Annotated in this window: 55 protein-coding genes and 1 other RNA gene (1 of these 56 only partly in view); 27 read left to right on the top strand and 29 right to left on the bottom strand. The window is 52.4% G+C overall.

All coding sequences use genetic code 11. The features are described from left to right. Both BOW06_RS04740 and BOW06_RS04735 read right to left on the bottom strand, forming a co-directional pair. Positions 1-652 carry the 5' portion of a calcium/sodium antiporter gene (locus tag BOW06_RS04740; RefSeq protein WP_043116348.1) on the bottom strand. Its footprint begins 317 nt before the window's first position, so 652 of the gene's 969 nt are visible here — the first part of the coding sequence; its start codon is at positions 650-652; the stop codon falls past the left edge of the window. Positions 653-723: 71 nt separating this feature from the next. Then, entirely contained in the window at positions 724-945 is a 222-nt protein-coding gene (locus BOW06_RS04735; protein WP_043116350.1) for a hypothetical protein, read from the bottom strand. 213 nt (positions 946-1158) lie between these two features. On the opposite strand from BOW06_RS04735, the gene BOW06_RS04730 reads away from it, so the two are divergent. The 10 genes from BOW06_RS04730 to BOW06_RS04685 all read left to right on the top strand — a co-directional run bounded on the left by BOW06_RS04730 (position 1159) and on the right by BOW06_RS04685 (position 9473). Continuing rightward, on the top strand, positions 1159-1959 hold the full coding sequence (locus BOW06_RS04730; RefSeq protein WP_043116352.1) for an ABC transporter ATP-binding protein: 801 nt from the start codon (positions 1159-1161) through the stop codon (positions 1957-1959). Continuing rightward, positions 1956-2732 carry a lipid asymmetry maintenance ABC transporter permease subunit MlaE gene (gene mlaE / locus BOW06_RS04725; RefSeq protein WP_043116353.1) on the top strand — a complete coding sequence of 259 codons (777 nt, stop codon included), beginning with the start codon at positions 1956-1958 and terminating at the stop codon, positions 2730-2732. Before BOW06_RS04730 ends, mlaE begins: the two co-directional genes overlap by 4 nt. A gap of 1 nt (position 2733) precedes the next feature. After that, positions 2734-3225 (top strand): outer membrane lipid asymmetry maintenance protein MlaD, encoded by a 492-nt coding sequence (gene mlaD / locus BOW06_RS04720; RefSeq protein WP_043116354.1) that lies wholly within the window; start codon positions 2734-2736, stop codon positions 3223-3225. A gap of 17 nt (positions 3226-3242) precedes the next feature. Next, the gene (locus BOW06_RS04715; RefSeq protein WP_078459633.1) at positions 3243-3854 is read left to right on the top strand and encodes an MlaC/ttg2D family ABC transporter substrate-binding protein; all 612 of its coding nucleotides are present in this window, start codon (positions 3243-3245) and stop codon (positions 3852-3854) included. Continuing rightward, positions 3854-4153 carry an STAS domain-containing protein gene (locus tag BOW06_RS04710; RefSeq protein ID WP_043116356.1) on the top strand — a complete coding sequence of 100 codons (300 nt, stop codon included), beginning with the start codon at positions 3854-3856 and terminating at the stop codon, positions 4151-4153. Before BOW06_RS04715 ends, BOW06_RS04710 begins: the two co-directional genes overlap by 1 nt. An 84-nt stretch (positions 4154-4237) precedes the next feature. Next, positions 4238-5497, top strand: a complete 1260-nt coding sequence (gene murA, locus BOW06_RS04705) for a UDP-N-acetylglucosamine 1-carboxyvinyltransferase (protein ID WP_043116357.1) — start codon at positions 4238-4240, stop codon at positions 5495-5497. A 4-nt stretch (positions 5498-5501) separates the two neighbouring features. Then, positions 5502-6146: an ATP phosphoribosyltransferase gene (gene hisG / locus BOW06_RS04700; RefSeq protein WP_078453929.1), complete on the top strand. Its 645-nt coding sequence runs from the start codon at positions 5502-5504 to the stop codon at positions 6144-6146. 12 nt (positions 6147-6158) lie between these two features. Then, positions 6159-7466 carry a histidinol dehydrogenase gene (gene hisD / locus BOW06_RS04695; RefSeq protein WP_043116360.1) on the top strand — a complete coding sequence of 436 codons (1308 nt, stop codon included), beginning with the start codon at positions 6159-6161 and terminating at the stop codon, positions 7464-7466. After that, complete coding sequence (gene hisC, locus BOW06_RS04690) at positions 7463-8554, top strand: histidinol-phosphate transaminase (protein ID WP_305953049.1); 1092 nt, start codon at positions 7463-7465, stop codon at positions 8552-8554. Before hisD ends, hisC begins: the two co-directional genes overlap by 4 nt. Before the next feature lie 13 nt (positions 8555-8567). After that, on the top strand, positions 8568-9473 hold the full coding sequence (locus tag BOW06_RS04685) for a TraB/GumN family protein (RefSeq protein WP_078458809.1): 906 nt from the start codon (positions 8568-8570) through the stop codon (positions 9471-9473). A gap of 109 nt (positions 9474-9582) precedes the next feature. On the opposite strand, the gene BOW06_RS04680 is transcribed toward BOW06_RS04685, so the two are convergent. From BOW06_RS04680 to pyrE, 5 genes are all read right to left on the bottom strand, one after another. Then, a complete protein-coding gene (locus tag BOW06_RS04680) occupies positions 9583-10650 on the bottom strand; it encodes an ABC transporter ATP-binding protein (RefSeq protein WP_043116363.1) in 1068 nt (355 codons plus the stop codon). Continuing rightward, positions 10647-12329: an ABC transporter permease gene (locus BOW06_RS04675; protein WP_043116364.1), complete on the bottom strand. Its 1683-nt coding sequence runs from the start codon at positions 12327-12329 to the stop codon at positions 10647-10649. The genes BOW06_RS04680 and BOW06_RS04675 overlap by 4 nt, the downstream gene beginning before the upstream one ends. Before the next feature lie 79 nt (positions 12330-12408). Further along, the gene (locus tag BOW06_RS04670; protein WP_078459632.1) at positions 12409-13431 is read right to left on the bottom strand and encodes a Fe(3+) ABC transporter substrate-binding protein; all 1023 of its coding nucleotides are present in this window, start codon (positions 13429-13431) and stop codon (positions 12409-12411) included. Between the two features lie 108 nt (positions 13432-13539). Next, positions 13540-14403, bottom strand: a complete 864-nt coding sequence (gene purU, locus BOW06_RS04665; protein WP_043116367.1) for a formyltetrahydrofolate deformylase — start codon at positions 14401-14403, stop codon at positions 13540-13542. A gap of 3 nt (positions 14404-14406) precedes the next feature. Continuing rightward, positions 14407-15048: an orotate phosphoribosyltransferase gene (gene pyrE / locus BOW06_RS04660; RefSeq protein ID WP_078455234.1), complete on the bottom strand. Its 642-nt coding sequence runs from the start codon at positions 15046-15048 to the stop codon at positions 14407-14409. Positions 15049-15144: 96 nt separating this feature from the next. Between pyrE and BOW06_RS04655 the strand changes: the two genes are divergently transcribed. Beyond that, the gene (locus tag BOW06_RS04655; protein WP_143556473.1) at positions 15145-15798 is read left to right on the top strand and encodes a hypothetical protein; all 654 of its coding nucleotides are present in this window, start codon (positions 15145-15147) and stop codon (positions 15796-15798) included. Between the two features lie 154 nt (positions 15799-15952). Here the strand turns inward: BOW06_RS04655 and BOW06_RS04650 are convergent, their stop codons facing one another. Together BOW06_RS04650 and BOW06_RS04645 are read right to left on the bottom strand one after the other, a co-directional pair. Continuing rightward, positions 15953-16687 (bottom strand): SIMPL domain-containing protein, encoded by a 735-nt coding sequence (locus BOW06_RS04650; protein ID WP_052132060.1) that lies wholly within the window; start codon positions 16685-16687, stop codon positions 15953-15955. A gap of 25 nt (positions 16688-16712) precedes the next feature. Next, positions 16713-20558 carry a DUF3683 domain-containing protein gene (locus BOW06_RS04645; protein ID WP_078459630.1) on the bottom strand — a complete coding sequence of 1282 codons (3846 nt, stop codon included), beginning with the start codon at positions 20556-20558 and terminating at the stop codon, positions 16713-16715. A 142-nt stretch (positions 20559-20700) separates the two neighbouring features. Here BOW06_RS04645 and BOW06_RS04640 point away from each other — a divergent pair, with 142 nt between their 5' ends. After that, complete coding sequence (locus BOW06_RS04640) at positions 20701-21660, top strand: 2-hydroxyacid dehydrogenase (protein ID WP_078459629.1); 960 nt, start codon at positions 20701-20703, stop codon at positions 21658-21660. Positions 21661-21666: 6 nt separating this feature from the next. Here BOW06_RS04640 and BOW06_RS04635 read toward each other — a convergent pair whose 3' ends face one another. From BOW06_RS04635 to BOW06_RS04625, 3 genes are read right to left on the bottom strand one after another with little or no spacing between them, the layout of a single operon-like run. Beyond that, entirely contained in the window at positions 21667-23493 is a 1827-nt protein-coding gene (locus BOW06_RS04635) for a tetratricopeptide repeat-containing sulfotransferase family protein (protein WP_078454151.1), read from the bottom strand. Positions 23494-23543: 50 nt separating this feature from the next. After that, positions 23544-25688: a YgiQ family radical SAM protein gene (locus BOW06_RS04630; RefSeq protein ID WP_078459628.1), complete on the bottom strand. Its 2145-nt coding sequence runs from the start codon at positions 25686-25688 to the stop codon at positions 23544-23546. A gap of 31 nt (positions 25689-25719) precedes the next feature. After that, on the bottom strand, positions 25720-26706 hold the full coding sequence (locus BOW06_RS04625; protein ID WP_052132061.1) for a LysR substrate-binding domain-containing protein: 987 nt from the start codon (positions 26704-26706) through the stop codon (positions 25720-25722). Between the two features lie 109 nt (positions 26707-26815). Here BOW06_RS04625 and BOW06_RS04620 point away from each other — a divergent pair, with 109 nt between their 5' ends. The 3 genes from BOW06_RS04620 (at position 26816) to BOW06_RS04610 (ending at position 31078) form a co-directional block, all read left to right on the top strand. Then, the gene (locus tag BOW06_RS04620) at positions 26816-27151 is read left to right on the top strand and encodes a TusE/DsrC/DsvC family sulfur relay protein (protein ID WP_043116373.1); all 336 of its coding nucleotides are present in this window, start codon (positions 26816-26818) and stop codon (positions 27149-27151) included. Positions 27152-27433: 282 nt separating this feature from the next. Then, a complete protein-coding gene (locus BOW06_RS04615) occupies positions 27434-28345 on the top strand; it encodes a CBS domain-containing protein (RefSeq protein WP_078459689.1) in 912 nt (303 codons plus the stop codon). A 3-nt stretch (positions 28346-28348) separates the two neighbouring features. After that, positions 28349-31078, top strand: a complete 2730-nt coding sequence (locus BOW06_RS04610; RefSeq protein ID WP_256857960.1) for an EAL domain-containing protein — start codon at positions 28349-28351, stop codon at positions 31076-31078. Positions 31079-31089: 11 nt separating this feature from the next. Here BOW06_RS04610 and BOW06_RS04605 read toward each other — a convergent pair whose 3' ends face one another. Next, positions 31090-31821 (bottom strand): PP-loop family protein, encoded by a 732-nt coding sequence (locus tag BOW06_RS04605; protein WP_078461354.1) that lies wholly within the window; start codon positions 31819-31821, stop codon positions 31090-31092. 138 nt (positions 31822-31959) lie between these two features. Here BOW06_RS04605 and BOW06_RS04600 point away from each other — a divergent pair, with 138 nt between their 5' ends. From BOW06_RS04600 to hslO, 6 genes are read left to right on the top strand one after another with little or no spacing between them, the layout of a single operon-like run. Continuing rightward, positions 31960-32877, top strand: coding sequence for an SPFH domain-containing protein (locus BOW06_RS04600; RefSeq protein ID WP_043116779.1), 918 nt, complete (start codon positions 31960-31962; stop codon positions 32875-32877). Beyond that, complete coding sequence (locus BOW06_RS04595) at positions 32877-33326, top strand: NfeD family protein (RefSeq protein WP_043116377.1); 450 nt, start codon at positions 32877-32879, stop codon at positions 33324-33326. Before BOW06_RS04600 ends, BOW06_RS04595 begins: the two co-directional genes overlap by 1 nt. 15 nt (positions 33327-33341) lie before the next feature. Next, a complete protein-coding gene (locus BOW06_RS04590) occupies positions 33342-35120 on the top strand; it encodes an SLC13 family permease (RefSeq protein ID WP_078459686.1) in 1779 nt (592 codons plus the stop codon). Positions 35121-35165: 45 nt separating this feature from the next. Then, positions 35166-35939, top strand: coding sequence for a dienelactone hydrolase family protein (locus BOW06_RS04585; protein WP_043116380.1), 774 nt, complete (start codon positions 35166-35168; stop codon positions 35937-35939). 20 nt (positions 35940-35959) lie between these two features. Beyond that, the gene (locus BOW06_RS04580; protein ID WP_043116382.1) at positions 35960-36430 is read left to right on the top strand and encodes an OsmC family protein; all 471 of its coding nucleotides are present in this window, start codon (positions 35960-35962) and stop codon (positions 36428-36430) included. Continuing rightward, positions 36414-37076 (top strand): Hsp33 family molecular chaperone HslO, encoded by a 663-nt coding sequence (gene hslO, locus BOW06_RS04575; protein ID WP_230209584.1) that lies wholly within the window; start codon positions 36414-36416, stop codon positions 37074-37076. Before BOW06_RS04580 ends, hslO begins: the two co-directional genes overlap by 17 nt. Before the next feature lie 115 nt (positions 37077-37191). On the opposite strand, the gene BOW06_RS04570 is transcribed toward hslO, so the two are convergent. From BOW06_RS04570 to BOW06_RS04520, 12 genes are all read right to left on the bottom strand, one after another. Then, entirely contained in the window at positions 37192-37803 is a 612-nt protein-coding gene (locus BOW06_RS04570) for a DNA-3-methyladenine glycosylase I (RefSeq protein WP_043116385.1), read from the bottom strand. Beyond that, positions 37781-38752, bottom strand: a complete 972-nt coding sequence (locus BOW06_RS04565; protein WP_078459685.1) for a PhoH family protein — start codon at positions 38750-38752, stop codon at positions 37781-37783. The genes BOW06_RS04570 and BOW06_RS04565 overlap by 23 nt, the downstream gene beginning before the upstream one ends. Further along, positions 38749-40080 (bottom strand): tRNA (N6-isopentenyl adenosine(37)-C2)-methylthiotransferase MiaB, encoded by a 1332-nt coding sequence (gene miaB / locus BOW06_RS04560; protein WP_043116389.1) that lies wholly within the window; start codon positions 40078-40080, stop codon positions 38749-38751. The genes BOW06_RS04565 and miaB overlap by 4 nt, the downstream gene beginning before the upstream one ends. Before the next feature lie 62 nt (positions 40081-40142). Continuing rightward, complete coding sequence (gene xerC, locus BOW06_RS04555) at positions 40143-41108, bottom strand: tyrosine recombinase XerC (RefSeq protein WP_052132064.1); 966 nt, start codon at positions 41106-41108, stop codon at positions 40143-40145. Continuing rightward, positions 41105-41779, bottom strand: a complete 675-nt coding sequence (locus tag BOW06_RS04550) for a DUF484 family protein (protein WP_052132065.1) — start codon at positions 41777-41779, stop codon at positions 41105-41107. Before BOW06_RS04550 ends, xerC begins: the two co-directional genes overlap by 4 nt. Continuing rightward, a complete protein-coding gene (dapF, locus tag BOW06_RS04545) occupies positions 41776-42618 on the bottom strand; it encodes a diaminopimelate epimerase (RefSeq protein WP_043116391.1) in 843 nt (280 codons plus the stop codon). The genes BOW06_RS04550 and dapF overlap by 4 nt, the downstream gene beginning before the upstream one ends. 356 nt (positions 42619-42974) lie before the next feature. Further along, complete coding sequence (gene lysA / locus BOW06_RS04540; protein ID WP_078453952.1) at positions 42975-44222, bottom strand: diaminopimelate decarboxylase; 1248 nt, start codon at positions 44220-44222, stop codon at positions 42975-42977. Next, positions 44222-44380: an LPS translocon maturation chaperone LptM gene (gene lptM / locus BOW06_RS12910; protein ID WP_143555776.1), complete on the bottom strand. Its 159-nt coding sequence runs from the start codon at positions 44378-44380 to the stop codon at positions 44222-44224. Before lptM ends, lysA begins: the two co-directional genes overlap by 1 nt. A gap of 86 nt (positions 44381-44466) precedes the next feature. Beyond that, the gene (locus BOW06_RS04535) at positions 44467-45690 is read right to left on the bottom strand and encodes a UbiH/UbiF/VisC/COQ6 family ubiquinone biosynthesis hydroxylase (RefSeq protein ID WP_078462831.1); all 1224 of its coding nucleotides are present in this window, start codon (positions 45688-45690) and stop codon (positions 44467-44469) included. After that, positions 45687-46910, bottom strand: coding sequence for a 2-octaprenyl-6-methoxyphenyl hydroxylase (gene ubiH, locus BOW06_RS04530; protein WP_043116395.1), 1224 nt, complete (start codon positions 46908-46910; stop codon positions 45687-45689). The genes BOW06_RS04535 and ubiH overlap by 4 nt, the downstream gene beginning before the upstream one ends. Positions 46911-46972: 62 nt before the next feature. Further along, the gene (locus BOW06_RS04525) at positions 46973-48289 is read right to left on the bottom strand and encodes an aminopeptidase P N-terminal domain-containing protein (protein ID WP_179115804.1); all 1317 of its coding nucleotides are present in this window, start codon (positions 48287-48289) and stop codon (positions 46973-46975) included. Continuing rightward, a complete protein-coding gene (locus BOW06_RS04520; RefSeq protein WP_043116397.1) occupies positions 48286-48858 on the bottom strand; it encodes a UPF0149 family protein in 573 nt (190 codons plus the stop codon). The genes BOW06_RS04525 and BOW06_RS04520 overlap by 4 nt, the downstream gene beginning before the upstream one ends. A gap of 153 nt (positions 48859-49011) precedes the next feature. Between BOW06_RS04520 and BOW06_RS04515 the strand changes: the two genes are divergently transcribed. The 5 genes from BOW06_RS04515 (at position 49012) to BOW06_RS04495 (ending at position 50830) form a co-directional block, all read left to right on the top strand. Beyond that, positions 49012-49221, top strand: coding sequence for a TIGR02449 family protein (locus BOW06_RS04515; protein ID WP_043116398.1), 210 nt, complete (start codon positions 49012-49014; stop codon positions 49219-49221). Continuing rightward, positions 49218-49538 (top strand): cell division protein ZapA, encoded by a 321-nt coding sequence (locus BOW06_RS04510; RefSeq protein ID WP_043116399.1) that lies wholly within the window; start codon positions 49218-49220, stop codon positions 49536-49538. The genes BOW06_RS04515 and BOW06_RS04510 overlap by 4 nt, the downstream gene beginning before the upstream one ends. A gap of 89 nt (positions 49539-49627) precedes the next feature. Further along, a non-coding RNA gene (gene ssrS, locus BOW06_RS04505) (6S RNA) lies at positions 49628-49810 on the top strand. Between the two features lie 17 nt (positions 49811-49827). Next, a complete protein-coding gene (locus BOW06_RS04500) occupies positions 49828-50418 on the top strand; it encodes a 5-formyltetrahydrofolate cyclo-ligase (RefSeq protein WP_052132066.1) in 591 nt (196 codons plus the stop codon). Between the two features lie 115 nt (positions 50419-50533). Then, positions 50534-50830, top strand: a complete 297-nt coding sequence (locus BOW06_RS04495) for a histone (protein WP_078461731.1) — start codon at positions 50534-50536, stop codon at positions 50828-50830. A gap of 97 nt (positions 50831-50927) precedes the next feature. Here the strand turns inward: BOW06_RS04495 and ilvA are convergent, their stop codons facing one another. After that, positions 50928-52478, bottom strand: coding sequence for a threonine ammonia-lyase, biosynthetic (gene ilvA, locus BOW06_RS04490; protein WP_256857795.1), 1551 nt, complete (start codon positions 52476-52478; stop codon positions 50928-50930). A 70-nt stretch (positions 52479-52548) separates the two neighbouring features. Here ilvA and rpiA point away from each other — a divergent pair, with 70 nt between their 5' ends. Further along, the gene (rpiA, locus tag BOW06_RS04485; RefSeq protein WP_078458255.1) at positions 52549-53208 is read left to right on the top strand and encodes a ribose-5-phosphate isomerase RpiA; all 660 of its coding nucleotides are present in this window, start codon (positions 52549-52551) and stop codon (positions 53206-53208) included. A gap of 109 nt (positions 53209-53317) precedes the next feature. Here the strand turns inward: rpiA and BOW06_RS04480 are convergent, their stop codons facing one another. From BOW06_RS04480 to BOW06_RS04470, 3 genes are read right to left on the bottom strand one after another with little or no spacing between them, the layout of a single operon-like run. Then, complete coding sequence (locus BOW06_RS04480; protein ID WP_043116406.1) at positions 53318-54679, bottom strand: class-II fumarase/aspartase family protein; 1362 nt, start codon at positions 54677-54679, stop codon at positions 53318-53320. A gap of 59 nt (positions 54680-54738) precedes the next feature. Continuing rightward, positions 54739-55638 (bottom strand): TauD/TfdA family dioxygenase, encoded by a 900-nt coding sequence (locus BOW06_RS04475; protein WP_078459672.1) that lies wholly within the window; start codon positions 55636-55638, stop codon positions 54739-54741. Beyond that, positions 55638-56762 (bottom strand): ATP-grasp domain-containing protein, encoded by a 1125-nt coding sequence (locus tag BOW06_RS04470; RefSeq protein ID WP_078461865.1) that lies wholly within the window; start codon positions 56760-56762, stop codon positions 55638-55640. The genes BOW06_RS04475 and BOW06_RS04470 overlap by 1 nt, the downstream gene beginning before the upstream one ends. Positions 56763-56997: the final 235 nt, after the last annotated feature.

The following is a 56997-nucleotide window of genomic DNA, read 5'->3' as shown; positions in this document are numbered from 1 at the left end:
TACCCAGGGCCACGATTGTCAGGCCGATAACCAGGTCACTTACACCAAGCCAGCTTGCGACTTCAACTGATCCCCAAACTAGGATTTTCGATGCAAAAACCAGCAATAAGAGTCCGGATCCGAGCCATAGAAGGGCTTTCCCTGTCGACATGGTCTTGGGGATTTCGGCTTCCAGGTCTTCGAGCATCGGGTCCCTTGCACTACCGGAGACAGCCACTCGCCACATCAGGAAGAGAACTCCGGCAAGCATGAAGATGAGTAACAGGCCATCATAAAATCCTAGTTCGCCATCTATAACGAGAAGCAGCGCCGTGATGGTAACGACTAGAAGTATTGGATATTCACGCCGAAGGACTTGTGAACTGACACTGAGAGGGATGACAAGAGCCGTGAGGCCGAGTATCAGGCCGACATTTGCAATATTTGAGCCGACCGCGTTGCCGATGGCGAGACCTGCATTGCCATCGACAGCGGCGGTCAGTGCGACCAGAATTTCAGGTGCAGAGGTGCCGAAGCCAACGACCGTGAGGCCGATGACGAGGGTAGAGACACCAAGGTTGTTTGCCAGTGCGGCAGCGCCGTTAACGAAGTGATCGGCGCTCCATACCAGCAACGCAAATCCGGCAAGGATCGCGAGAAACTCAAGCCACATAAAATCTGGTCTTTAATTCTGTCAGAAGCGCGGATTGTTTCAGATTAGACGCAATGCGACAAGCGGCACTGTCAGCGGTTTTTTCTGACAGGGCAGAATTTGCTGGTGCGGCTGGCTTCAGGTACGAGCGCTGCAATTCGCTTGGCGAGGTAGATGCCACGTTGCCCCGGTGGTAGCTCTTGAGCCTTTTCCTGCCATTGACGAATCATTTTCTCCTGCAGTTGCCCGGATTCACCAGCTGATGCCATTGCAGGAAGTAAGGCAAGAAGTAAAACAGGAAGGTATTTGTGCATAGTGACAGCCCTCGGGTCTGTCAGGAATATATATCTGGAGTATAGTCAAGACTAATAGCTTTCTTCCCATATCACAACAAAAGGAAAGGTGCCGAAGGCTGGGCGGATCAGGGATGGGATTATGCTATGCTTTTGACGCATGGATTGCTTGACCTGTAACAGAAGCAGACGCAGAATGCCTATCAATATGAAAACCTCCGGACCCCAGCCAGCATGAGTGCCCTGGTCAGCATCAGAAACCTGCATTTTTCGCGTGGAGATCGAGCCATTTTCAATGGCGTCGACCTTGATATACCGCGTGGCAAGATCACAGCGATCATGGGGCCCAGTGGCACCGGTAAAACCACCCTGCTGAAACTGATCGCCGGCCAGCTTGTGCCTGACCAGGGAGAAATTACAGTTGACGGGCAACGTATCGATCAATTGTCGACAAAAGAGCTGTATGCGTTACGAACGCGCATGGGCATGCTGTTCCAGAGCGGTGCCCTGCTGACCGATCTGAATGTCTACGAAAATGTTGCCTATCCATTGCGCGAGCATACGGGCCTGCCGGAAAGCATGATCCGCAAGCTGGTACTCATGAAGCTTGAGGCGGTTGGTTTGCGTGGTGCACGTTACCTGATGCCGGCAGAGCTGTCCGGCGGCATGGCGCGTCGCGTGGCAATGGCGAGGGCGATTGCACTCGATCCAATGATGATTCTATATGATGAGCCCTTTACCGGGCAGGATCCCATTTCAATGGGCGTGCTCGTTGACCTGATCCGGCGTCTCAACGATGCAGCTCATCTTACATCCGTGATGGTGTCGCACGATGTACCTGAAAGCATGTCGATAGCGGACTATATCTGCGTGATTTCAGGCGGAAAAATAATCGAGACGGGCACACCAGAACAACTCAGCGCCTCAAACAATCCATGGACGCACCAGTTTATTCATGCTGAATCAGATGGCCCTGTACCTTTTCATATGGGTGCACCCTCAAAAGAGGTTGATTTTCTGGGGATTGACGAATGAACTGGCTTGCATCGATTGGCCACAGGGGAATTAATGTATTGCGCAACCTAGCACGGGCGCTGTTGCTGCTGCTAGCTATTCTGCGTGCCCCACAGGGCCTGGTTACACGCTTCCGTGAATTTCTGGCTCAGCTCTACTCGGTTGGTGTACTGTCACTGTTGATCATCTCGGTGTCGGGTGTTTTTGTCGGCATGGTGCTTGGCCTGCAGGGTTACTATATTCTGTCGCGTTTTGCTGCGGAATCGACTCTCGGGGTGTTTATTGCAGCATCACTGGTTCGTGAGCTGGGCCCCGTGGTTACAGCCTTGCTGTTTGCCGGCAGGGCGGGTTCTGCACTGACTGCAGAGATTGGCCTGATGAAGGCTACAGAGCAGCTTTCGGCGCTTGAAATGATGGCGGTCAATCCTGTTTCGAGGCTGCTGGTGCCACGTTTTTTTGCCGGACTTGTTTCAGTTCCCCTGCTTGCCGCGATGTTCAATGCACTCGGCGTGCTGGGTGGTTATTTTGTGGGTGTCGGGCTAATGGATGTCGATGCAGGCACATTCTGGGCGCAAATGCAGTCCCAGGTTGATTTTAACAAGGATATAATTAACGGCGTGATCAAAAGCGTTGTTTTTGGTGTCATATGTACATGGATTGCGCTGTTTCAGGGCTATGAGGCTGTACCTACTTCAGAAGGAATCAGTCGCGCAACAACAAGAACCGTCGTACACTCATCACTCGCAGTACTGGGCATGGATTTTGTTCTGACTGCGCTTATGTTTGGAGATTAATGTGGCGAACAGCAGGTTTTCCCTTTTAACTGAGGCAGCCGTCGGGGCAATGATGTTGCTTGGCGGTATTGCGCTCTTTTTTCTGGCGATGCAGGTGAGCAACCTGGGTGGTTTCAAGCGTGTCAGCGGCTACCAGGTAGAGGCTCGTTTCGATAACATAGGTGGTCTCAAGGTGCGTTCGCCCGTTACCATGGCTGGTGTGCGTATCGGTGAGGTCTCCTCGATCGGATTCGATGCGACCACCTACGAGGCAGTGGTAACGCTCGACTTGCTACCTGAGTTTAACCAGGTGCCGACAGATACTTTTGCCAAGATACTGACACAAGGGATTCTCGGTGAACAGTATATCGGGCTTGATCCTGGTGGCAGTGAGCAATACCTGCAACAGGACAGTGAAATTACCATGACGCAATCAGCGTTTGTGCTGGAGGAGATTGTGGGACAATTTCTCTTCAGTAAAGCGGAGGAGTCAGCCACAGGAGGTGGATTTTGAACAGCGGAGAAAGAGCGATGAAAAAGAGTTTGATCTGGAGCTTTCTGGTTTCCTTGCTCTTTATTGCTCCTGTCACAATGGCGGCGGATGAAGATGTCATCAAAGTGGTTGATGATGCGGCACAGAAGGTTTTGAAACGCTTCGAATCACGTAAGGATGAGCTCAAGGCACATCCCGGGCGCATACATGACGCGGTGGCTGACCTGGTTAAACCGCATTTTGATTTTAATGCCCTGACGCAGTCGGCCATGGGTAAACACTGGCGTCGTGCATCCTCAGCAGATAAGAGGTCTGTCGTTAAAGCCTTCAGCGAGTTGCTCATACGTACCTATGGTTCGGCGCTACTGAACTACTCCGGCAAGCCGATTGAATACGGAGAAGCAAGGCGCTCAAAGGATAACTTGCGAGTGCTTGTTCCGAGCAAGGTGACAACCGCATCCGGGAGCCTGGTGACGATTGACTATATTCTGCACAAGCCCGGAAGGGCATGGCTGGTTTCTGATGTCAAGATTGAGGGTATCAGCCTGGCAGCAAACTACCGCACCAGTTTTGCCAACGAGATTCGTTCAGGTGGTGTAACGGGCCTTGTTGCCAAGCTTGAAGAACGTAACAAGGCGTTGGTGAATTAATGCCGGCAATCCTGAACTCCCCTGATGGTTCAGGTCGGTTGCAGCTGTCGGGTCAACTCGACTTTTCATCTGTTACGGGCTTGCGTTCTTCACTCTCCCCGTTTCTGAAAAGAGGATCTCGGCTGGAGATTGATTTCAAGGCTGTCGACAGGACTAACAGTGCCGCGCTGGCACTACTGCTGCAATGGCAACAGGATGCACTTGACCGGAATTGCCGCATCAATTTTGTCAATCTGCCCGAGAAACTGATCGATATTGCCGAGCTGCATGGCATCAAGGGTCTTCTGCCCATCTCCTGAAATAGCTCCAAACCTGACCCGGGAGCCAAATTCCAGTACAATGGCCTCCTTTTTTCGCCACAGGCCGCACAGGATCCGGTATCTATGGATAAGCTAGTCATAACAGGCAATGGCCCACTATCGGGCGAGGTGCGCATATCCGGCGCCAAAAATGCCGCGCTTCCAATACTTGCTGCAACACTGCTCGCAAGTGACCGTGTCGTGATCGGTAATATGCCACATCTGCAGGATGTCACCACTACAATCGCCTTGTTGGGACAGATGGGTGCAGATATCACTGTGACTGACCGTATGCACCTCGAGGTTAATGCCAGCACGGTGACCAGCTGTGAGGCGCCCTACGAACTGGTCAAGACGATGCGCGCATCAATTCTCGTTCTTGGCCCGACACTGGCACGTTTCGGTGAGGTTGCAGTATCGCTTCCAGGTGGCTGTGCGATTGGATCACGCCCTGTCAATCTGCATATAGACGGCCTGCGCGCCATGGGTGCTGATATCGAGGTTGAAAACGGTTTTATCCGTGCGAAAACTGATCGACTCAAGGGCGCCACCCTGGTACTGGACATGGTGACAGTGACGGGAACGGAGAACCTGATGATGGCGGCAACCCTGGCCGATGGCATCACCGTCATAGAGAATGCGGCGCGCGAGCCTGAAGTCGTCGACCTTGCAAATTTCCTCAATGCCATGGGTGCAAAGGTATCCGGGGCTGGCAGTGACACTATAACCATCGAGGGTGTTGAGTCACTCGGCGGTGGCAGTTATGACGTCATGCCCGACCGTATTGAGACAGGAACCTTCCTTGTTGGTGCTGCTATTACGCGAGGCAAGATCAAGGTCAGGGACACGGATCCGGAAAGCCTGGATGCAGTATTGCAGAAACTGCGCGAGGCAGGTGCCGTGATTGAGACCGGCGATGACTGGATCTCTCTCGATATGGAAGGGCGCAGACCAAAGGCGGTCGATATCCATACTGCTCCCTATCCGGCATTCCCTACTGACATGCAGGCACAGTTCTGTGCAATGAACGCGGTTGCTGAAGGGGTCGGCATGGTCACCGAGAATGTTTTCGAGAACCGCTTCATGCATATTAATGAATTGCAACGTATGGGTGCTGATATCACGGTCGAGGGAAAGACAGCTGTTATCAGGGGGATCGAACGACTCACTGGTGCGCCCGTTATGGCAACAGATCTACGTGCATCGGCAGGACTGGTCCTCGCCGCCCTGGCGACAGATAACGACACCCTGGTTGATCGTATTTACCACATCGATCGTGGTTACCAGAATATTGAAGAGAAGCTTGAGGGGCTTGGCGCCCGCATCAAGCGCATAGCGGGATAAGGCGATGCAGTTTGATACACCATTAACAATAGCGCTCTCCAAGGGCAGAATTTACAAGCAGACAATGCCGCTGCTGAAACATGCCGGTATTGAGCCACTGGATGATCCTGAGACCAGTCGCAAGCTGATTCTGGATACGAACCATGAGCAGGTGAAGCTGGTCATTATCCGTGCAACCGATGTACCTACCTACGTGCAGTGGGGTGCAGCAGATGTTGGCGTAGCAGGCAAGGATGTATTGTTGGAACATGGCGGTGAAGGCCTTTATGAACCACTCGACCTCGAGATTGCTCGCTGCCGCCTGATGGTTGCGGGCAGACACGGTGCCTCGCTTGAAGGCGACCCGTTGCGGATTGCGACAAAATACGTTCACTCGGCACGCGACTACTTTGCTGCGCGTGGACAGCAGGTTGATATCATCAAGCTCTATGGCTCAATGGAGCTTGCACCACTGGTTGGCCTTTCTGACCTGATTGTTGACCTGGTTGAATCCGGCAATACCCTCAAAGCAAATGGGCTTGAGCCGCTTGAGCATATTGCCGATATCAGTTCTCGCCTGGTAATTAACAAGGCGGCATGGAAAATGAAACACAACACCATTATGCAATTGACCGATCTGCTGAAACAGGCAGTTGAGCAAAATCGCTGACGGGGCACAGATATGGCAGCAATTAGACGACTCGATTCAAATAATGCGGGCTTTCAGGAAGAGCTGGAGGCACTGTTGGCATGGGACTCTGTTTCCAATGCAGAGGTAAACAGCATCGTAGACGAGATCATCGCTGGTATTCGCGAAGAGGGTGATGCCAGCCTGATTGAACTGACAGCGAAACTTGATCGCTGGCAGCCATCATCGGCTACTGACCTCGAAATTCCGCATCAGCGTATGCAACAGGCACTCGAGGCGATTCCGTCAGAACAGCGTGAAGCGCTGGAAAAGGCTGCTGAACGTATTCGCGCCTATGCAGAACACCAGAAAATGAACGACTGGAGCTACACTGAGGATGACGGCACACTGCTGGGTCAGCAGGTGACGCCACTCGATCGTGTTGGTCTCTATGTCCCAGGCGGCAAGGCAGCCTATCCCTCGTCAGTATTGATGAATGCAGTGCCAGCCAAGGTTGCCGGTGTCGGGGAGCTGATCATGGTCGTTCCGACACCTGACGGCGAACTGAATGAACTGGTACTCGCAGCAGCAGCTGTCTCCGGTGTTGACCGGGCATTCGCGATTGGTGGTGCGCAGGCAGTTGCTGCACTGGCTTATGGCACCGAGACAATACCGGGTGTCGACAAGGTTGTTGGTCCGGGAAATATATTCGTTGCCACCGCAAAACGTGCCGTGTTCGGCCAGGTTGGCATCGACATGGTTGCCGGACCCTCAGAAATTCTCGTTGTCTGTGATGGCAAAACCGATCCGGAATGGATCGCCATGGACCTCTTTTCCCAAGCTGAACATGACGAGGATGCACAGTCGATTCTCGTCTCTTCTGATGGTGATTTTCTCGATCAGGTTGCAGCCGCAATCGAAAAGCTGCTGCCGACCATGGAGCGTAGTGACATGATCACCACGGCACTTGAGGCGCGTGGTGCCCTGATCAAAACGAGTGACATGGAGGAGGCTGTTGAGGTCGCAAACTTTATTGCGCCGGAACACCTTGAGCTTTCTGTAGAAGATCCGCTGACAATGGCAAAATCGATTCGTCATGCGGGAGCGATTTTCATGGGGCGCTACACTTCCGAGCCGCTCGGCGACTATTGTGCCGGACCCAATCACGTCTTGCCGACTTCGCGTACTGCACGCTTCTCATCGCCACTTGGTGTTTATGATTTCCAGAAGCGCTCAAGCCTAATCATGGTGTCACCGGATGGTGCAGACACACTTGGACAAGTTGCCTCTGTCCTTGCTCGCGGCGAAGGACTGACTGCCCACGCAAGAAGTGCAGAGTATCGCCTCAAGGTTAAGAAGTGAGTGAGATTGAAAAGCGAATCCGGCAATGGATTCGCCCCGAGGTCCAGGCGATCAACGCCTATCATGTTCCGCTCTCTGAAGGGCTGATCAAGCTCGACGCAATGGAAAATCCCTACACCTGGCCAGAAACAATGCGTGATGAGTGGGCAGCGCTGATTCGTGAAACGGATGTTAACCGTTACCCGGATCCGCAGGCTGCGACACTGACACAGGCATTGCGCGAGGCCATGCAGATACCTGGTGATGCGGGCGTGTTGCTGGGTAACGGTTCTGATGAAATCATCCAGATGCTTGCCCTTGCCCTGGGTGGAGAGCAGCGCGTCATTCTTTCTGTTGAGCCAAGCTTTGTCATGTACCGCATGATTGCCGAGTTCTCCGGCTTGCGTTATGTCGGCGTGCCACTCGATGCAGATGATTTTTCACTACAGCCGGAAGTGCTGCTGGCGGAAATCGCCCAACACCAGCCGGCCGTGGTTTATCTTGCTTACCCGAACAACCCTACCGGCAACCTGTTCGATATTGATGTCATCGAAAAAGTGATTGCAGTTGCGCCCGGCCTGGTTGTGATTGACGAGGCCTATTCTCCCTTCACCTATGCCAGCTTCATGCAACGAGTTGGCGATTACGACAATCTGGTTGTTATGCGTACAGTCTCGAAGATGGGGCTTGCCGGTTTACGTCTCGGCCTGCTTGCAGGACCCGCTGAATGGATCGAGCAGATCGACAAGACGCGGCTGCCATACAATATCAACCGTCTTACCCAGGTCAGCGCCAGCTTTGCGCTGAAACACAAACAGCTCTTCGATGAGCAGACAAACAGGCTGCGGGTGGAACGTGAGTCATTGCTTGCTGAGCTGGCATCGATTCCAGCTGTAAAAGTCTTTCCAAGCGAGGCAAACTTTATCCTTATAAGGCTTGAGCAGGGTGATGCATCGGAGACCTTTGATGCCATTCGAGCACAAGGTGTACTGATAAAAAACCTGTCGAACTCACACCCCTTGCTTGCAAACTGTTTGCGCGTTACTGTCGGTACACAAGAAGAGAACGCAGCATTTCTTACTGCGTTCAGGAGAGTTTACCAGCCATAAAAAGGAGTTTGGGATGAGACGTTACCTTATGCAGTATGGATCGCTGCTTGTTATTTTTCTTTTTGTACTCGCCGGTTGCGGCTCGCCGACACTCAGGTCCGCAGGATCACAGACGAATGTCGCACCTGCCCTGTGGCAGGTCACCTCAGGTGCATCTGATGTTTACCTGTTCGGTTCCTTCCATTCACTCCCTTCAAGTATCAAGTGGTATGGCGGTCCTATTGCTGATGCCTTTGAGGCTGCTAGTGAACTGGTCGTTGAGAGTGTCGATTCCCCCGAGGAGGCGCGCAATGCTTTGCTGTTGCTCGAGAGCAAGGCGTTGTTGCCGGATGGCAAGACGCTGGATGAATATGTTGACGAAGAGACTTTCACAGAGCTGATGGAGAGTGCCGACAAGCTGGGACTCAGCAGGTGGCGTGTATCGCGTTCGCAGCCCTGGTTCCTGTCAATCATGTTCGCTTATGAAGGCATGTCTCAAGTCGGCATTCACAAGGAGTACGGGGTCGACAGCCTGCTTGAACAAACTGCGGCCCAGCGTCGGATGAAAATTTCCGGTCTCGAAACTGCAGCCGAAGCACTGGATACACTCGCTAGCCAGCCGCTCAAGATACAGGTCAGGCGTTTGCAGGAGAAGCTCAGGGAGAAACAGCCACAAGTATCGCCCTTGGCCAGCCTGTTTCAAGCCTGGGCGTACGGCGATGAGAAGGGGCTCGCGCGCCTGATGCGCAAAGAGATGACCCACGAGGAGTATCAGCGTGTACTGATAGCAAGAAATCGTCGCTGGCTACCACGTGTAGAAAAGCATATTGCATCACCGGGTAAGACCATGATCGTGGTAGGTGCTGCACACCTGGTTGGTGAACAGAGCCTGGTAGCAATGCTTAAATCGAAGGGCTACGCAGTCAGCCGCATACAGTAAATCACCCCACCACTCTATAAGCCATTTTCGTCACCCCGGGCCTGACCCGGGGCCCATCAAGAACAGAGCACATGCTAATGGACGTTGGCCCAAGGCCGGCATGACGAGTTTATTTTCCATCCGCCAGTGAGGCAGAGTCAGCAGGAAAGATCACCAGGTGATCAATTTCAAGTGCAATGCCCAGCTTCTCTCCAATGGCATGGTCATGGTGGGAGTGCACAAGTGAGAGCAACTCGGTGCCACTGCCAAGCTGCAGTGTGTAGAGGTAGTTGGCACCACGGAAAACCTTCTCTGTTATCAGTGCCTTTCTGGGGCTGCAGTCGTCGTGAAGAATATCATCCGGGCGTACCAGTACACGTACCTTACTGCCAGGTTTGCAGCCTTCAGGCAGCTCCCCTTCGAGTGTTGTCAACTCGGTTTCGACCTGCATGGCATCATTGACCACACCATCGACAAAGACGCCCTGACCGATGAAATCCGCAACAAATTCGCATGCGGGTTCATGGTAGAGGTTATAGCTCGTATCAAACTGGAGGATAATTCCCTCGGAGATGACCGCGATACTATCAGCCATGGCGAAAGCTTCATGCTGATCGTGGGTGACGAGAATCGCGGTGATATTTTCACGCTTGAGTATATCCCGCACTTCAGCTGCCAGGGCTTCGCGCAGGTCCGCATCCATGCTGGAAAAGGGTTCATCCATGAGCAGGAGCTTCGGGCGTGGTGCTAGTGCGCGCGCCAGTGCAATACGCTGCTGCTGGCCTCCTGAGAGTTCATGCGGGTAGCGTGAACCGTGGCCGGGCAGGCCGATCAGTTCCAGCAGTTCAGTAACACGCCGTTTTTTGTCGTTACCCTCGAAGTGGCGGATACCAAAGGCGATATTGTCGAAAATGCTGAGATGTGGAAACAGCGCAAAATCCTGGAACACCATGCCGATCTGCCGGTGCTCAGGAGGGGTGGTGTGAGTCGGCGTACTGACACTGTTGCCGTCAATCGAGATGCGTCCATTTTTCAGTGGTTCGAAACCGGCAATGGCCCGCAGCAGGGTTGTTTTGCCGCAGCCGCTTGGGCCGAGCAGGCAGCCGATCTCACCTTCACCAAGAGCCAGGTCAACCTTGTTGACAACAATGGTTCCGTTATAGCCAATCGAGGCTTGTTCTATAGTCAGGCAGCTCACTCTTGTACTCCTCCTGCTCGCGAACGGCTGATGATTCTGCTGAGCATGATCACCGGAATGATACCGGCAGCGACGATCATCAGGGCAGGGGCACCTGCATCGGCAAGGCGCTCGTCAGATGCCATTTCGTAAGCGCGTACGGCAAGGGTGTTGAAATTAAATGGACGTAGTATCAGGGTTGCCGGGAGCTCCTTGAGTACGTCAACGAAGACCAGCAGCAGGGCCGTGACCACGGTGCCCTTCATCAAGGGCAGGTGAATCCGAGCAAGTACTCCTGTGGGTGACAGGCCGAGCGAGCGCCCGGCATCATCCATTGAGAACTTGATCTTTCCCAGTCCCGACTCAATTGCCTGGATCGATACGGAGAGAAAGCGCACTGTGTAAGCAAATACCAGGGCAAACAGGGTGCCGGAGAGAAGCAGCCCTGTCGAGATGTTGAATTGTTCGCGCATCCATGCATCGATGCTGTTGTCCAGCCACGCGAAAGGTAGCAGCACGCCAACGGCAATAACGGTACCGGGAACTGCATAGCCCATTGATGCGATGCGTACGCCGGTGTTGCTGAGCAGATTGCCCTGCAGACGTTTTCCGTATGCCAGCAGCAGCGCCAGGAGTACGGCAACCACAGCAGAGATACCGGCGAGCATCACGCTGTTCCATGCCAGCAGGGCGAATGACCAGTTGATGGTTTCAGTGGCAGTGTTAATAGCCCAGTAGAGCAGTTGCCCGGCAGGAATGATAAAGCCGAACAGGACGGGCGACAGGCATGCAATAAATGCAAGCCATGCACGCTTTCCGTGCAGTTGGTAACGGCGAATCTCCGAGTACCTGTTACTGGTATGGTGGAAGCGCGCGCGCTTGCGTGACCAGCGCTCCATGATTACCAGCAGGAAAACGAAACCGAGCAGTGTGGCTGAAAGCTGTGCAGCAGTGGCGCTGTCACCGAGGCCGAACCAGGTACGGAAAATACCGGTAGTAAAGGTGCTGACACCGAAATACTGCACTGTGCCATAGTCTGCGAGCGTCTCCATCAGCGCAAGAGAGAGGCCGGTAACGATCGCAGGTCTTGCCAGCGGCAGCGCGACACGTGTAAAGCTGCGAAACGGCGTGTTTCCGAGTGTGCGACTAACCTCCAGAACGCAAATCGACTGTTCGAGAAAAGCGGCACGTGTCAGCATGTAGACATAGGGATAGAGCACTAGTGACAACATCACCATGGCGCCACCGAGCGAACGTACTTCCGGGAACCAGTAGTCACCGTATGACCAGTCAAACCATGCGCGCATTGCACCCTGCACTGGGCCTTCGAAGTCGAGCAGCCCGGTATAGGTGTAGGCGATAATGTATGCCGGGATGGCGAGTGGCAGAAGGAGTGCCCAGGTTAGCCAGCGCCGACCGGGAAATTCACACATGCTGGTTAGCCACGCAGTGATAACACCAATACTCAGTACACCAACCGAGACACCGACCATCAACAGCAGGGAGTTGCTCACATATTCAGCGAGCAGGTTATCGACAAGATGTTGCCAGTTTTCGCTAGCGGGCAGAAACACGAAGCTTGCGATGACCAGCACAGGCAGAGCCATCAGGAAGGCGATGCCAATGATACCGAGGTTCCACAGGTTGATCAGGGACCTGGGGAACCAGTAGAGATTGGACGGTATCGAAAGCGTTGGCATGGCTGGAGAATATTATCAGATAAAGGCGCGTTGCATCCGGGTGCTCACCGCTTGCAGCACGCCCTTGTCAGCGTTTTGATTAACGCCAGCCAGCGCGATCCATCAACCGCACAGCATCAGCATTGAGTTCGCCAAGCCTGGCCAGGCTGAGGTTATCAGGCTTGAAGTCGCCCCATGATTTCAGAATCTCGCTCGTACCCGCGCCTTCGACAACCGGGTATTCATTATTGGCTTCTGCGTACCACAGTTGGGATTCAGGGCTGACAAGAAACTCGATCAACTTGATCGCATTCTCCCTGTTAGTAGCGGCCTTGGTGACACCCACACCGGAGACATTGACATGGGTGCCGCGCCCATCCTGGTTGGGCCAGAAGATGGCAACTGAATTGGCTGCCTTGATCTGTGCATAATCGCCCGAGATGAGCATGCCGCCATAGTAGTAGGTGTTTGCAATGGCGATATCGCACTGGCCTGCTGCAGCCGCCTTGATTTGGTCACGGTCTCCGCCCTTGGGCGGACGTGCAAAATTGCCCACAAATGCGTCAGCCCACTGCTGTGTTGCTTCCGCGCCATTATGGGCAATCATCGAGGCAACCAGTGACTGGTTGTAGATATTGTTCGAGGAACGAATGCAGATACGTCCTTTCCACTTCTTGTCGGTAAGTGCCTCGTAGGTGGAGAGCTCTTCCGGTTTGACGCGATCCTTGGCATAGAAAATCGGGCGCGCCCGGACCGACAATCCGAACCAGTAGCCCTCCGGATTGCGCAGGTGTGGCGGAACGACCGTATTGAGCTTTTCTGATTTGACCTGCTGCAGCAGGCCGGCGCTATGTGCACGATGCAGTCTGCCGGAATCGGTGGTAATCAGCAGATCGGCGGGTGAGTTGGCGCCTTCAGACTGGAGACGTTTGAGCAGGGCATCCGCCTTGCCGGTGACCAGGTTGACCTTGATGCCGGTCTCCCGGGTGAATTGATCGAGAAGCGGCTTGATCAGCGCCTCTTTGCGTGCAGAGTAGAGGTTAGCTTCTTCGCTGGCAGCCATGCTAGCGTTGCTGCCAAACAGCAGGATGACGACAGCAAAGAGTGCCTTGGTTATATTCATGTTCGATGTTTCCCGGAGTAGTTTGTAAACTCAACGAAAATCATCTTACTGCAAATGAGAATGATTCGCAATAGTAATCATGTGGCAATATTACCTGCTATAGACTGATCAGAAAACGATTGTTCTATTCCGATAGGCGAGAACTCGGTGCTGCAGGTGTTGCCAAATGGCACGTGCGAGAACGATTTTCTCTAGATCACGTCCCTTGCGAACCAGGTCGTCGATCGAGTGTTCATGGCTGACACGCACCACGTCCTGTTCGATGATGGGGCCTGCATCAAGATCGGCAGTCACATAGTGGCTGGTTGCACCGATAATCTTGACGCCACGTTCGTAGGCGGCGTGGTAGGGGCGTGCGCCTGCAAAGGCTGGCAGGAACGAGTGGTGAATATTGATGACCTTGTGTGGCCAGGCTGACACGAAATCCTCACTGAGAATCTGCATGTAGCGTGCCAGCACAACGAAATCAACGCCATAGTGCTGCAGTAATTCGAGCTGTTTCTGCTCCTGCTGGGCCTTGTTTTCCTTATTTACCGGCAGGCAATGAAAATCGATACCAAGACGTTCAACCGCGGGTCTGAGAGTTTCGTGATTACTGATGACCAATGGAATTTCGACGCGCCATTCGCCAGTCTCGTAACGTGCAAGAATGTCGTAAAAACAGTGTGAGTGCTGTGAAACGAACAGTGCCATGCGCTGTACGTGGTCAGTGAATTCAAGTGACCACTCCATCTGCATCTCTCTGCCTAATGCATCTGCAAAAGCGGCATCGATATCTTCTCGTTCCAGGTCGAACTGGTCGAGTGACCAGGCCACGCGCATGAAAAACATACCCTGTTCTGGATCAACATACTGATCGAGCGCAGTGACATTGCCGCCGTGACGGAAAATAAAATCGGTCACTGCACGTACGATACCGCGCTGGTCTGGGCAGTGGATGAGCAGAATGGCGCTGTTGAGATGGTCTGTCATGGATTACACGCCATACTCTTCAGAATAGGCGAGAATCGGTTTCAGCCATTTATTGTATTCAGGCATCTCTTCGACGAAAGTAATCAAGTCTTCAAGATGAGCGATCGCACTGACAGGAATACCGATATCAGATTCAACTTCCTGAACGGCTGATGTCTCACCCTGGCCGCGTTCCTGGCGGTCGAGAGCGATCACAACACCGGCAGGTTCTGCATTCTGTTCGCGAATGATGTCGACCGATTCACGTACGGAGGTGCCAGCAGAGATGACATCATCAATGATGAGAACACGCCCTTCCAGAGGGTGACCGACGATAATACCGCCTTCGCCATGGTCTTTTGCCTCTTTACGATTGAAGGCGTAAGCGACGTCGATATCATGGTTGTCTGCAAGTGCGGCAACGGTAACAGCTGCCAACGGAATGCCTTTGTATGCCGGGCCGTAGAGCACGTCAAACTGGATATCGCTGTCAACGATCGTCTGTGCGTAGTAACGCCCGAGTTCGGCAAGGCTGAGGCCGGTGTTGAAGAGCCCGGTGTTGAAAAAGTAGGGGCTCAGACGGCCTGATTTCAGGGTGAATTCACCAAAGCGAAGAACCTCTTTGTCGAGGGCAAATTTGAGAAAGCTGCGCTGATAATCTTGCATTTTCTTTACAGTTTGTGTGCGAATAGCGCATTGTCGGGCGATGAGGGCCTGTAATCAAGTAGAATGTGACAATTCATTAACTGCTTTGTTTGATTTATGTCCCCACGCGTTCCTTTCAGTACCAGGCCTGGCCGTCACGAGCGGCACTTCATGCGCAAACTGGATAACCCGATGTTTCCAAGGCCGATTCTCGATTACGAGGATGATGCCCTGCTGGATGCCCAGCGCCAGGATCACGAGGAGTTGCTGGAATTTATCACCGCACTGCGCAAGCTGATTGAGTCTGTCATCAACCTCAAGCCAAACGAGGAGTCACAACGTATTCTCGATCTCAAGGGAGAATTCGACAAGGCGTATGAAAAGGCCTGCACGCTGGCGGATGACCAGGCGGGTAACAAGTCAGCCATCTCAGAAATGATCAATGTCATCATGCAGGTGATTCGCAGGTCGGCCGGGGATGACCCGATGGCGCTTAAGGAGTTTGCAGACGAGGAACTCGCCAGGAGCAACCATTTTCGCCTGTGTGAACATGCGCTGGTTGCAGACCTGCTGGATCCCGATTCCCTGATTCTCGAAGATGAACTGGTTGCCGTGTTACTGGGCGCGCCCGAAGATGAATTCACTTCAGCGCTTGAGTTGTTCGATGACGAACAGCGAGCAGAGTTGGTAAAGCAGGCAGGGACTGCCATTTCCCGTTTTGATTCACCGGATTCAGATTGGCTGCAGCGTATAGAACAGATGGGAGTGTAAGTACGGGTATCGCCCCGGCCGGAACGGTTCCTTACGGTTCCCGGCATTTCCGCCATCCTTGGCGGTCAAGGAAGGGGCTCCTACAAATGCACTAAACCCCGTAGGAGTGGCGTCCCCGCCGCGATCACAATGACTCCGGTGCCGGAGTAGCGATCTAATCAGCACTTGCCTGGCTGCAGCGGTAGTTGCCAATTGTCTTATTACAGAAGAGCTCAACTGTTCCGGTAACACTGACAGTGAGAGTGCTGCTGCCAGCCTCGATGGCTGCAGGTGCTGCCTTCGCTTCCATTGCCATCATGTTCCCACGGTAGTAGGGAGTCGGTGGGCGGACATTGCCGTTGTTGATCGAGACGTTGACAAGATGGAAGTCATCAAATCCGAAAGCGCTGGCGCTCTGCTGCGCGCGCTGGCGGAATGCCTCTATTGCTTCATCGGTCAGTTTTTGCATGGCTGCTTCCCGGGCACTTCTGGATACCTTGTAAGCAAGATTCCGAATCGCCAGTTTTTCCTGCAGTACCGCGATCAGGTCACCGAGTTTTTCACTATCGCCCGATTCGAGTCGCAGTGACTGGGAAGCGCGCCATGCCTTGATGCGTTTTTTATCGTAAACAGCGTTGGTGCTGTAGTTGAGCGTTCGCACTTCGATACCGTCAATCTTTTTTGCCGTATCGACAGCCCAGTTGATCGCCTTGTTGACTTCCTTTGCTGCATGCGCAGCGTTGCCGGCCTGGAATTCAGCGTAGAGTTCTGCAACCAGCAGGTCGTTTTCAATCACCTGTGCCGCTTCTGCACTGAGGTGAACACGGTTGTATGTTTCGTCTGTTTCAGCAAGTGTATTGCCCGCGAATGCCAGGATGGAAAGTAGAAGGAGTGCAAGCACTGTACGCATAGGTTTCTCCCCGGGAATGCGAAAACTAGAGCAGAACGCGTTCGATACCATCTTTCTGCAGGCCATCAATAAAATTTGCCTGCCAGTTGTCTCCAAGCAGCTTGTTGGCCATTTCTATGACGATGTAATCAGCCTTGAGGCCGGTTTCATCCTGGTATTTTGCAAGGCCCTGCAAGCAGGCAGGACAGGAGGTGAGCAACTTGCTCTCCTCGGCATCTGTACGTTCCTTTCCTGTCAGACTCTTGACGCCTTTGAGAAGTTCCTCCGATTTACGGAAGCGTAACTGGCTGGCAATGTCCGGGCGGCTGACGCTAAGTGTGCCTGATTCGCCGCAGCAGCGATCCGACAGTTGCACTTCACTACCGGTGAGTTCGCTTGCGACCTTGAGTGAAGAGTGCTTCTTCATCGGGTTATGGCAGGGCTCATGATAGAGATACTTTCGACCTGTGGTGCCATTCAGCGTGATGCCCTTTTCTAGCAGGTACTCGTGAATATCCAGCAAACGGCAACCGGGGAAGATTCTCCCGAATTCATATTTCAGCAACTGGTCCATGCAGGTACCGCAAGAGACGACAACTGTCTTGATATCAAGATAGTTAAGAGTGTTAGCAATACGGTGAAAGAGCACGCGATTTTCTGTCGTGATGCGCTGCCCCTGTTCTGCAAGCCCTGCTGATGTCTGCGGGTAACCGCAGCAGATATAACCGGGAGGCAGAACAGTCTGTGCACCGGTTTTATGCAGCATGGCAATAGTTGCCAGTCCAATATCGGAAAAGAGACGTTCTGAACCGCATCCGGGAAAGTAGAAAACAGCATCACCATCTCCGTTCTGGTTCGGATCGGAAATGATGGGCACTTGTGTTTTGTCTTCCAGTCGCAGAGCTTCACGAAAGCCCTTTTTGGGCAGGTCAACACGGATCGGTCTGCGCACCAGTTCGATCACCTGTTCCGTGACTGATGCTTCCTCTGTTGTCGCCTTCGGTAATGGCGGTGTTTTGCTGATGACGCCGCTCAGGCGTGCCAGTGTGTGCCCGGCATTGAGTCCGCGAAAGCCCCACTTGCCCAGTGTTGCACGCAGAAAACGTACAGTGCCCGGGTTGGTGGTGTTGAGGAATGCCATCGCAGCCTTTGCTCCGGGGCTGGTGCGTTTCTGTCCGCGATTAACGAGGATTTTACGCATGCGCGTGGTGACTTCACCAAAATCGATATCGACCGGGCACGGATTGAGGCACTTATGACAGACGGTGCAGTGGTCTGCAACATCATTCATATCATCGAAGTGACGGGCAGAGAGACCACGGCGTGTCTGCTCCTCGTAGAGGAACGCCTCGATCATCAGTCCCGTTGCGAGAATCTTGTTGCGCGGCGAATAGAGCAGGTTAGCTCGCGGTACATGTGTCATGCACACGGGCTTACACTTACCGCAACGCAGGCAATGCCGGATATCGTCATTGAGTGCGCCGAGCTCACTCTCCTCGAGAATGATCGCCTCCTGCTGTACCAGTCGCAGTGACGGTGTATAGGCATCACCGAGGCCGGAGTCCGGCATCAGTTTGCCGCGGTTGAAGTTGCCGTCAGGATCGACATCCTGTTTATAGCTAACGAAGGCCGCCAGCTTGTCATCATCGAGGTACTGGATCTTGGTGAGACCGATACCGTGTTCACCGGAAATTGAACCATCAAGTGACAGCGCCAGTTCCATCACCTGGTCGACGATCTCGTCGGCTTCCTGCAGCATGCGATAGTTGTGTGAATGTACCGGGATGTTGGTGTGTACGTTACCGTCACCGGCGTGCATGTGCAGGGCTGCAAAGAGACGCTCGTCACGCAATTCAGCATGGATTTTTTCGAGGCGCTCCCGTACCGGCTGCATATCCTGTCCACGGAAAATCTCTCGTGTACGTTCAACCACCTCTTCGCGATAGCTGTGGCGCAGGTCGCCGCGCAGTAGCAGGTCGATGAGCTTGTTGCCCGGCTGTATACGTTCACGTTCATCCTCGGTCAGCAGGATTCGTGATGTATCCGCCAGTTGATCAAGAGAGGCGAGTATCTCTCCCCAGCGTTTGAGAGACTTTTCAACCATCTCGCGAGCGGCATCCTGTTTGGCTGTCAGAATTGCGGTGTTTTCTTCCGAATCCTCGTACGCCTCGATCCGCCACAGTTCCGGCATCTCGCTATTGAGGTAATTGAGTACAGCCTGCTTGATACGCAGCTTGTTGCGAATCGACTGCTCGATGTTGATGCGCTCGATACCAACGCTGTATTCAGCCAGGCGATCCAGCGGAATGACCACGTCCTCGTTGATCTTGAAAGCATTGGTGTGCTTGGAAATCGCTGCCGTGCGTGAACGGTCAAGCCAGAAACGGCGACGCGCTTCCGGGCTGACTGCGATGAAGCCCTCTGCGCTCCTCGCATTGGCAAGGCGAATAATTTCATCCGTTGCTTCTGAAACTGCATCTTCAGAATCAGACACCAGGTCGGCAATCAGGACCATCTTCGGACGTTCGCGCCTCGCCGCCTTGGTGGCGTAGCGCACTGCCTTGATGTAACGATGATCGAGGTGTTCGAGACCGGACATGGCAACTTCGGGCTGGCTGTCGATGTAATCCCTGATCTCGACAATTGCGGGAACTGCTCGTGACAGGTCATTGCCAAAAAACTCAAGGCAGACAGTGCGTACATGATCCGGCATGCGGTGCAGAATGAATCGTGCAGAGGTGATCAGGCCATCACAGCCCTCTTTCTGCACCCCGGGCAGGCCGCTGAGAAATTTGTCGGTGACATCCTTGCCCAGGCCGGCCTTGCGAAAGTCCTTTCCCGGGATATCGAGCTGTTTCTCGCGGGTGATCTCGTTACTTTTCGCATCGCGCCATGTGAGGCGGAAAGAGACAAGCTCCTGCTCATGGATTTTGCCAAGGTTGTGATTGATTCGTTCAACATCAAGCCACTCACCGGAGGGAGTGACCATGCTCCACGAGGCGAGGTTGTCCAGTGTTGTGCCCCACAGAACGGCCTTTTTCCCGCCTGCATTCATGGCGATATTGCCACCAATGGTGGAGGCATCCTGCGAGGTCGGGTCAACGGCAAAGGCGAGTCCGTTGGCAGTGGCAAGATCGGAAACTCGACGTGTGACAACCCCGGCACCGGTTCTGACCGTGGCAACTTCACTTTCCAGGCCAGGTAGCTGCTGCCATTCGACAGCGGAAAGCGCCTCCAGTTTTTCGGTGTTGATAATGACGGACTTGGCATCAAGAGGCACCGCGGAACCTGTGTAACCGGTGCCGCCTCCACGCGCAATAATGGTGAAACCGCTGTCGATACATGCACGTACGATCGCAGCAACCTCCTCTTCGGTATCGGGTGAGATCACAACAAAGGGCAGTTCGACACGCCAGTCGGTTGCATCGGTTGCATGGGAGACGCGTGCCAGACCGCCAAAATCGATGTTGTCCTTGCGTGTCAGTCCATTGAGAGCCTGGGTGAGGCGACTGCGCCATTCGCGGCTGTCATCAAGACAATTTGAGAACTTGTCAACTGCCTCGCGCGTGAGTTCCAGCAGTTTGAGTGCCTTTGCGTTACCGGATGCACGCTGATTGAACTGATCGAGCCTGTGATTGAGGGCACCGACCAGCGCCTGCCTGCGAGAGCGATTCTCCTGCATGTCATCCAGCAGGTAGGGATTGCGTGCAACAACCCACATATCCCCCAGTACTTCAAACAACATACGCGCGGAACGCCCCGTGCCGCGGGAGTCACGTAACTCCTGGTGCAGGTGCCAGCCCTCTTCGCCGAGATAACGCAGAAAAATCTCGCGATCGGAGAAGGAGGTGTAGTTGTAGGGGATCTCGCGTATGCGAGTGATTTCGCTCATGGTTCGGGGTCGTCGTGCAAAAAGCGATTTTAACGGATTTTGCACTGCAATGAACAGTAACAACCCACCAGTATTCGTGTATTTTCCCCTTTTCCCGGCTTTCGGATAGACTGACGCTGTTCTATTTATTCGGAGAAACATAATGAAGGCCGTTTTTCTTGATCTGAAAACACTCGACCAGGAGGATCTGGATCTGTCAGGACTTAAGTCTTTGGCTGATGATTGGGTGTTTCACGATTTGACGGCAGCTGAAGAGACAGCTGAACGTATCCGGGATGCTGAAATCGTCATTACCAACAAGGTGGTGATCGATGCAGCATTGATGGATGCGGCCGAACAACTCAAGCTGATCTGCGTGGCAGCAACAGGCACAAACAATGTTGATCTCGATGCTGCAAAAGGCAAGGGCATTATGGTCACCAATGTGACCGGTTATGGAACTCCATCGGTAGTACAACACGTCTTTGCAATGATTCTTGCGCTGAATACCAACCTGCTTGGTTACCATGAGCGTGTTCAGGCCGGAGCCTGGCAGAAGAGTAACAGCTTCTGCCTGTTCGATTACCCGATCACAGAGTTGACCGGCAAGCGTATGGGTATCATCGGATACGGAGAGCTGGGACAAGGTGTTGCTGCAGTTGCCGAGGCTTTTGGAATGCAATTGATGATCGCACAGCGACCCGGAAGCAGAGAGGCGCAGCAAGGTCGATACCTGATAGATGAAGTGTTGCAGCAGGCAGATGTGATTTCACTGCATGTGCCGCTGGCTGAAAATACAGCCAACCTGATAGGTGCGCGTGAACTGAAGATGATGAAAGCGGATGCGCTGCTGATCAATACGGCACGTGGTGGTATTGTTGATGAAGATGCGCTTGTGGTTGCACTCAAGTCAGGTGAAATCGGTGCTGCAGGTTTCGATGTGCTATCGGTTGAGCCGCCTAGAGAGGGAAATGTGTTGCTTGATAACCCGATGCCGAATCTCATCGTTACGCCGCATGTTGCATGGGCAAGCCAGCAGTCGAGACAGCGCTTGCTGAATTTTGTTGTCGAAAGTATCGATGATTATATTGCCAAATCTTCTGTCAGGCGGCGGCTGGTCTGAGTTTCACTAAAAATATGGCTTGAGGTGTTTCTCATAATGTTTCCAAACACCAATAGCCTTCTCAGGCATGGATGAATAATTGCTGTTCATGTACTCCATATATTCATTTTCATAAGGGAGGTCGCAGAATTCCAGTATGCGTTTAATCTCCATTTCAGGATCGCATAGCAGATCCTCAAAATTGACTGTGTGGATAGAGTCAGGGAATATTTTTTTCCAATGCGACATTATTTTGTGATGCGAATCATACTTTTCTGATATGTCAGGTATGTTGTAAGTGTATTGATAGGCATGCGATGCGAATTGTTTGGTAAAGATCTCAAAGATATTATCTTCTCGATTACGTGCAACGTGGATAATTTTTAAATTGGGAAGAGAGAGCAGGGCGATGCCGACATGTAAATCCAGGTTCGGAGCGGTTCCTATAACGCGCTTTGATATTTCGTGTAACTCTCGAATGGAAGTTGATGATTCCCGTCCTGTTTCCGTCACCTGGTTGCCATCAAGGTCTTGAATGGCAGATACGGAAGTATAATTATTCAGCTGGGGCATCCTCTTTTCAATAGTTGAAGAGAGGATGCCTGCCGCGGATTCTCCTGTTTTGGCTGTGTTGGAACTGAGGCCAATGATATTTTCGAGCATGGTTTTTCCGGTTCGAGGAAGACCGATGATCAAAATTGACTGATCTTCTGTATATCCGGATCCGGAGACCTGGTGTCTCAGTTCAGGCTTGAAGTTCATAAGAAGGGTTTCAACCTTTTGAGAAAGGCCTGCAAGGTCATGTTCGGACTCAAGAGCACATAGTTTGTTGGCTTTTTCAAAATGCTGGTAAGAGATGTCGTAGTCTTCAAGGTTTTGATAAATGTAACCAAGACCAAAATGAAGTAATGATTTGTCAGAATCAGGTAAATCTTCTTTCTGTAACAGTCTTTCCAGAACCGCCGCGTTGGAATCCACCTCTGTGTATTTCGTTTGCATGGCTAAAGCATGCTGTGCAAGGACGTTTTCAGGATTTAGTCGGATACTTTTCTGGAAGTTCTTGACGGCTTCATGATAATTGCCTTTCGCATCCTGAATAACGCCAGATTCTGCATAACAGTCTGAATCATTAGGGTATTTTGATATTGCGGACTGTATCGATTTTTCAGCATCTTCAAGTTTTTCGAGTCGTCTGAGAGATGTTGATTTCCCTAGTAATGCTTCTCGGTAATCAGGATTTAGTGCTAAAGACTTGTTATAGCTGGTTAGTGCGGTATCAAATTTGTATAGAGCCATATTGGCCATGCCCAGTTGGCACCATGCCTCAGCGAAATCGGGCTTTACCCGAATGGCTTGTTTGAAGACGTTAATTGCGAGTTCGTCTTGACCGGATGCTCGCAATGCTATGCCCTTGTAAAACAGGATCTCCGGATGATTTGGCTGTATGGAGAGCGCTTTATCCAGGGCCGACAGAGCCTTTTCATAGCTTTTCAGAGAGCCAAAATTGATTCCTTTTCTAAGCCATGCTTCAGGATTGTCAGGAGTGATCGCGAGGACTTTATCAAAGCAGTCAATGGCATCCTGGTAACGCTGTAACCTTTCCAGGGTAATACCTTTTGCAAACCATACCTGGGGGTTATTTGAAACAATGGTTGTTGTTTTCTCAAAGCATACCAGGGCTTCCTTCAGTCGATGCATTTCAGACAGAAGATTGCCCTTGTTGAACCAAAGAGCAGGTTCATTCGGAGCCAGTCGCAGTGCCTTGTCGAAAGACTTCAGTGCTTGATTATGCCGTCCTGCCATTGCATGTTTTATGCCTTTGGCCATCAATTCCTGTGGATTTGGGTTGCTCATATAGATAGACCTGAAAAGGGGGTTAAGCAGTGCGGAGAAATGATTTTAGATTATTTCTTTTTCTCATTAAAGACTCGGCGTCCACCTGAACGTTTGCTTTTCTTTCCTGTTCTGATGCGGTGGTGCAGATCTTTTTTCTGTCCGTGTATTTTCGGTGCACGCTTTTCACCCGGTTGCCAGGATGGCACCAGGTGGCGTTTGCCATTTCCGATGAGATCTGCGCGCCCCATCTGTTTAAGCGCATCACGCAGCAGCGGCCAGTTGGCAGGGTCGTGATAACGCAGGAACGCCTTGTGCAGGCGACGTTGTTTGATGCCCTTGACGGTCGCAACCTGTTCACTCCTGCGAGTGACTTTTTTCAGCGGGTTCAGGCCCGTGTGGTACATGGCAGATGCAATCGCCATCGGCGTCGGCAGGAATGCCTGTACCTGGTCGGGGCGGAAGTTATTGCGTTTCAGCCACATAGCAAGGTTCAGCATGTCTTCATCGGAGGTGCCCGGGTGAGCCGAGATGAAGTAGGGGATCAGGTATTGCTCCTTGCCGGCAGCCTTTGAATACTTGTCGAACAGCTGCTTGAACCTGTCATAAGTACCGATACCCGGCTTCATCATTTTCGACAGTGGACCACTCTCGGTATGTTCGGGGGCGATCTTCAGGTAACCGCCGACATGATGTGTTACCAGTTCACGGATATATTCCGGATCGCGAACAGCGATGTCGTAACGCAGGCCGGAGGCAATAAATACTCGCTTGATGCCGGGCAGTTCTCGCGCGCGGCGATAGAGTTGCGTCAAAGGTGCATGATTGGTTCCGAGGTTCTTGCAGATATCCGGATAGACGCACGAGAGACGTCGACAGGAGGCCTCGATTTTTTCATCCTTGCACTTGAGACGGTACATGTTGGCCGTCGGTCCGCCAAGATCCGAGATGTTGCCGGTAAACCCGGGAACCGTGTCGCGAATGGTTTCGACCTCGCGAATGATTGAATCCTCTGAGCGGCTCTGGATGATGCGTCCCTCGTGTTCGGTGATCGAACAGAAGGTGCAGCCGCCAAAACAGCCGCGCATGATATTGACCGAAAAACGGATCATTTCCCATGCAGGATTACGAGCATCTCCATAGGCGGGATGTGGTCTGCGCGTGTAGGGGAATTCGAACAGCTGATCCATTTCACTTGTTGTCAGCGGTATGGGTGGCGGATTGAGCCAGACATCTCGCTTGCCGTGCCTCTGTACCATGGCGCGTGCATTACCGGGATTGGTTTCCAGGTGAAAGACACGCGAGGCGTGTGCATAGAGTCGCTTGTCGTGAGACACCTGGTCATAGGAGGGCAGCCGAATAACGGTTGTATTTCGGTCAAGTTTTGAGGGCCGCTCATAGAAATGAACAACCTTGGCGGCACCGGCATTTTCGCTCTTGCAGTCTGCTTCTGCAGTGGTATCAGTGTATGGATGAGGATCACGATGATGCGCTGATCCTGGCTCATCGATCTCGGTCGAGTCGATCACGGTCCAGCCCTCGGCAATACCCTGTTGCATATAAGCGGTACCGCGGATATCCCTGATTTCACGAATATTCTCGCCCGCAGCAAGGCGATGTGCCAGTTCTACAATGGCGCGTTCGGCGTTACCGAACAGCAGCATGTCGGCCTTTGAATCTGGCAATACGGAGCGCCTGACTTTCTCGGACCAGTAGTCATACTGAGCAATGCGTCGCAGGCTTGCCTCGATGCCGCCAATGACCACTGGGGTGCCTTTGAACGCCTCGCGTGCACGTTGTGAATAGACAGTGACCGCACGGTCGGGACGTTTTCCACCAGCACCATCCGGTGTGTAGGCATCATCCGAACGCGACTTGCGGTCCGAGGTGTAGTGATTCACCATCGAATCCATGTTGCCGGCCGTGATACCAAAGAAGAGATTCGGTTGGCCGAGTTCACGGAATGCATCAGCCGAACGCCAGTCCGGCTGCGAGATGATGCCGACACGAAACCCCTGTGATTCAAGCAGGCGCCCGATAATCGCCATACCAAAGCTGGGGTGATCGACATAAGCATCACCTGTTACGATGATGATGTCACACGAGTCCCAGCCGAGCATATCCATCTCCTCGCGGGACATCGGCAGCATGGGTGCGGGCCCGAACTTGTGAGCCCAGTGCTTGCGATAGGAGAAAATGTCAGGATTCGTTTGCATTGTCTGTCAGGGTATGGACGGAGCGGGGATTTTACCCGTCATTGCCTTTCAGCATTGATTTTTCTATTTTTTTAATTCGCGCTTTCAGTTTTTCCTTCGGCATTTCAACAATATTGACAATCTCCTCTTCACTCCAGTAAGGCGACAGGCGTGTCAGGAAATCGAGTTCAACCCGGCTCGGGACATAGGCGCGACGGATAGCAACACGGGTAATATTATTGTCAAACAGGTGTTTGAGCGGACGCATCGAGAATCGCTTGGCATCTTCATCCGAAAAGGCCATTTCGGCTATTACGCCGATACCAATACCATTGTTCACATAGGCTTTGATTGTGTCGGAGTCATTTGCTGCAATGACAATGTCCGGTACCAGGCCGGCTTTTTCGAATGCGCTGTCCATCAGTTTGCGCCCTGTCATACTGGTGACATAGGTGACCATCGGATAGCTGGCAAGGTCTTCAAGTGTGATTTCATCAATTGATTCAAGCGGATGCCCCTTCGGAATCAGCAGTAACCGGTTCCAACTATAGGCGGGCAGAGCAATCAGATCCGGATGCTTGCTGACTGATTCGGTTGCAATACCGATATTTGCAACGCCGGAAGCGACCATTTCAGCAACCTGTATCGGCATACTCTGGTGCAGGTTGAAGCGCAGTTCGGGATAGTCATGACGGATTTCGCTGATGACATCGGGCAGCAGGTAGTTGGATTGTGTGTGTGTCGTCGAAATTGAGAGTGTGCCGCCGCGCGGATTGCGCTCCTCTCGCGCAATGCGTTCAAGCGCCTCGAACTGAGCAACCACGACCTGTGCATGATGCAGGGTGCGCTTGCCTGCATTTGTGAGGCCGATCAGTTTTCTGCCTCGGCGCTCAAACAGGGGCGTGCCAAGCGCCTCCTCAAGGTTCTGCAAGTGGCGGCTGACTGCTGGCTGTGAGGTGAATAGTGCTGCTGCAGCACGGCTCACGTTCAGCTCTTCAGAGCAGACCTTGGCAAAACAGGCAAGTTGTTGCTGGTTCATGACTCTTATGCACTTTCTGCATAGCTTTATCCGAAGTCATTATTTTACATTATATTGCACGCTTGACTAGTATTGCCTCAACGATGATTCATATTACGAGGATACCGGGATGGGCATAACACAACTTCAGCAGGTCACGGCTTTCGTAGCGGTCGAAGTGGATGATGAGGGGTTTCTCAAGGATTTTGATTCCTGGAGCGAATCATTTGCCGATGCAATTGCACTTGACCATGGTCTCACGCTGGATTATGAAAAGCTCCAACTGATCGGGCGTATGCGTGAAGCATATTTGCGCAACGGCAGTATTATCAGCCTGCGGAAAATGTGCCGCGAAAACGAAATTGACAAGAAGCGTATTCAAAACCTGTTTGGCAGCTGCCTGCTGTTGTGGCGTTTGGCCGGTTTGCCCTATCCGGGTGAAGAGGCGAGGTCCTACCTCTCCTGATTAACGACCGGGTGTGGCATCCGGACCTGATAGATTTCCACTTTTGAGTATTTCAGGGAGTGCTGCGCAAGCAGCACTCCCTTTTTCTTTTTGTGATCATCAATCTGAGCCAATGGCTTAACAATTATTGTCTTGAAAAGTATTGCTGGCAAGAGTTCGTAAAACCCTGCACCATAGAACTGACATATAGTTGTTAAGGCAGTTCAGCTATAGACAATATTCCAGATCCTGTTTTTTTCCTGGCTGAGACGAACAGACAGATACAAGGATCCTGAGGGGACAATGGCACAACTCCAGCTCGCTGATATTCTTACATTCCCCGTTGTCACTGTGACGCCGGACCGACCTGTGCATGATGCCTTGTCTCTGATGCGTGAACGTATGATCAGCTCCCTTGTGGTTGTTGACGGAGATCGGCCTGTCGGTATCTTTACCGAGCGAGACGCCGTACTGCTGACCTATCGTCATCTGAATGCCGAAAACATCCTTGTTGGCGAGGTGATGAGCAAGCCTCCCCTCACTGCTCTGCCAGGCGTTGATTACCATCAAGGCTATGGCCTGATCACCGCACAGCAGGTCCGTCATCTCATCATCGTGAATCAACAGGGTGAGCTGGCAGGCATTGTCAGCGAAGGTGATTTTCTGAAACATCTGAGCACCGATTTCCTGGTGCGTTTCAAGGAAGTCGGTGCGGTGATGGTTGAGAACGTTGTTACCTTCCCCGGAGATGCCACGGTGGATGATGCGGTCTGTTTGATGAGGCGTGAAAACATCTCTTGCATCGTGGTCGAAGAGCAGGCGCAGCCACTGGGTATCTTCACGGAGCGGGACCTGGTGCGGCTTGCAGCAATACCTGGGCAGACGTTTGACATTCCGCTGGTTGAGGTCATGACCCGTCCGGTCTGCAGGGTAACTGTCGATACTGCTTTAAATGATGCCATACAGGAGATGGATACAAGGTGTATCCGGCGTCTGGTCGTGGTTGATGCCAAGGGATGTATCGTGGGACTGGTGACGCGCCACGATATCGTCAAGCAGCTCTACAACCGCCACGTAGAACACTTGCAGGAGACCCTGGATCTGCGCGAGAGTGAGCTCACAGAGGTGCGAGCCGAACTCAAGGTGGAGCGTGAACTGAGACGCACCGAGGAGCGCCTGGCAGAGTCCCAGCGGTTAACCCGTATTGGCAGTTGAGAACTGAAGTATGAAACGGGCGAACTCTGGTGGTCAGATGAGACTTTCAATATCTTCGAGGTCGATCCCCGGCAGTTCGAATCCACGTACGAGGCCTTTCTCAACGAGTTGCATCCTGATGATCGACACCTGGTTAACCAGGCGTACACAGAATCAGTAGCTAACCATACCCCATACGATATCGTTCATCCTCTGCATTTCAAGGATGGCAGGGTCAAATATGTCAACGAGCGCTGCGAGACCTTCTATGACGATGCGGGCAAGCCTCTGCGCTCCGTCGGAACCGTACAGGACATCACCGAGCGCGAGCAGGCGCAACAACTGTTGAGCGAAAGTCAGGCACGTTACCAGAGCTACTTTATCCACGCGAATAACGCGATTCTCATTTTCGATCCGGAAGGTGACCTTATTCTGGACGCCAACCCCAAGGCCTGCGAGCTGCTGGAATACGGACATGATGAGTTACTGCACACTTCTGTATCCAGCTTTCATCCCGATGAAATGGAGGCTTTGGAGGTGTTTGTAAAAGCCGTTTTCAGTGAAGGGAATGCGGTCACCGAGGAGCTGACTTGCCTGACCAAAAGCCGTCAACGAATTTCAGCCATTATTACTGGAGCTGTTATACCTTATGAGGGGAACACGGCGGTGTTGGCTGTGGTGCAGGACGTTAGTGATCGTGTCCGGCTTGAGGAGAGTCTTGCTCACTCAGAGTTGATGTATCGCCAACTCTTCGAGCGTACCGGCACCGGTATGACAGTGGTCGAGGCCGATGGCACCTTCTCCCTGGTCAACCAGGATTTCGCCAAACTGGCCGATAGTGTTGTAGAAGATATCATCGGTCGTTCCTATCTCGATTTTGTGGATGAGCAGGATCGAGCCCGTATAAAGTCGTACCACGACAGCCGTTTGCTGGGTGAGGAAGCGCCACTTTCATATGAATTCAGGTTTTCCACGGCGGCAGGCCGGACTGGATGGACGCTGCTGAATATTGCATTCATCTCGGAAACCGGGCAAACGCTGGCATCTGTCATAGATGTCACCGAAACCAAGCAGGCGCATGAACGTCTGCGCCTGGCAGCCAGTGTCTTCGATAACACGGCCGAGGGAATCGTTGTGACGGATACCGATGGCAATATTATTGAGGTCAACAAGGCCTTCACGGAAATCATGGGCTATTCGCGTGAGGAAGTTCTCGGTCGAAATCCGCGCATATGGCAGTCCGGGCGTCATGACATAAATTTCTACCGAAATATGTGGAAAGCACTAATCGCTACCGGGAGTTGGCGAGGTGAAATCTGGAACAGGCGCAAGGATGGTGATGTTTATCCCGGGTGGCAGAATATCAACGGTGTTTTTGACGAGGACGGGAAGCTGACCCAGTATGTGTCGGTGGTCTCCGATATCAGCCAGATCAAACAGTCACAGGAAAAACTTGACCACCTGGCACACCACGATGCACTCACCGGCCTGCCCAATCGCCTGCTGTTGAGCGAACGCCTGAAACAGGCTATTCGGCATGCTGATCGTACAGGAACTGACCTGGCGTTATTCTTTCTCGATCTGGACCATTTCAAACATATCAATGATAGCCTGGGGCATCCACTAGGGGATCAGTTATTGCAGGATGTGGCGGAGAAATTGACTCAGTCGCTACGCCGGGAAGATACCGTGGCCCGTGTCGGCGGTGATGAATTCGTGCTATTGCTGGGAAGTGTGAGCAGGCCTGAAGACATTGCCAACATGGCAGAAAAACTCTTGAAGGCTTTCAGGGCCCCCGTTTTGCTGAACGGCCATGAACTCAGTATCGGAGCGAGCCTGGGTATCTCCCTGTACCCTCAGGATGGCAAGAGTGCGGATGAATTGTTACACAATGCCGATGCTGCGATGTACCGTGCCAAGGAAGAGGGGCGTAACAACTACCAGTTTTATACTGAAGCATTGACCCACAAAGCGTTCGAACGCGTTCTGATGGAAAACAACTTGCGCCAGGCGTTGGAAAAAGAGGAGTTTATTCTTCACTATCAACCCCAGCTCGACCTGCATACTGGCAAGATCGTGGGCGCAGAGGCACTGATTCGCTGGCAACAACCGCAGCTTGGCCTGATTTCTCCTTCAAGATTTATTCCCATTGCCGAGGATTCCGGTCTCATCATGCCCATCGGTGAATGGGTGCTGCAAGAGGCGTGTTCTCAGGCCAAAAAGTGGTTAGACAAGGGTATCGACATAGGCCGGATAGCAGTCAACGTGGCCGGGCCACAACTCCAGCGCGGCAGGCTCGTTGAAGTGGTACAAGATGTACTTGCCAAATGTGGTCTGCCGGCCTCACGATTGGAGATCGAGGTGACAGAAAGCCTGCTTATGCAGAAAACTGAATCTGCGATTAAACAATTGGATGAGTTGCGTCAGCTCGGTATCGTGTTGGCGATTGATGATTTTGGTACTGGCTACTCCTCGCTCAGTTATTTGAAGCAACTGCCCATTCACAAGCTCAAGATCGATCGATCCTTTGTGCACGACATCCCGGGTGACCCTGATGACATGGCGATTGCTGATGCAGTTATCGCCTTGGGAAAAAGTCTTGGCTTAACAGTTATTGCCGAGGGTGTAGAGACACTGGAGCAGGCTGAATTTTTGCGCGGTGCAGGATGCCAGGAAGTGCAGGGCTATTTATACAGCCAGCCAGTCACGGCGGAACAGTTTGAGCAGCTGATTTCCTTACATGAACTAAAATAGTGGCAATCTCCCTATAGCTTTTCTTCAAGCAACGGACGCATGGCGTGCAGCATGTTTGCAAACAGGTGCTTGTTTTCACCCTCAAGCTGCGCCAGCAGCTGTTTCATCGACTCCCTCTGTGTTGGCATTGAAAAGCATGCCGGACAGGAGTCCGGGATGACAGGCAGTTTTGCACTATTGGCAAAATCAGCCATCTGGTTTTCACGCGCATAGGCGAGTGGACGGATGATGCGCACATCTCCCTCCCTGTTGGTGTAATTCGCCTTCATGGTACGCAGTTGACCGCCGTGAAATATTGACATCAGCAGGCTTTCTGCAAGGTCATCAAGGTGCTGTGCCAGCGCCAGCACGTTATAGCCTTCTTTGCGACAGGTCGAGTACATGATTCCGCGCTTCATACGTGAGCAGTAGGCGCAGAAAGAGTCGCCATCCATGTTCTGTTTTGCCTGCTCCATGATCGGCTGTTCAGCGTAGTGCCAGGGCACACCGATGCGGGTGTAATATTCAGTCAGTGAGTGTGGGTCAAAGCCTTCGACTTCCGGATCGACCGTCAGTACCCCAAGATCAAATTTAACCGGTGCATAGCTTTGCAGGTGGCCAAGGATGTGTAGCAGCGAGAGCGAATCCTTACCGCCGGAGACACCCAGCAGGATTCTGTCGCCGTCGCGGATCATGTCATAATCGGCTATCGCACGGCCGACCTTGCGCAACGGGGATTTTGGAGGTTTGAGGTAACTTGTCATATTGCTGTGCTATGGTATCTGTGATTGCCATAAAATGAAATCAGTGTCGCTTGGAACGGTAGTTTCAACCGCAAATAATCGCTGCTTTGTTCCAGAAAGTCATCATCAATAGGAGAGACAGGAAAAATGGGTATGGAAATGGAGATGTTTACTGTTGTCACCGTCGTACTTGCCTTCGTTATCGTCATGCTTGGCGCGAAGCGAGTGCCGCAGGGATCTGAGTACACGGTTGAAAGGCTGGGGAAGTACACCCGCACGCTCAAGCCCGGTTTTCATGTCATTATTCCGATCATCGATGGCATTGGTGCCAAGATGAACATGATGGAACAGGTACTGGATGTGCCGTCGCAGGAGGTAATCACGCGCGATAACGCAATGGTCACAGCTGACGGCGTGGTTTTTTTCCAGGTGATGGATGCTGCCAGTGCCGCCTACAAGGTTAACGATATGTACCGCGCCATCCTGCAGATGGCAATGACCAATATTAGAACGGTACTTGGCTCGATGGATCTTGACGAGTTGCTCTCCAATCGTGATGCGATCAACTCACGCCTACTGTCGGTTGTCGATGAGGCGGCCGGAACATGGGGCATCAAGATTACGCGTATCGAGATCAAGGATATCAATCCACCGCAAGACCTGGTCGAGGCGATGGGTCGCCAGATGAAAGCCGAGCGTGAAAAACGTGCCAACATTCTCGATGCCGAGGGTTTTCGCCAGGCGGAAATTCTGCGTGCAGAAGGTGAAAAGCAGTCGCAGATACTGCATGCAGAGGGTGAGCGTGAAGCAGCCTTCCGTGAGGCCGAGGGTCGCGAGCGCCTGGCGCAGGCTGAAGCGAAGGCGACCGAGGTGGTCTCAGACGCGATCTCGAAAGGTGATGTCAATGCGATCAATTACTTCATCGCCCAGAAATATACCGAGGCATTGCAGACCATAGGAACGGCCGAGAACCAGAAACTGATCATGATTCCACTCGAAGCCTCGAGCCTGATAGGTTCAATTGGCGGCATCGCCGAAGTGGCCAAAACTGCACTTGCTGAGAAAAAGGAAGCCTGATGATGGAAGGATTGTTCGATTCCATGAACTGGTGGCACTGGCTTATCGTTGCCGTGCTGTTTCTGATAATGGAGATATTCTCACCCGCAGCCTTCTTTATGTGGTTGGGCTTCGCGGCAGCAATCACAGCACTGGCTGCGCTCGCGATCGAAATGAGCTGGGAGATGGAGTTCTTGCTGTTCGCGGTGCTGAGTGTCGCTTCGATTCTTATCGGTCGTAGCTGGTTCAAGCGTCACCCGATCGAGAGCGAGCAGCCTGCACTGAATGAGCGCGGTGTCGAGTTGGTCGGGAAAATGGCTGTTGTTGAGACCCCGATCGTCAACGGTACCGGGCGTATTCACCTTGGTGAAACCACATGGAAAGTGACCGGGCCTGATGCGGCTACCGGTCAGAAGGTTCGTATCATTGGATCACAAGGCTCGACACTAAAGGTCGAATTGATCGACTGAACAGGAAGATAGAATATGACACATGACCAGTGGCTGATCAGCGCTGTTCTGCTCCTGTTGTTCATCATGTTTGCCTGGGGGCGCTGGAGGCATGACCTGGTTGCCATGTCCGCACTGGTCTTTTCAACGCTTCTTGGGCTGGTACCTGTTGAGCAGGCATTCTCCGGATTTGGTCACCCGGCGGTGATAACAGTTGCTGCCGTGCTGATCATCAGTCATGCACTCAAGCGTGCCGGTGTTGTAGACCTGATTACCGGCGGTCTTGCTCCGCTGACAAAACATCCGATGTTGCATATTGCATCCCTGACTCTGGTGGTGACGGTGGCATCGGCATTCATGAATAATGTTGGTGCGCTGGCACTGATGCTGCCTGTTGCAATTGCAACAGCGAAACAGCAAGGACGTTCACCGGCAATGCTCCTGATGCCGTTAGCCTTCGGCAGCATCCTCGGTGGTATGACAACCCTGATCGGTACGCCGCCGAATATTATTATCGCTACAATGCGTTCCGACCTGACTGGCGAGGCGGCTTTCAAACTGTTCGACTTTGCGTGGGTAGGATTGCCCGTGGCAGTTGCCGGCTTTCTTTTTGTCATCATTATCGGCTGGCGACTGTTGCCCAGGGAGAGACTCGAAAAAAATATTCCCGATCAGCTGTTTGATGTGGGTGATTACCTGACTGAACTCGAGATACTTCCCGAGTCGCCGCTGATAGGGCGTTACCTGCGGCCGGTCATGCTCGAAGAGGGATGGGATATCCAGTTGGTCGGTCTGCTAGGTAAGGCGCAGGGCGTGCAACCTATGCCACCGGGTTTTCGTTTTCAGGAAGGAGATGTCCTGATTGCTTCAGGAAAAGCGAAGGATCTGCAGCCGGTACTGGATAGTTACGGACTGCAGCTGAGGGCAGCATCGGCAAGTGATGTTGAACATATTGATCCCCAGGAACTCGAATTTTTCGAGGGTATCGTATCGGCCCAGTCAAAACTGGTGAATCGTAATGTCAGGTTTCTGCGCAGGGAGAGTGGTGACAATCTTTCGCTGGTCGGGCTTTCTCGACATGGTGAAAACTTGCGCAAGCGCCTGCGTCACATCCGCTTCAGGATAGGTGACGTTCTGTTGCTGCAGGGGCGGCGTGACGAAATGGATGAGCAGTTGCAGCGCCTCTCTCTGTTGCCGCTTGCGCCAAGGGATATCTCACTGGGGCAACGCAGAAATGCCAGCTTGTCGCTAATAATTTTTATTGTCGCTATCTGTCTTGGTCTGTTCGAGCTGATGCCGCTGTACCTCGCCTTTCTGCTCGCTATATTCGGCTATATTGTGATTGGCATGCTACCGGTGCATCAACTCTATGATGAAGTCGACTGGCCAGTGATTGTCCTGCTGGGTGCCATGATTCCTGTCGGCAAGTCACTTGAAACCACCGGTATGACAGAACTGGTTGCAAGCAACCTGACTGGTTGGTCTGAAGGAATGGCGCTTTACTGGATAATTGCGCTGGTACTGGTGGTGACAATGTTCATGTCCGATATCATCAATAATGCGGCTACGGCACTGGTAATGGCACCAATTGCGGTCGGTATCAGCCAGCAACTGGGTGTTTCTGCCGACGGCTTTTTGATGGCAGTGGCGGTGGGCGCATCCTGCGCTTTTTTGACCCCGATCGGGCATCAGTCAAATACCCTTGTCATGGGCCCTGGCGGTTACAAGTTCAGCGATTACTGGCGTATGGGTTTGCCGCTCGAGGTGATAATCGTAGCCGTGGCGGTGCCGTTGATTATGATGGTGTGGTTTTAATAAAAAAGTATAAAGCCTGACTTATTACAAAAAAGGAGAATGAGGATGAAGCGACTGATTACAGTGATGACGCTTTTGTTGGCAATGCCGGTTCAGGCAGAAGTTCAAACAAAGACGGTGGAATACGAACATGATGGGGAAAAACTGACCGGTCACCTCTACTGGGATGATGCAAAGAAGGGCAATGGTCCTGGCGTCATGGTGATACACGCCTGGTGGGGTCTGAACGATTATGCAAAAACAAGAGCACGTATGCTGGCAGAGGCGGGATATGTTGCTTTTGCGGCTGATATGTACGGTACCGGAAAAGTTACTGATAAACCAGCCCAGGCGAAAGAGTGGATGTTGGAAGTGACTGCAGATGTCGATGGATGGCAGGAGCGTGCAGCGCTTGGACTTGAGCAGCTCAAGAAGAGTGGCCTGGTTGATCCGCAGCGAATGGCTGCCATCGGCTATTGCTTTGGCGGTGGTACGATCTTACAAATGGCCTATTCAGGCACGGAAGCGAAAGCTGTAGTCGGTTATCATGCCTCGCTTCCTGCGGCACCGGAATCGGTCAAGGGTAAGATTGGTACGAAAGTCATGATGTTTCATGGCCACGGTGATAAGTTCGTCGCCCCCGAGGTTGTCAGCAATTTTCAGAACAAGCTGGAAGAGGCAGATGCGGACTGGGAAATGGTGATCTTTGGTGGTGACGTCAGGCACTCATTTACCAATCCGGATGCTGCTAAATATGGTATTGAGAACCTGAAGTATGATGCAGATGCGGATGCCGCATCCTGGCAGCGTACCCTTGAATTATTTAAACAGACTTTATAAACCGGTAGGAGAAAAAACTAATGTCAGAGCAGGCGCGTTTCACGCTGACGCTTGAACACCTTGAGGATTACGAGTTCAAGGTGAAGTTCGATAAAAAAGCACTCGACGACATGATTGTCGATGAGCCACCTCCTTTGGGCATGCTGGCCGGTCCCAATCCCTCACGCCTGCTGGCTGTCTCGGCAGCCAACTGTTTGAGCGCGAGCCTCCTTCATTGTATTAATCGCGGTGAACCATTGCCCGGCAGTGTGACTACCGAGGTGACGGCAACGATAGTACGCAATGAAAAGAAGCGTCTTCGCATTGGTGGCATGAGTATCAAGCTGAAAATGTCGGAGGATCTCTCCAATGCAGCAAAGGCGAAGCGTTGCCTCGCACTGTTCGAGGATTTCTGCGTGGTCACAGACTCGATTCGGCAGGGTATCCCGATCACGGTCGAAGTTGAGAACAGTGAAGGTGAGGTGGTCTACCAGAATGAAGATGAAGCCTGAAGCAGATCTGCAGCAACGTTTCCTGTTTGACACTATGGGTGTCAGGGGTGAGTTGGTACGGCTTGATAGCAGTTTCAAGGCACTGCTTGAGAACCATGATTATCCGCGGGAAATCAAGGCGCAGCTGGGTGAGGCACTGTCAGCAGCTGCGCTGCTTGCATCTACCATCAAGCTTGACGGCGCCTTGATCATGCAGGTTGAAGGTGATGGCCCGATGCGAACACTGATTGCCCAGGCAAACAGTGATAATACTGTCCGCGGTTTGGCACATTATGATGACAGCTTTGAAACCGCTGCCGGTTTTTCTGAGCTTGTCGGCCAGGGACGCATGGTGATCACTATTGATGCACAGGGTAGTGAGCGTTACCAGGGCATAGTTGAACTTAAAGGCGATTCAATTGCAGAGACATTGAAAACCTATTTCACTCAATCAGAGCAGTTGCCAACACAGCTATGGTTGACGAGTATCGATGGTATGGCTGCAGGTCTGTTGCTGAATATGGGCAAGGAGGAGGTGGAAAGCCTGCTCGAAGAGATGGATGTTGTTGAGACACACTGTGATTTCTGTATGGCAAAATACAATTTTGATGCAGTTGATGTTGCTGCGCTTTTCAGTGATGCCATGCCTGCGGAGAAGGGCCAGTAACAAATCGAGTTTGTGTGTTGCATTCCATAAACCGTCATCCCGGTCTTTACTTGGTGAAGAACCGGGATCTGATGTACTGTTCGGATCCCCGCGTGCGCGGGGATGACGAATAAATTCAGGTGGAACCTGATCCCATTAGGGTAATTAATTCCCGGTGTCTATAACAGTCAGTCGTATGGTCATTGACCATGCCAATCGACTGCATAAATGCATAACAGATAGTTGGGCCGACAAAGCGGCAGCCGTAACTTTTCAGTGCCTTGCTGAGCTGTACGGACAGCTCTGTCTGTGCCGGTATATCTGAAACGGTTTTCCACTTGTTGTGTTGTGTTTCGCCATTTACAAAACTCCACAAGAAGGCATCGAGTGAGCCGTGCTCCTGGCGGATTTTCTGTACTGCACGTGCATTGTCGATGGTAGAACTGATCTTCAGGCGGTTACGCACAATACCGGCATCGCCCATCAGGCTCTCGAACTTGCTGTCGTCATAAGCGGAGACTTTATCGATATCGAAATTATCGAAAGCCAGCTTGTAATTTTCCCGCTTGCGTAAAATGGTGATCCAGCTGAGCCCTGCCTGCGCCCCCTCGAGGGTCAGCATTTCGAAGAGCTTCCTGTCATTGTGTACGGGCACGCCCCAGTCGCTATCGTGATAAGCGACATAGAGAGGATCATCACCGCACCATGTACAACGCCGGGTAAGATCAGTCGTCCGTTTTTTGCTCATAAGCCTCGATTACCTTTTGCACCAGCTTGTGACGCACTACGTCATGTGAGTTGAAAAAGGTGAAGCTGATGCCATCGATATCTGCAAGTACATCAATCGCCTCACGCAGTCCTGATCGTTTGCCTGTCGGCAGGTCAACCTGGGTTATGTCACCAGTAATGACTGCGGTGGATCCGAAACCGATTCGTGTGAGAAACATTTTCATCTGCTCGGTGGTGGTGTTCTGTGCCTCGTCGAGAATGATGAAGGATTCATTGAGTGTACGCCCGCGCATGTAGGCCAGGGGTGCGACCTCGATAACATTGCGTTCAATCAACTTGTGTACGCGTTCAAATCCGAGCATTTCATACAGGGCATCGTAAAGCGGACGCAGGTAGGGGTCGATTTTCTGGCTCAAATCTCCGGGTAAAAAGCCGAGCTTCTCACCCGCTTCGACAGCCGGACGTACAAGCAGAATACGGCGTGCGGTCTGGCGTTCGAGTGCATCCACGGCACAGGCAACAGCGAGAAAAGTTTTACCTGTTCCTGCCGGTCCGATACCGAAGTTGATGTCGTGCGTCACGACCTTGTGGAGGTATTCTTTCTGGTTAGGGCCGCGTCCACGCACCATGCCGCGGCGGGTTTTTATCACGACCTCCTGCGGTTCATGTGCAGGCTTTTTGACGAGTAACTCTTCTATACCGGCCTGTTGCAGGGCAAGGTGGGTGCGCTCTGCATCCAGGGCTTCATTTGCGGTATCACGGTAGAGTTCAGTGATCAGCTCTTCAGCTGCATTGACCGCACTGTCCGGACCAACCAGGCTGAAATCATGGCCGCGATTATTGATCTCTATGCCGAGCTGGCGCTCGATCTGGTGCAGGTGTTCCTCGAGCGGACCACAGAGATTTGATAGACGCTCGTTATCCTGTGGCTCGAGTGCCAGTTGCAGTGTTGTTGGGTGGTCATTCATTGCTTGTCTGCCATCTCGCCGCGTAGCGAGTTGGGAAAGGCCTCCGTAATACGTACATCGACGAATTGTCCGATCAGTTCTTGTGATCCCTTGAAGTTGACCACGCGATTATTCTCGGTACGCCCGGAAATTTCGTCCGGATCCTTGCGCGCAGGGCGGTCGACAAGTACACGCTGTGTGGTGCCGACCATCTGCCTGCTAAAGCGTTGCGCATTACTGTTGATCGCCTGCTGCAAGCGTTGCAGGCGTGCCTGCTTGGCTTCCATGGGCACGTCGTCGGTATAGTCAGCGGCAGGCGTACCGGGGCGCTGGCTGTAGATAAAACTGAAAGAGTGGTCGAAGTCGATCTCCTCGATCAGTTTCATTGTCTGTTCGAAATCGGTATCGGTTTCACCGGGGAAACCGATGATGAAGTCGGACGACATGCTCATATCGGGGCGGAGTTCACGTAGACGGCGAATTTTCTGCTTGTATTCAAACGCGGTATGGCCGCGTTTCATGCGCATAAGAATCTGGTCCGAACCACTCTGAACAGGCAGGTGAAGATGACTGACCAGTTCGGGTACATCTGCATAGACATCGACCAGCGAATCACTGAACTCGACAGGATGCGAGGTGGTGAAGCGGATGCGATCAATACCATCAATTGCAGCAACATAGCGGATCAGCAGTGCAAGATCTGCGATCTCATCGTCATGCATCTTGCCTCGGTAGGCATTCACGTTCTGTCCCAACAGGTTGACTTCACGTACTCCCTGGTCAGCAAGTTGTGCGACTTCAGCGAGTACATCATCAAAGGGTCGGCTGATCTCTTCTCCGCGTGTGTAGGGTACAACACAAAAGGTACAGTACTTGGAGCAGCCCTCCATGATGGAGACAAACGCTGTGGGTCCCTCGGCACGCGGCTCGGGAAGGCGGTCGAACTTCTCGATTTCAGGGAAGCTGACATCAACCTGGTGCCCACCTTCACTCCTGATGCTGTCCAGCATCATCGGCAGGCGATGCAGGGTCTGGGGTCCGAAGACGAGGTCTACAAAGGGCGCGCGTTTGGTTATGGCATCGCCTTCCTGGCTCGCAACACAACCACCAACACCAATAACGAGATCAGGATTTTTCTGTTTCAGTGGACGCCAGCGACCAAGCTGGTGGAACACCTTTTCCTGCGCCTTTTCGCGCACTGAGCAGGTGTTCAGCAGTAGCACGTCAGCTTCTTCAGGAGTGTCTGTCAGTTCCAGGTTGTGTGACTCACGCAGGACATCGAACATTTTGTCCGAGTCATACTCGTTCATCTGGCAACCGAAGGTCTGGATGTAAATTTTACCGCTCATGTAAGTTCATGTTTTATCAACAGGGCGGCAATTATACGGCAATTCAGCATCAGAGGTTTCCCCTACTTGCCGTTTTCCTTCTCGGCAGGAGTCTCATCACTTTCCTTGTTCCGCCGTGCACGCGGATGCGCCTTGTCGTAGACCTGGGCCAGGTGCTGGAAATCGAGGTGGGTATAGATCTGAGTGGTGCTGATATCTGCGTGCCCGAGCAACTCCTGCACGGCACGCAGATCACCGGAAGATTCGAGCAGATGAGAGGCAAAGGAGTGGCGCAGCATGTGAGGAGTCAGGTGCCTGTTGGTCTCCTGTTTGACGGCACGTTCGGCAACACATTTCTCAACCATTCTGGGACTGATGCGGCTGCCGCGAACGCCGGTGAAGAGAGCAGTTTCACCCTCTTTTGCCATATCGCCACGTACTTTCAGCCATGCATCAATAGCATCGCGTGCCATGCGTCCAAGGGGGATACGGCGGGTTTTGCTGCCCTTGCCGGTAACCTCAAGCTGGTTGTCCTCTGAGGGGATATCATTGACATCAAGTGACACCAGTTCAGCCAGGCGCAAGCCACAAGCATAGAGCAACTCGAGCATGGCACGATCACGCAAGGCAAGTGGATCGGTCTCACGGATCGTCAGTAGCTGGTTGACCTGGTCGGCATCCAGTGACTTGGGCAGGCGCCTGGCAATTTTCGGTGCACGCACGCCTTCTGCCGGATTGATGCCGGTAACACCTTCACGAATCAGGAATCGGAATAGCGCACGCAGGCTTGAGAGTACACGCTGCAGGCTTTTCGCGGTTGTGCCGTTACGGTGGCGCCAGGCAGCGTAGGCGCGTACATGGTGCTGTGTAATCTCCTTCGGATGGCTGACATCCGCTTGCCGGAGCCATTCGCGAAAGCGTTCGATATCGCCCTGGTAGGCAGAGAGTGTACGTGGAGAGAGGCGCCTTTCGTAGGCGAGATAGTCATGAAAGCGTTCAACCAGTTCCCTGGCTATTGCCTGCCGGGAGTTGTTGTCGCCTTCACTCATCTGTCATCCGACTGTTGAAAGCGCGAGATGGCATAGCTGGCGAGTTCACCAAGGCGTTGCAGTAGCTCGGTATCCTTTCCCGGGTGAAATCGCTGGTTGTCGTGACTGCCAATGGCGAGGATTCCCTCGGTATTGGCATGACGCAGCGGGATGATGGCAACAGAGCCTGTCTCCTGTGCATTCTCACTGAAAAGGTATTGCATCTGTTCGCTTTTCAGCAGACCGCAGCGAGGTTTGCCATTCTGCATGAAATCCTCGAACAGCACAGGTCCAGGTTTACCTTCGTTGACAGCCTGTTCGAGTTCACTGGCAGAGAAGAGCTTGACCTCGACTGCATCAGCCTGGAATTGCTCACGCAAATCGTCGAGCAGGGTATCCAGCAGGGTATCGAGAGAACCGGCTTCAATCAGTGTTAGCGTCAGTTCGTGCAAACGACGATTCAGAATGTCGTTCTCACGCGCCACCTTGATCAGCGACTCGAGCTGTTTACGGGTGTCGTCCAGTTTCTGACGCAGGGAGCTGTTCTGACGTTCGATCAGCGAAACTGTTCCTGCTCCCGCCTCGTGTGTGAGGTGCAGTTTCTGCAAAATGTCCGGATGCCCGTCGAGAAAAGCCGGGTTGGCTTCAAGGAAATCGAGAATCTCTTGTTCAAATGATGGTGTATCGCTCATAACTCGTCTTCTATTGTTATAGTTCCTTCAAAAACCGATGTGGCAGGACCGCTCATCCACACCGGTTCATCCTCTTGATCCCAGCATATCACAAGCTCTCCACCCCTCAATTCAGCCGTTACGCATCTGTCCAGCAGGCCCTGGCGTATCCCGTGGGCAACAGCTGCGCAGGCGCCCGTACCACAGGCGAGGGTTTCACCGCTGCCGCGCTCATAGACGCGCAGACGAATGCGTGAGCGGTCCACAACCTGCATGAAACCCGCATTGACGCGATTCGGAAACGCGGGATGTGATTCGATCAGTGGTCCCAGGTGTTCAACATCTGCCGTATCGGTATCGCCGACCAGCAGTACAGCATGTGGATTACCCATCGACACGGCGCCGATTTCAACGCGATCACTGCCGACCTCAAGCATGTAGCTGTCAGCGGTGCTTTCGGTGGTGAAGGGCAGGCTGGCCGGGTCGAATTGCGGTGTGCCCATGTTAACGCGCACCAGGTCATTCTCTTCCAGCTCCAGCGTGATTGGGCCGCGAGCAGTACCGACGGGGATAGTGGCCTTGTCTGTCAGTCCCTTGTCATGCACGTAGCGCGCGAAGCAGCGCGCACCGTTACCACACTGTTCGACTTCGCCGCCATCGGCATTGTAGATGCGGTAGTAGAAGTCAGTTTCCTGGTCACGCGGCGCCTCGACAAGCAGAACCTGGTCGCAGCCGATGCCGAAGTGACGATCGGCAAGCTGACGAATCTGTTCTGGGCTCAGTTCGAGTGGATGATCTATCGCGTTGAAGACGACAAAATCATTCCCGAGGCCGTGCATTTTTGTGAATTGCAGTTCCATTTCTGAAAGATAGCAAAATTTGGAGTTCTTGACTTGCGCAGTTGGTGTTTTTTTGTGTCGCTGCGCGACAGTTTGATGTTGAAAGCGCGCGGTGGCTCGCACCCACTCTACTTTCTTGTGCTGACAAGAAAGTAGGCAAAGAAACAGCTCCTTACCGGCGCCTGATCGTGCGCAACTTGGCCATCACAGCGACCGCTCTTGCGCATCCTGCGCTCGCGGCATTTGTGCTTCCCTGCACATCACGAAGTAAAACTCTCGATCTTCGATCGCTCAAACAGTTTTTCGCTTCATCTGTGATGTCCTGCGCTGCACACGGGCGCCGATAACGGAGAGTCCGCGCTGTTCAGGTGTCGTTCTCAGGGGAGAGTTTGCTCACCAGCGAACAGCGATTCAATCGTCTCGCGTTCACGTACAACATAAACCTGATCCCCATCGACCATCACTTCTGCTGCGCGCGGCCGCGAATTGTAATTGGAGCTCATGGTGAAACCGTAGGCACCACTGGAACGAACTGCCAGCAGGTCCCCTGCAGCTAGTGACAGGCTGCGACTCTTGCCGAGGAAATCCCCGGTTTCGCATACCGGCCCTACGATATCGTATAGGCCGTCACGCCCTTGCGCGTTTTGATCAGCACGAATAATCTGCTGAATAGCGTTGTAGAGTGACGGGCGCAGCAGGTCGTTCATGGCTGCATCGACGATGGCGAAGTCTTTCTCTTCTGTTGGCTTGAGGTACTCCACGCGTGTCAGCAGGATACCTGCGTTGGCAGCAATGGCGCGTCCCGGCTCAAGGATAACCTCGAGATCGCGTGCAGTGATGTGATCGCGTACCGCCTCAGCATAGTTGTGTGGCAATGGTGGCTGCTCATCTGTATAGGGCACACCGAGACCGCCGCCAAGATCGATATGGCGCAGCTTGATTCCGTCAGCCGCCAGTTCATCGATCAATGCGAGAATGCGATCGAGGGCATCGAGGAACGGGGTCAGCTCAGTCAGCTGCGAGCCGATATGGCAATCGATACCGGCGAGGTCGAGTCCGGCAAGCTCTTTTGCCTCGTGGTAAAGGCGCTTGGCCTCACTGACGGGCACACCGAACTTGTTTTCACGCAGTCCGGTCGAGATGTAGGGGTGCGTGCCTGCATCAACATCCGGATTGACGCGCAGTGATACCGGGGCTTTTGTACCGCACTCAAGCGCGACCTGGTTGAGTAGTTGCAGTTCGGCTTCAGATTCAACATTAAAGCAATGAATGCCGACCTCGAGCGCACGGCGCATTTCGTCCGAGCGTTTGCCGACACCGGAAAAAACCACTCTCTTCGGATCACCACCGGCAGCAAGGACACGTTCGAGTTCACCGACAGAGACGATGTCAAAGCCTGAGCCCATACGAGCCAGGACATTGAGAACGCCTAGATTGGAGTTGGCCTTGACCGCAAAACAGATCAGGTGCGGGTGGTTGTTGAAGGCGTCATTGAAAGCGTGCCAGTGACGCTCCAGGGTTGCGCGCGAATAGACATAGCACGGGGTTCCATACTGTTGCGCAATTTCGGCAACAGCAACACCCTCGGCGAACAGTTGTCCGCCCTTGTATTCAAAATGATCCATCAGTTTCCGGCCGGCTTGACGACAGGCTGACTGGCTTGCCCGGATTGTGATGATTCAGGCAGGTAGAGAGCTCCCTTGCTGCCACATCCGCTGAGCATGTTGCCTATGCCGAGAATGGCGACAAGGATGATGAAGAGATAGCGTGAATAACAGTGCATGGCGTATGTTCCGGTTGTTCGTGAGGCAATTCTACCCTTAATTCATCCTTCATTGTAGGGCTCTATCTCTGGCGCTCACGCCGCTCCTACATCGCTTTTTTACACAGGCTTGGAATCTCTCCGGAGGTGCCAAGCGCATGTTGCATGAAGCCCTCTTTGATGAGAGGCAGTCGCTGCGTGGCAGCTAGCCCCCCGTTTCTAAACAGTTTCAGCAAGCTGTTATCGTTACTGAAGAGGTGATTGAAGCCTTCCATGCTTTTCTGCATCAGCAGGTTATCGCCGCGGCGTGTACGTTCGTATGCACGCAGGCCTTGTTCATTACTGATCGGACGGCCGCGTTCGAGCTGGCTGGCAACCGTGTCGATCAATGCGCCGGCATCACGAAAACCGAGGTTGACGCCCTGGCCGGCAAGCGGGTGAATCTGGTGCGCGGCATCGCCGACGAGAGCGGCATGGCTACTGATGTAACTTTCTGCATGGATTGAGCGCAGCGGATAACGCGCACGTTGAGAGGTTTCTGTAATCTCACCCAGACGTCCCTCGACTGCCTCATTAAGTGCGACACAGAATGCCGCATCGTCCATTTCCACCAGTTTTTCGGCGATGTCCGCCGTGGTTGACCAGACAATTGAACACTGATCGGTGGATATAGGCAGAAAGGCGAGCGGCCCTTCGGGCAAGAAACGTTGCCACGCGGTCTCAGCGTGTCCCTGTGCAAGACGCACCGTTGTCACCACGGCTGTTTGCTGAAAATCGAATTCACTGAAACCGATTCCCAGTTCATCGCGCATACGTGAGCGGGCACCATCTGCAGCAACCAGCAGCTCGCTCTCCAGTGATGCATCGTCATCCAGTTGCAGGGTGATTTTCTCTGGTGACGGCTGCAAATCTGTGACGGAACAGGGTGAAAGTACGGTGATGCCGGGTCTCTTTTCCATCGCCTGCCACAGGGCGCGCTGAATCACCCGGTTTTGAAGTATGTGGCCGAGATCGGGTTCCCCGATATCAGCGCTGTCGAAATGAATTTCACTGCTGAGACTGTCCCATACACGCATTTCGCTATAGGCGACCGCATCCCTGTCGTCAATCAACTGCCAGGCACCAAGATTTTCCAGCAGGTGCTGGGAGGCCTTGTTAATGGCGGAGACACGCAGGTCAATCTCATCCTGTGGCCAGTCGAAATCGGGACGATTGTGTTCAATCAGGGTGACGTCAAGCCCGAGGTCTGCAAGACCACAGGCAGATGCGGCGCCAACCATGCCACCGCCGACAATGGCGACCTGGCTATTGTGTGTGGATGATTTCTTCATAAGGGCAGTCCTCGTCCGAGTCTTGGCTGCTTGCCAAGGACCCCCATCGCATGTTTTGCGATGCGGTGACGCAATCCGGGCAACAGGTCTGTTGCAACGAGGCCAGCGCTGCGCCCTGTGCCAACACCTACCAGCGGGTTGCTGAAAATACGAGCAAGAGCATCGGTGGCGAGCGTGATACTGCGCACATCCTGTTTGCGCCACTCGGCGTACTTCTGCAATACGGCATCACTACCCGGGTCTTCATCCTGCCTGATTGCATCTGTGATGACATCAACCAGCGCGGCGATATCACGCAGGCCAAGATTAAATCCCTGGCCGGATATCGGGTGTAGTGCATGCGCGGCATTGCCGACCAGCGCAACACGTTGTGCAGTGATTGCGTCCGTACGCATCAGTACTAATGGGTAGGAGGCGCGCTTGCCTGCCTGCTGAAAGCGTCCGCAGCGAAAGCCGATGCGTTTCTGAACCTCTTCGATAAAAGCGGCATCATCCAGGGCAAGGTACTCTTCTACCTCTTCCTGGGGCACCGTTAATACCACGCCGAAGCGGTTGTCGGTCATTGGCAGCAGCGCCAGCGGCCCTTCGTTAGTGAAGCGCTCATAGGCGATATTTTCATGTGGTTTGCCCGGCAGCAGGTTACTGACAATAGCTGCCTGGTTATAGGCGGATTCACGGCTTTCGATGCCCAGCGCCTGGCGAATGCCTGACTCCTTGCCGTCGGCTGCGATCAGCAGTTTGGCCGTGACAGTTTCAGTTTCACCATTGGCTTCAATCGTGGTGGTTACCCTTTCGTCATCCACTTTGAAGTCGACCAGGGTTGCAGGGCAGAAGCGATGTACCTTGCTGTCGAGCATGCGCTGATGGAGTGCATGACCGATATCACGTGCCAGTGCGACATAGCCAAGTGCCTCGACCGACTCTTCCTGCGCATCCAGATGGGCTTGTCCGAAACGTCCCTTTTCGGAAATATGAATGTGGTTAATTGGCGTTGCAGTGGTTGCAATCGCATCCCAGATGCCAATGCCCTCGAAAATACGCCTGCTGCCCCACGAAAGAGCAATTGCGCGATCATCGAAACTTGGCTGGCTGCTTGCGTCCATGGCGACGGACTCAATGATGGCAGTGCTGATGCCAACACTGTCGAGGGCACAGGCAATACTGGTGCCTGCGAGGCCGCCACCTGCGATCAGAAGGTCAAACTCTTTTACGTCGGACATCTCGTTTTGATCCGTTTCACTGTAGTCGTCATGCGCTTGCTGGCGGTGTATGACAGAAGTGATCAGGAGGCCATCAGGGCCTCTATCTCGTCGATCTCTTTGGGTGCATCTTTCGATAATATGTCATAACCCTGCTTCGTGACCAGTACATCATCCTCGATACGGATGCCAATACCTTGCCATTTTTTGGCGACGCCCTTGCTGCCGACAGGGATATAGATGCCGGGTTCGACGGTCAGAACCATGCCAGACTCGAGCATGCGCCACTGTCCATCGATCTTGTAGTCGCCGACATCATGAACATCCATGCCGAGCCAGTGTCCGGTCTTGTGCATGTAGAATTTTGTGTAAGCAGACTCTTTCAGCAGTGCATCCGGTTTGCCCTTGAGTAGCCCGAGCTCGTGCAGTCCATGGGTGATTGTCTTGACTGCTGCATCATGCGGATCATTCCAGTGATTTCCCGGTTTGATCTGTTCCAATGCTGCCTTCTGTGCATCGAGAACCAGCTGGTAAAGTTGCCGCTGTGGCTCACTGAATGTGCCGTTGACGGGGAATGTGCGGGTGATGTCCGATGCGTAGCAGGCGTTTTCACAGCCTGCGTCAATCAGAACCAGGTCGCCGTCTGTGAGCGGTTCGCTGTTATCCGTGTAGTGCAGGATGCAGGCGTTGTTACCACCACCGACAATCGACGGATAAGCTTGCGAAGTGGCGCCTTTTTGCGCGCACTGGTAGGCAAACTCTGCCTGTAGCTGATATTCATGCATGCCGGGTTCGCACTGTTTCATCAGGGCGATATGTGCCTTTGCCGATGTTTTTGCAGCCGCACGCATGACTTTTTGTTCAGAACGGCTCTTATAGAGACGCATATCATGCAGGTAATGGTCGAGGGCAATAAATTCGAGCGGTCCGTGCACTCCCGTGCGAGTGCGTGCTCGCAACTGACCAATCCATTCAGACATGCGGTGATCAAGCTCGTGATTGCACCCCATTGCGTAATAGACGCGTTCACACTGCTCCAGCATGCGCGGCAGAATTTCGTCCAGGCTGTCGATCGGAAAGGCATCATCCGCTTCGTAGATCTCTGTTGCGCCTTCGAGGCCGGCGCGCAGGCCGTCCCAGAGTTCACGCTCGGGGTCTTTCTCGCGGCAGAAGAGAATGTATTCTGCAGACTTCCTGTTGGGAATCAGTACAGCGACTGCATCTGGTTCGGAAAAGCCGGTGAGGTAGTGAAAGTCGCTGTCAGGGCGAAACGGGTGTTCGACATCACGATTACGGATATAGGTCTGTGCTGTCGGGATGATAGCTATCGAATCCTTGTCCATCATGCGCATTAACTGTTTGCGGCGGCGCTTGAACTCCGAGGCGGGAATCGACATCAGTGCAGCTCCTCCTCGTTATCCGGTTCCTCCTGTTGTGCTGCGATATCGCCGTAGATCATCAGGGTCGCCATGCGCAGGTATTCCTCGAGGTCCTGCAGTGATTCCTGGTCTTCTTCATCGAGATGTTCAAACTCGGCAAGATCCATGCGGGTGAACTCGCTGATATCTTCCAGTGCACCGAGTGCATCAGTTGACAGGTGCTTGTGTTGTTCGCCGGCATTGATGCCATAACCGAACAGAAATCCCTGGCACCAGTCGACGATACCTTTTGCGCGTGCGGGCATCTCCTCGGGGTCGTCGGGCAGCAACAGGTGAAAGCGTAACTCGACATCATCCATCAAATCCTTGGTGATGCCATGCATTTGCGTCAGCATGCGCCGACACTCCTGTGTGAGAGAGTCGTTTTCATCCATGCCGCCCATCAGTTCCTGATTGAGGTGCTGCAGTGAACTAGGGAAGTCCCCGCAGATTAATCCGCACACAAGTCCATGCGCCTGCGAGGCATCGAGTTCGAGTTCTGCACGTTCGAGAACATCGTTGATTGTTTGATATTCGAGTGTATCGGTCACGGTCTGTCCAGTTATCCACTAGTTTGTTTGCTATCGCCAGAAGGTTATTATGCAGCAAATGGATGTAGTATTGTTATGAAGAATACAAGGAAAACCATTGACCGGGCTCCAGATGCTCACTATAGTTTTCCTATTAAAGGGTGGGTCTAGATTATGTCTGAACAGGAAATCAATGCACTGGAATCACGTGTCGATGAGTTAATCGATGCGTGTCGTCATCTCAAGTCAGAGAATCGTATGCTGCGTGATCGCCAGGAAGTGATGGTGAAAGAGCGCGCAGCATTGATCGAAAAAACTGAAATGGCACGTGGTCGTGTCGAAGCCATGATCTCGCGCCTCAAGTCACTGGAAGAGCACACGTGAGTAGATCCAAAGAGAATAAACCAATCGCCGTCACCATACTTGGTGAAGAGTACATGGTTGCCTGCGCGCCTGATGAAGAAGAGGAGTTGCAGGCGTCTGCCCAGTACCTGCATCAGAAGATGCGCGAAATCCGGACAAGTGGCCGCATCATCAGTAACGAACACGTTGCCGTAATGGCTGCGCTGAATATTACCCATGAGATGTTACAGGCCCAAGCCGAAAAAGAGAGTGTTGCGGACGACATTACGCCGCGACTGCGCAGTGTGCGTGAGAAGGTCGAGGCCGCGCTCAACGAGAGCAACCAGCTCGAACTATAAACAATTCTATCGACTCCACCCTGCAACATCATTTTTTCCAATCTGGCGAGACGCGCGGTAAAAAAAGGAATATGATTAGTTTTAAGGGGCGTTCTCTGTGATACGCGACAGTTGGCTAAGTATTTTCTTGAGCCTTAAAAACATCCTGGGAATGTGACCTGCTGACAGTGTGCATGTCCGCCTTGAGCGGAAAGCCTAAAGCAGCAATGAAGTTCCCCCTTGAACCGCAAGGTTCAGGAACTGATGTCGACATCGCTATTTGCGGGTTCGCCCTTTTCTCCATCTCTATATGACAGCAATAAAAACACCCCGCCAACTTCGCCAGTCATTGCGTCATCAACGCAATGCACTTACATCAATTCAGCAACGTTTACATGGCAAGGCAGTTGCACGACAACTCATGCGTCACCCCTGGTTTCAGCGGGCAAGAACGATTGCTGTTTATCTTGATAATGATGGCGAGTTACAAACTGATTCAATCATTCAGTTGTCACGCCAGTTGAACAAACGACTTGTATTGCCCGTGTTGCATCCATTCCGTCATGGGCATCTTCTGTTTCGTGATTGGCCTGTTAATGCACGAATGCAACCAAACCAATTTAGAATTAAAGAGCCTGCGCGCAAATATGCAGTTGTTGATACAAGATCGATTGATCTTGTTATTGCACCGCTTGTTGGCTTTGATGATCGTTGTTATCGCATCGGTATGGGGGGTGGCTACTATGACCGCACATTTTCATTTCGCCATATAAATAGCTGGCGAAAGCCTCGCCTTGTTGGAATAGCGCATGCTTTACAGCAACTTGAAACAGTTGATAACAGGGCCTGGGATATAGCACTGGATATAGTAATTACAGAGAAGAAAATCTTTCGAAGATAAAAACAAAATGAATAAACACTTGATTAATAGGCAATAACCTAACTAGTATTAGCTAACAAGGTGACTATACTTGTTTTGAAAGAACTGTTTATTGCATCAAGTAGAGGGGGTCGATATGGCAGTAAAGAAAGCCGCGAAGAAGAAGGCAGCGAAGAAGAAGGCCGCTGCAAAGAAGAAGGTTGTTGCACGTAAGGCAGCAGCAAAGAAACCAGTAGCAAAAAAGAAAGTTGCAAAGAAAAGAGTTGCCAAGAAAAAGGCGACTAAGAAAAAAGTAGCAAAGAAAAAGGCTGCGAAGAAAAAGGTAGCAAAGAAGAAGGCGACCAAGAAGAAAGTTGCAAAGAAAAAGGCAGCTAAGAAAAAAGTTGCCAAGAAGAAGGCCGCCAAGAAGAAGGCGACCAGAAAAAAGCGCTAGTCAACAGCGGTGAAATGCGCCCGGCGTCTAAAAGCGCCGGGCGACGTTCATCCGCACAACCAACAATGGTGACTGCTGACGCAGTGCTAGATGAGCTCTACGGCTTGCTAACGGTGCTCGCAAAAAGCTGATAGGCAGAGTTGTCTGTCTCTTCCCAGTAACGGTAGCCAAGCTTGTCCAGCGATGCCGTGAAATCCTTGACTTCCGTCCCGGGAAGCTGGATCCCGACCAGAACACGTCCATAAGCTGAACCGTGATTGCGGTAATGGAACAGGCTGATATTCCAGCGATGTCCGAGGCGCGTCAGGAACTCAAGCAGGGCACCCGGGCGCTCGGGAAACTGGAAGCGGAAGAGTTTTTCATCTTCGATTCCATGCGCATGTCCACCAACCATATAACGGATATGTAGCTTGGCCGCCTCGTTGTCGGTCAGGTCCTGAACTTCGTAGCCTTTCTCATTCAACTTGTCGATCAGTAGCTGGCGTTCATCGTCACCTCCAGTCAGTTCGATACCACAGAAGACATGCGCCTCCTGGCTGTCAGCATAGCGGTAGTTGAACTCGGTGATTGAACGTTTGCCGAGCAATTTACAGAACTTGAGGAAACTGCCAGGCACCTCGGGAATCTTGACCGCAAACAGAGCCTCCTTTTGTTCTCCGAAATCAGCGCGTTCTGCGATATGACGCAGGCGGTCAAAATTGACATTCGCTCCGCTCTCGATCGCAACAAGATGTTGTCCCTCGAGACTGTTTTCGGCAATATCTTTTTTCATTCCGGCGATTGAGAGTGCGCCTGCCGGTTCGGCAATGGTGCGCGTCTCCTCGAAAATATCCTTGATAGCGGCACAGGTTTCGTCAGTTGTCACCAGTACCACGTCATCAACCAGTTTCTTCGCTATGCGAAAGGTCTCCTTGCCGATCATACGTACCGCGACGCCATCTGCGAATAGCCCGACTTCCTTGAGCTTGGTACGCCGACCTTTTTTCAGCGAAGTGTGAAGAGTCGCAGAATCTTCAGGTTCGACGCCGATGATTTTGGTTTTCGGATAAAGATACTTAACGTAGGCCGCGATGCCGGCAATCAGCCCGCCGCCGCCAACTGGAATATAGATGCGGTCTGGTGCCTCAGGCATCTGGCGCAGTATCTCCATGCCGATCGTTCCCTGTCCTGCGATGACGTCAGGGTCATCGAAAGGATGCAGGAAGGTCTGTTGGTTCTCCTCGGAGAGCTCCATGGCATGGGCATAGGCTTCGTCGTATGAATCGCCAAACAGAACTGTCCTGGCACCATGTGAGCGCACGGCCTGCACCTTGATCGCCGGTGTTGTCTTCGGCATGACGATGGTAGCGGCAATTTTCAGATTGCGCGCTGACAGGGCCACGCCTTGCGCATGATTGCCAGCGGAGGCAGCTATAACGCCCTTGCTGCGCTGTTCATCGCTTAACTGGTAGAGCTTGTTGTAGGCACCGCGAAGCTTGAACGAGAAAACGGGCTGAAGGTCTTCACGTTTCAGGTAAACATTGTTGTTCAAGCGGCTTGAGAGCCGTGGCGCATGGTCAAGCGGAGTTTCGATGGCAACGTCGTAGACGCGTGCGCGCAGAATTTTTTCAAGATATCTTTGTGGCATTGTGACTCGTTTATGTACCAGTGCAGCATGACAAGTAACCGGCTACAGAGCTATCATAGACTAATTCAGAGACTAAACGAAAAGTGAATTTATGAACCAGGATCAACTTAAGCGACAGGCGGCCGAAAAGGTAGTCGAATTTTTGCCATCAGGCGGTGTACTGGGTGTGGGCACGGGCTCCACTGTTAACCATTTCATCGATGTTCTTGCTGACGTCAAGGGGCGTTTCGATGGTGCAGTATCGAGTTCTGAAGCGTCGACAGAAAGACTTAAGGCGATTGGCATGCAGGTGCTCGACCTCAACAGCGTCGGTGAACTTGAGGTTTACGTGGATGGTGCCGATGAATCCAATCACCAGCTTGAGCTGATCAAGGGTGGTGGCGGTGCATTGACGCGCGAGAAAATCATCGCTGCGGCGAGTAAGCAGTTCGTCTGTATCGCCGATGCCTCAAAGCTGGTCAGCTGCCTTGGTGAGTTCCCTCTGCCAGTAGAGGTGATCCCGATGGCGCGCTCTTATGTTGCTCGTGAACTGGTCAAGCTGGGGGGAAACCCGGTACTGCGCGAGGATTTCATTACCGATAACGGCAACGTGATTCTTGATGTGCACGGCATGGAGATCATGGAGCCAATCAAGATGGAGACCGAGATCAACAATATCGTTGGCGTGGTCACCGTTGGGCTGTTTGCCAGCCGTGGTGCAGATGTGCTGATTCTTGGTGATGAGGCTGGAGCAAGGGTCATTACTCCGTAGATAGCTAATATCACTCATGGAACGGTGGTCGACCAGACCTGAATTCACAGCTTTCTATATGGACGACAGGCCAAGCTGTTGCCTATATAGAAGCCTGTGTTCTTTGCGGCTATCTATTATTAATCGATGCCGTATTTTCCAGGACTGAATCGACGATCTTTTCCGCCTCTCCAATATAATTATCCGGATTTAATGAAGCCAGAAGAGCGCCTTTGTCGAGTGCCTTATCCCTAGCATGTGGGCTTGCCATGATGTGATCCACGAGCTCTTCATTTGACATCTTCTCTTGCGCGTACGCTTCTCTTACAACATCAAAAGCGACTGATTTACCCAGTTCATCTGACAATGCAAACATGAGCGCTTCAGAGCAGATTGATTGAGCTTCCCGTGAAACATTTTCGGCAATACGTTCGTATTTAATTCTCAAGCCAGACAGAATGCTCTTCATCAGCTTCAGTGCAGCGGTTGTGTAGATGACAGAATCGGGCAGGGTCACCCATTCGAGGCGCAAGGTTCGATAGTCCCGCTCGTGTTCATTGACAAGTGAGTCAAAAGCCAGTGAGGCATTGCTTTTAACCAGGTGAGCGAGCGTAATGACTTGTTCACTTGCTTCCGGATTAACCTTGTGGGGCATGGTTGAACTGCCGATAGCTGTTTCTTTGTATGGCTCCTGGAGTTCTCCAATTTCGGTTTTTGCCAATTGCAGAATTTCATTGGCGATATGAGCTAATCCGCCTGATATCAAACCCATTGTTGAGATGAACTCGACGACACGATCACGGCTTGTATGCCAGGCAGTAGATGGGGCCTGAAGCTCGAGCTGGTCGGAAAAAACCTCAAGCAATTGCATGCCTTTCCCCTCGAATGCAGACATGGTTCCAACACCACCGAATAACTGTGCGACACAAACTGTGTCACGATTCGTCTGCAAACGTACAAGGTTTCTGGCTGTTTCATCCAGCCAGGTGGCGAATTTCAGCCCCAGCGTTGTCGGGAGCGCCGCCTGTGCATGTGTGCGCCCAACCATGACGATGCTCTTGTTGTTTTCGGCCAGCTGTTGAAGAATCAGGCAGATCTCGGTCAATTCCCGTTCGATCAGGTTGGAGGCGCTGAGGATTTCAATGGATTGGGCAGTGTCCTGAATATCCTGGGTCGTAGCGCCATAGTGAATATATTTGGAGGCCTCCGGTTCGCAAACAGCTTGAAAGGCTTTTAGGAGAGGAATAAGCGAATGACCCGAAAGTGCCAATTCTCTCTTCAGGTACTCGAGATCAAAATTCTCCAGCCGGGCTGATTGTTCTATCTCGGTCGCAGCTGACTTCGGGATAATGTTTAGTACGGCCTGGCTATTTGCCAGTGCTACCTCGACATCCAGCCACCGCTGAAATCGTGCAAGGTCACTGAATATTGCACGTGATTCATTTGTGCCGAAGCTGTCACCAAAAAACTGCGAGTCTCTGATCTGTTCCATGCCACTCTGCTGTATTAGCCGAAATGATTCAATATCTTCATGATAACGCCATTTTCCAATCAGGCATCTGCCCTATGGCGTTGGGCTGTTTTTCCAAAACGGCTGAGTAGTGTTCTTTCACACTCTTCCGATGTCATGGTGCGGCCATGCATATAGCGTAAATTGTTAATGATGACGACATCATGTTTTTGCCATTGGTGCTTGTAGATAACCTTGTCCTGCACATCAATCAGCTGATTGTATACTTCGCTGCTCAGGGGTTCGCCGTCGCCGAAACTGACACGATTGCTTGGTTTTGTATAGATAGTTGAGTGAGCGTAGGCGGGATGGTCGATTGCTGGTAGATGATTCAATATGCTATTGGCAAAGGCATCGACGCCATCCACGCTGAATATTGCAGGAGCTGAATAAAACAGGTGCAGGGTACCATTCTCCAGTGAGTAACGAGCCTCAGGAAAACGTGCCAGGTATTCCCTGAGTTGTACTTCATTCTCAACATCGAACTCGGCACTCCAGCGCTCAGGCTGCCATGTCATTTCATAAATGATGCCTTGTTCCCTGAAGCGCCTGGCAAGATCCTTTGGCAGATGCTGCAGCATCTCGGCACCGTCGAACAGCGTCGTTTCGCCTCCACTGGCGGATGGCGGAACAACACAACAGAAAAAGGCTGTATCTGGGCGGTGGATTGCAGGTCTGTATGAGCCTTCCGTGTGCGCAAGCTTATCCATGTTGCCAGCCCATACACCGGTGGTAAATCCATCGCCTTGATCCTGGCGCATCGCAGATCGCCCGCCAACATGATGAAACCTGTCGCAGAAATAATTTGCGATGGCTTCAAATTTTTCCAGGTTCATTGTTCCACCACGCAAGAGAATGGCACCGTGTTTCTGGTATGCAGAATAGAGCCTTGCGAAGTCTATGGTTTCATCTGGCGTTTGCTTAAGAATATGGATGCGCATTATTGGATGTTGTTGCCGACCGAGTCGCCTGCACCCTGTACACGTTTCGCCATCTCTTTAAGCATCTGGATCTTGACCTTTTCATGCTCAAGCCAGTATTTGCCGATATATGCTGCATTATCGCTCTTGGTTTTTGAGGTGTTCATTGCAGGGTTGGCTTCGAAAACAAGGATTTCGCCTGTCTGTTTCACGGCAAAGTCGATACCACAGTAGTCGAGACCTGTTGATTTGCAGAACTTTGAGAGGAGATTCCATCGTCCAGTTCCCAATACTGTTTCCGGGTCCTCAAGGAAAGCAACATCTTCCTGCTGCAGCGTTTTATCGTGCTGCATAAGGTTTTTCCGGTTCCTGCCGTGAATGTTCCACTCCTTGTCTATGATCAGGTGCCGCGCGTAGAGCTTTCCATTAATCCATAAACAGCGATATTTCCGGTTCAGAGCGTCATTGCTTCGGTAATCATGGAACTCGATCAGGTAGTAGTCTCTGCCATCAAGGGCAAAGCACTCCAGTTTGGGGATGTCATCCAGTGATTTCAGCAGCAACATATCCAGACCGTCGTGCCCGCCGGCAGGTCGGACGATGATCGGAAGGCTGATATCGCCTCTTTCGATGATCTCCTGGATATCACTGCTGTAGTGCGGGGCGACTCGCAGGGTTTTGGGTATCACGATGCCATCCATATGGCCAAGATTCTGGTAGAGTCGATCCCTCGATGTTTGCTTAACCTTGGCAGGGTGGTTAAGACAGGGAATCCCGTTACTATCAACGAACTCAATGGCGGCTTCGAGCGCTTTGCTACTCAGGTCTGGATCACTAATATAGTTAAATGCGAAATCGACCCTGGGGATCTCGGCACGTTTGGGGCTTGCGCCACCCAGCACCAGTGGATGGTGTTCAAGTCCTTCCAGGTGCTCGTCTGCAAGCATGCTCAGGTTTCCATTGTAGGCGTAGACGAAGGCGCCGAGTTCGGGATCAAAATGCTGGACCAGGATGGAGTTTGAGTCTGGCACTCCCTTGATGTGCAACATCACAGGCCTTTTGGCTGGTGTACGAGCCTGTTTTGCAGGGGTGGTCTGCTTAAGGCTATAACTGAGTGACGGAAGGACGTGAGTTTTTTTACTCATATTAGTTAATACTAATCTCTCAACTTGCGTGACGGGTGTCTGTTGTTGCTGATTTTATCAGGTTCGAAAACAATAGACTCTATAGTTATAACCATCGTCTCGACTGAAGAGTGAATTACCCGGCCGTGAAGTTGTCTGTTATTCAGTCAGATTGTGGCAGTTTTTCCCCGCGGATTCAACTCACTAGTGCAACGGATGGGTTAATCCCGAAAAATACTTGATTGGGCGTTTTAAT

This window comes from Solemya velum gill symbiont, from assembly GCF_002020255.1.
Taxonomy (GTDB): Bacteria; Pseudomonadota; Gammaproteobacteria; order Chromatiales; family Chromatiaceae.
Note: the sequence above shows the minus strand (reverse complement) of the source record. Positions and strands in the feature narration are given on the sequence as shown.

What these genes read in the sequence shown, in the direction of transcription:
- BOW06_RS04735 (WP_043116350.1), bottom strand. Translation starts at nt 945, where the DNA reads ATGCACAAATACCTTCCTGTTTTACTTCTTGCCTTACTTCCTGCAATG.
- BOW06_RS04730 (WP_043116352.1), top strand. Translation starts at nt 1,159, where the DNA reads ATGAGTGCCCTGGTCAGCATCAGAAACCTGCATTTTTCGCGTGGAGAT.
- mlaE (WP_043116353.1), top strand. Translation starts at nt 1,956, where the DNA reads ATGAACTGGCTTGCATCGATTGGCCACAGGGGAATTAATGTATTGCGC.
- BOW06_RS04715 (WP_078459633.1), top strand. Translation starts at nt 3,243, where the DNA reads ATGAAAAAGAGTTTGATCTGGAGCTTTCTGGTTTCCTTGCTCTTTATT.
- BOW06_RS04710 (WP_043116356.1), top strand. Translation starts at nt 3,854, where the DNA reads ATGCCGGCAATCCTGAACTCCCCTGATGGTTCAGGTCGGTTGCAGCTG.
- murA (WP_043116357.1), top strand. Translation starts at nt 4,238, where the DNA reads ATGGATAAGCTAGTCATAACAGGCAATGGCCCACTATCGGGCGAGGTG.
- hisG (WP_078453929.1), top strand. Translation starts at nt 5,502, where the DNA reads ATGCAGTTTGATACACCATTAACAATAGCGCTCTCCAAGGGCAGAATT.
- hisD (WP_043116360.1), top strand. Translation starts at nt 6,159, where the DNA reads ATGGCAGCAATTAGACGACTCGATTCAAATAATGCGGGCTTTCAGGAA.
- BOW06_RS04685 (WP_078458809.1), top strand. Translation starts at nt 8,568, where the DNA reads ATGAGACGTTACCTTATGCAGTATGGATCGCTGCTTGTTATTTTTCTT.
- BOW06_RS04675 (WP_043116364.1), bottom strand. Translation starts at nt 12,329, where the DNA reads ATGCCAACGCTTTCGATACCGTCCAATCTCTACTGGTTCCCCAGGTCC.
- BOW06_RS04670 (WP_078459632.1), bottom strand. Translation starts at nt 13,431, where the DNA reads ATGAATATAACCAAGGCACTCTTTGCTGTCGTCATCCTGCTGTTTGGC.
- purU (WP_043116367.1), bottom strand. Translation starts at nt 14,403, where the DNA reads ATGACAGACCATCTCAACAGCGCCATTCTGCTCATCCACTGCCCAGAC.
- pyrE (WP_078455234.1), bottom strand. Translation starts at nt 15,048, where the DNA reads ATGCAAGATTATCAGCGCAGCTTTCTCAAATTTGCCCTCGACAAAGAG.
- BOW06_RS04655 (WP_143556473.1), top strand. Translation starts at nt 15,145, where the DNA reads ATGTCCCCACGCGTTCCTTTCAGTACCAGGCCTGGCCGTCACGAGCGG.
- BOW06_RS04650 (WP_052132060.1), bottom strand. Translation starts at nt 16,687, where the DNA reads ATGCGTACAGTGCTTGCACTCCTTCTACTTTCCATCCTGGCATTCGCG.
- BOW06_RS04645 (WP_078459630.1), bottom strand. Translation starts at nt 20,558, where the DNA reads ATGAGCGAAATCACTCGCATACGCGAGATCCCCTACAACTACACCTCC.
- BOW06_RS04640 (WP_078459629.1), top strand. Translation starts at nt 20,701, where the DNA reads ATGAAGGCCGTTTTTCTTGATCTGAAAACACTCGACCAGGAGGATCTG.
- BOW06_RS04635 (WP_078454151.1), bottom strand. Translation starts at nt 23,493, where the DNA reads ATGAGCAACCCAAATCCACAGGAATTGATGGCCAAAGGCATAAAACAT.
- BOW06_RS04630 (WP_078459628.1), bottom strand. Translation starts at nt 25,688, where the DNA reads ATGCAAACGAATCCTGACATTTTCTCCTATCGCAAGCACTGGGCTCAC.
- BOW06_RS04625 (WP_052132061.1), bottom strand. Translation starts at nt 26,706, where the DNA reads ATGAACCAGCAACAACTTGCCTGTTTTGCCAAGGTCTGCTCTGAAGAG.
- BOW06_RS04620 (WP_043116373.1), top strand. Translation starts at nt 26,816, where the DNA reads ATGGGCATAACACAACTTCAGCAGGTCACGGCTTTCGTAGCGGTCGAA.
- BOW06_RS04615 (WP_078459689.1), top strand. Translation starts at nt 27,434, where the DNA reads ATGGCACAACTCCAGCTCGCTGATATTCTTACATTCCCCGTTGTCACT.
- BOW06_RS04605 (WP_078461354.1), bottom strand. Translation starts at nt 31,821, where the DNA reads ATGACAAGTTACCTCAAACCTCCAAAATCCCCGTTGCGCAAGGTCGGC.
- BOW06_RS04600 (WP_043116779.1), top strand. Translation starts at nt 31,960, where the DNA reads ATGGAGATGTTTACTGTTGTCACCGTCGTACTTGCCTTCGTTATCGTC.
- BOW06_RS04595 (WP_043116377.1), top strand. Translation starts at nt 32,877, where the DNA reads ATGATGGAAGGATTGTTCGATTCCATGAACTGGTGGCACTGGCTTATC.
- BOW06_RS04590 (WP_078459686.1), top strand. Translation starts at nt 33,342, where the DNA reads ATGACACATGACCAGTGGCTGATCAGCGCTGTTCTGCTCCTGTTGTTC.
- BOW06_RS04585 (WP_043116380.1), top strand. Translation starts at nt 35,166, where the DNA reads ATGAAGCGACTGATTACAGTGATGACGCTTTTGTTGGCAATGCCGGTT.
- BOW06_RS04580 (WP_043116382.1), top strand. Translation starts at nt 35,960, where the DNA reads ATGTCAGAGCAGGCGCGTTTCACGCTGACGCTTGAACACCTTGAGGAT.
- hslO (WP_230209584.1), top strand. Translation starts at nt 36,414, where the DNA reads ATGAAGATGAAGCCTGAAGCAGATCTGCAGCAACGTTTCCTGTTTGAC.
- BOW06_RS04570 (WP_043116385.1), bottom strand. Translation starts at nt 37,803, where the DNA reads ATGAGCAAAAAACGGACGACTGATCTTACCCGGCGTTGTACATGGTGC.
- BOW06_RS04565 (WP_078459685.1), bottom strand. Translation starts at nt 38,752, where the DNA reads ATGAATGACCACCCAACAACACTGCAACTGGCACTCGAGCCACAGGAT.
- miaB (WP_043116389.1), bottom strand. Translation starts at nt 40,080, where the DNA reads ATGAGCGGTAAAATTTACATCCAGACCTTCGGTTGCCAGATGAACGAG.
- xerC (WP_052132064.1), bottom strand. Translation starts at nt 41,108, where the DNA reads ATGAGTGAAGGCGACAACAACTCCCGGCAGGCAATAGCCAGGGAACTG.
- BOW06_RS04550 (WP_052132065.1), bottom strand. Translation starts at nt 41,779, where the DNA reads ATGAGCGATACACCATCATTTGAACAAGAGATTCTCGATTTCCTTGAA.
- dapF (WP_043116391.1), bottom strand. Translation starts at nt 42,618, where the DNA reads ATGGAACTGCAATTCACAAAAATGCACGGCCTCGGGAATGATTTTGTC.
- lysA (WP_078453952.1), bottom strand. Translation starts at nt 44,222, where the DNA reads ATGGATCATTTTGAATACAAGGGCGGACAACTGTTCGCCGAGGGTGTT.
- lptM (WP_143555776.1), bottom strand. Translation starts at nt 44,380, where the DNA reads ATGCACTGTTATTCACGCTATCTCTTCATCATCCTTGTCGCCATTCTC.
- BOW06_RS04535 (WP_078462831.1), bottom strand. Translation starts at nt 45,690, where the DNA reads ATGAAGAAATCATCCACACACAATAGCCAGGTCGCCATTGTCGGCGGT.
- ubiH (WP_043116395.1), bottom strand. Translation starts at nt 46,910, where the DNA reads ATGTCCGACGTAAAAGAGTTTGACCTTCTGATCGCAGGTGGCGGCCTC.
- BOW06_RS04515 (WP_043116398.1), top strand. Translation starts at nt 49,012, where the DNA reads ATGTCTGAACAGGAAATCAATGCACTGGAATCACGTGTCGATGAGTTA.
- BOW06_RS04500 (WP_052132066.1), top strand. Translation starts at nt 49,828, where the DNA reads ATGACAGCAATAAAAACACCCCGCCAACTTCGCCAGTCATTGCGTCAT.
- BOW06_RS04495 (WP_078461731.1), top strand. Translation starts at nt 50,534, where the DNA reads ATGGCAGTAAAGAAAGCCGCGAAGAAGAAGGCAGCGAAGAAGAAGGCC.
- rpiA (WP_078458255.1), top strand. Translation starts at nt 52,549, where the DNA reads ATGAACCAGGATCAACTTAAGCGACAGGCGGCCGAAAAGGTAGTCGAA.
- BOW06_RS04480 (WP_043116406.1), bottom strand. Translation starts at nt 54,679, where the DNA reads ATGGAACAGATCAGAGACTCGCAGTTTTTTGGTGACAGCTTCGGCACA.
- BOW06_RS04475 (WP_078459672.1), bottom strand. Translation starts at nt 55,638, where the DNA reads ATGCGCATCCATATTCTTAAGCAAACGCCAGATGAAACCATAGACTTC.
- BOW06_RS04470 (WP_078461865.1), bottom strand. Translation starts at nt 56,762, where the DNA reads ATGAGTAAAAAAACTCACGTCCTTCCGTCACTCAGTTATAGCCTTAAG.